Raw genomic sequence first — 45,052 nt, 5'->3', positions numbered from 1 at the left:
CTCAAGCAAGCCGTCAAAATGGTGAGACAGTCCGTGCACATCTACAATCACGAACGACCTCATGCGGCCCTGAAATACAAAACGCCCGATGCGGTGCATCGGGCGTTTTGAATGACTTTTTCTGTCAACCTATTTCAGGACTTGACACGACGATGCGACGAGGTCGACGATGGACGCGCGTGTGGGCATTCGATTCGCCTTCGCCGTGCGCGAATTGCAGCAGAAGCAACGCCGAAGTGACGAGCGCGGCTACCGGAACGCCCTGAGCTCAGCCGCCGAACCGTTCCCGCCACGCCTGTATCGCGGCTGCGTAGAAATCGTCGTGATGCGTGATGGCGTTCAGCGCCGCAGGCAAGCCGAGATGGGCGGCTGCCGCTTTCAACGCCGCGAGAATTGCCGCAGGCGTATCGAGCGTCAGCGGGGCAGCGCCGTTTTGCTTGCTCAGCTTCTCGCCGTCGTCGGCCATCACCAGCGGCACGTGCAGATAGCGTGGCGTGGGAGCGCCCAGGCAGGCTTGCAGATAGATCTGACGGGCCGTCGAGTCGAGCAGGTCGGCGCCGCGCACGATATCGGTGATGTCCTGCAACTGATCGTCGACGACGACGGCGAGTTGATAGGCCCACTGCCCATCGGCCCGTTTGAGGACGAAATCCCCGACTTCGGCGGCCAGGTCCTGCGTCTGCGGTCCCATCCAGCGATCGTTGAAGTGCATGCGTGCGGCGTCGGCATCGGGCACGCGCAGCCGCCACGCACGCGCCGTCTTGCCGTGCAGGCCGTCGCGGCAGGTGCCCGGATAGGCCAGTGTGCTGTGACGCGCATGCACGCGCGTGAGCGAGTCCGCAATTTCGCGACGGGTGCACCCGCACGGATAGACGAGTCCCCGCGCGGCCAAGTCGGCCAGCGCATGCTCATACAGCGCATGACGACGGCTTTGCCAGACGATGGGTTCGTCCGAATGCAGTCCGAGACGCGAGAGGGTATCGAGAATGTCGTCCGCCGCACCGGGCACGCATCGCGGCTCGTCGAGGTCTTCCATGCGCACGATCCAGATACCGTCGTGCGCGCGCGCATCGAGCCAACTGGCCAGTGCGGTGACGAGTGAGCCGCGATGCAGCGGCCCGGTAGGGGAAGGCGCGAAACGCCCGCGGTAGCGAGGGGCTACCGGAGGCGTGCTGTCGTGAGTCGTGAGGGGATGGGCGGCAGCACCTGCGGGCACAGTCGCACCCTGCACCGAGGCGAGCGCCACCCGCGTGCTCAGGCCGACGGTGCGGCGAGCGACGTGGCAGCGGCTGCCCCGGTCGCCGGTTCGCCGGCCGGCGTCGCGCATGCCGGGCACTGCTGGCCTTCGACGTAATCGGGGCTGCGCTGATCCTCGGCCGTCACGACGGCGCGGCAGGCAAAGCACTGTTTGGTCGTCGACGGCGCCAGCTCCGGCGTGAGCGCCGTGCGGTAATCGAACACGAAGCAGTCGCCCTGATAGTGCGCACCGCCGACGTCTTCGAAATACTTGAGAATGCCGCCGTCGAGCTGATACGTATGTTCGAGGCCGATGTCGCGCATGTAGATCGCGGCCTTCTCGCAACGGATACCGCCCGTGCAGAACGATACGATGGTCTTGCCCTCGAAGTCTGCGCGATGTGCGGCGATGACGTCAGGGAATTCCGAGAATTTGGTGAGACGGTAATCGACCGCGTTATCGAACGTGCCCACGTCGACTTCGAAGTCGTTACGCGTGTCGAGCATCACGACCGGACGGCCCTCGTCGTCCTGACCCGCATCGAGCCAGCGCTTGAGCGTGGCGGGATCGACCCCCGGTGCCCGTCCGTCTGCCGGCTTGATGACCGGCATCTTCATGGTGATGATTTCTTTCTTCTGGCGCACGAGCATCCGGCGGAACGGCTGGTCGTCCGAGAGGCTTTCCTTGACTTCGAGGTCGGTGAAGCGGGCGTCGGCGCGCAGTCCCGTGAGGAAGGCGCCGATCGACTCACTCGCGCCCGCCAGGAACAGGTTGATGCCCTCCGGCGCGAGCAGGATGGTGCCTTTCAGGTCGAGCGCCTGGCAGCGTTCGAGCAGGGCCGGGCGCAGGGTCGCGATGTCGTCGAGCGTGACGAACTTGTACGCAGCGATGTTGACGATAGACATGGCAACGAAATTCCGCAAAAGCGTGAAGCAATAAACCGCCATTATCGCCGATTCGATGCCGGTTCGTGCTTGATTCAGGACAAAGCGCCCCGATGACGCGGGGCGGACGCTGCGCACGGCAGATAGCCCGAGGCGCCAGTGTCCCCCCGCGATCAGGCGTTGACAGCCAGACGTGGGCTCAGTTTCGCGGCATATCCGAGCGTTTGCAGCCGGTCTATCACGCCGTTCAGATCGTCCAGGGTCGAGGCCGTCATGGGATGGGGCGTGTCGGGCACGAAGAACAGCGGGGCGTCATCGCTTGCGAAACCGGGCGAGAACGGATTCCCGTTCTCGGCGTTGTGCCAGAAAAGCTTGCCGCCCCGGTAACCGTCGTCGGTCACGGCGACGTTCAGGGCGTCGACGATGGTGCGGTGAAAGAACGGAATATTGCCCATGTTCGGGTCTTCCGGCCGGGTTTGTCCTGTGGCGACGGCGTCCAGATATTGCGAGGCGCGATTGCGGGACCGATCCCGGGGACCGGCCACGACATGCGGCTGCACCGGCATGGGAAAGCGATCGACGTCGCGTTCCCGGCGCGAGAACAGACAGAACAGGTCGTAATCGGCCGTCATCGGCAGCGGGCTGGCCGTCAGCGCCTTGTCTTTGGCGAAACCGCCGGGCAATTCAGGTGGATTGGTCAGAACGGTGACGGGACGGCCGGCGGTATCGAACACCGCGAGGGTGTCGGGGCTGTCGGGGCTGGTGGGGCGCAGTGAGAAAGTCATGGCCCCGCCGGGGTAGGTGGCCCGATAGGTTGCGCCGCCAGCGTGCGTCATCGCGCCCAGCGTCACCAACTCCTTCACGCGAGCCGGGCTCAGCCGCAGATTCACGGCTTTTGCGCCGGATTTCAAGGCGCTGGCAATGGCGTTTGCCTGCTTAGCCCATTGCTCGACGCCGATCTTGGCGTACTTCGGCTCGATGGGCACGAAACCGGCGGTCGGCCCTGCCGCGCTCGACTTCGCCTTTACGTGAAAATTCTTCGTGGGGAAGCCTTCGCGCAGCAGCGATTGCCCCATCGCGTTCGGACGTCGCAGACCGATAACGACGCGATATTGATTCGAGACACGCTGAATCGATTCGGCGAACGCCGGCATCGACGATTCGCGCCGCTTGCGTGCCAGCGCCTCGGTGGCCTGCGTCGTGGCGATCTTGTCGGTGTCCGCGCTGGGAGGGGCGTCGATGGCCATGTTGCGATGGGCGTTGCGCGCACCGATCAGCGAGCGTCGCAGTTGATCGAGCGCGGGGCTGCCGATGCGCCAGGTATCGCTTGGGATGTCGCTATCCGGGGCGTCATGGTCGTCGTCTGAAAGGCCTTCGTTGCCCCCATCGTCATGCTTGCGCTTCGTCGGTGCGGTGCGTGTACGTAAGCGGGCATGTGCCGCATCGGTAGACGACAGGACGTCGCCGGCGTCGCAAGCGTCGTGCGGCGTGCTTGCCATACCGGTGTCGTCTGGCAGATCGGCGGTCTCGGCCGGTGAGCGATCGTCACGGTTTGGCCGGGCAGAGGGCGTGGGTGTCGCGGTTTGCGACATCGGGGGCACGTGTGGCCCGTAACGCAGGATTTGCATGGACGGTCGGTGTTTTGAGTGGGGGAGGCGCGGCGAAGACGTGGTTCGCCGGATTTTTGTGACCGCGTAGTCCGGATAGTCTGGGCATCGGCGTGCTGTGGCGGATATTCGAATTCGCTCATGAATGACGCCGGATCCCGGGCGCGGTCAGCGCGATGCCCGCCGCCGCGCTTTCCTTGCGCTTTCATCCGGATGCTTTCATCCGGATTCGAAGCCGGTCAATCCGGGGAGGCCGCGTTACAATACGGCCCATGTCAGAACCTCGTTTCGTCCACCTCCGTCTCCACTCCGAATATTCGATCGCCGATGGCATCGTGCGGCTCGACGACGTCGTCAAGGCCGCCGCCAAGGATGGTCAGGGCGCGCTCGCGCTCACCGACCTCGCGAACATGTTCGGGGCCATCCGTTTCTACAAGGAAGCCCGTGGCAAGGGCGTCAAGCCGATCGTCGGCTGCGACGCCTGGATCACGAATCCGGCCGATCGCGACAAGCCCTCACGCCTGCTGCTCCTCGCTCGTGACCGGGAAGGCTATCTGAACCTGTGCCAGTTGCTGTCGAAGGCATGGCTCGGCAATCAGTACCGTGGACGCGCAGAAATCGAGTCGTCGTGGCTTCAGCCCGATGGCCTTGCACGCGGCCTGCTCGCGCTGTCGGGCGCGCAGATGGGCGACGTCGGCGCGGCGCTGGCCGCCGGCAATCCCGATCTGGCGTTGCAGTGTGCGAAGCACTGGGCGAGCGTGTTCCCCGGGGCGTTCTACATCGAACTGCAACGCACCGGTCAGCAGGGCATGGAGACGTACGTGCAACACGCGGTGCAACTGGCGGCGAAGGCCGGGCTGCCGGTCGTCGCCACGCACCCGATCCAGTTCATGACGGGCGACGATTTCACCGCGCACGAAGCGCGCGTGTGTATCTCGGAAGGTGAAATGCTCGGCAATGCGCGCCGGGTGCGGCGTTTCACGCAGGACCAGAGCTTCCGCACGCAGGACGACATGATCGCCGCGTTCGAAGACGTGCCGTCCGCGATTGCCAACACCGTCGAGATCGCCAAGCGCTGCAACCTCACGCTCGAACTCGGCAAGCCGAAGCTGCCGCTCTTCCCGACGCCGGACGGCATGTCGCTCGACGACTATCTCGTCCAGCTCTCCAAGGAAGGCCTCGAGACGCGTCTCGCGCTGCTCTTCCCGGAAGAGGCGGAGCGCGACAGGCAGCGCCCCGAGTATTACAAGCGTCTCGACTTCGAGACCGGCACGATCATCAAGATGGGCTTCCCCGGCTACTTCCTGATCGTGGCGGACTTCATCCAGTGGGCGAAGAACAACGGCGTGCCGGTCGGCCCGGGCCGGGGTTCCGGCGCCGGTTCGCTCGTCGCCTACGCGCTGGGCATTACCGACCTCGACCCGCTCAAGTACAACCTGCTGTTCGAGCGCTTCCTGAATCCGGAACGCGTCTCGATGCCCGACTTCGACATCGACTTCTGTCAGGACGGCCGCGATCGCGTCATTCAGTACGTGAAGGAAAAGTACGGCGCGGACGCCGTCTCGCAGATCGCCACCTTCGGCTCGATGGCCGCCAAGGCCGCGGTGCGTGACGTGGGCCGCGTGCTCGATCTCGGATACAACTTCGTCGACGGCATTTCCAAGCTGATCCCGTTCAAGCCGGGCAAGCACGTCACCATCGACGACGCCCTCAAGGAAGAGCCGCAACTGGCCGAGCGCTTCCAGACGGAAGACGAAGTCAAGCAGTTGATCGAGCTGGCGCAGCGTGTGGAAGGGCTCACGCGTAACGTCGGCATGCACGCGGGCGGGGTGCTGATCGCACCGGGCAAGCTGACCGACTTCTGCCCGCTCTACACGCAGGGCAGCGGCGAAGACGCCAGCGGCGTGGTGAGTCAGTACGACAAGGACGACGTGGAAGCCGTCGGTCTGGTGAAGTTCGACTTTCTGGGCCTGACCACGCTCACGATCCTGAACTGGGCCGAGCGCTATATCAAGCGTCTGCATCCGGAGATGGCGGACTGGTCGCTCGATCAGGTCTCGCTCACCGATCCGGCGGCGTTCAGCATCCTCAAGAAGGCCAACACGGTCGCGGTGTTCCAGCTGGAAAGCCGGGGCATGCAGGGCATGTTGAAGGATGCCCAGCCTGACCGCTTCGAGGACATCATCGCGCTGGTGGCGTTGTATCGTCCGGGCCCGATGGACCTGATTCCAAGCTTCTGCGCGCGTAAGCACGGCCGCGAGAAGACGGAATATCCGGATCCGCGCGTCGAGCCGGTGCTCCAGGAGACCTACGGCATCATGGTCTACCAGGAGCAGGTGATGCAGATGGCGCAGATCATCGGCGGTTACTCGCTCGGTGGCGCCGACCTGTTGCGTCGCGCGATGGGTAAGAAGAAGGCCGAGGAAATGGCCGAGCACCGCGAGATTTTCGCCAAGGGTGCCGCCGAGAACGGTCTGACGCGCGAGAAGTCGGACGAAATCTTCGACTTGATGGAAAAGTTCGCAGGCTACGGCTTCAACAAGTCGCACGCCGCCGCGTACGCGCTGCTCGCCTACTACACCGCCTGGCTCAAAGCCCACCATCCCGCCGAATTCATGGCCGCCAACATGAGCTTGGCCATGGACGACACCGACAAGGTCAAGATTCTCTACGAAGACTGCCTTGCCCCGGCGAACGGATTGGGCGTGCTGCCCCCGGACGTCAACGTCTCGGCCTATCGCTTCGAGCCGGCCGATTCGAAGACCGTGCGTTACGGTCTCGGCGCCATCAAGGGGAGCGGTCAGTCGGCCATCGAAGAAATTCTGCGTGCCCGCGAAGAGCGTCCGTTCACCGATCTGTTCGACTTCTGCGCGCGCATCGACCGCCGCGTGGTGAACCGTCGCACGATCGAAGCGCTGATTCGCGCCGGTGCGTTCGATTCGATTCACGACAACCGGGCGCAGTTGATGGCGTCCGTGCCGATGGCGATGGAAGCCGCCGAGCAGGCCAGTGCCGCCGCCAATCAGGTCAGCCTGTTCGATCTGGGCGACGAAAGCCTGCAAGCGCCGCTGGAACTGGCGGACGAGCCGGCATGGACCGACAAGCGCAAGTTGCAGGAAGAGAAGCAGGCGCTCGGCTTCTACCTGTCGGGGCACATGTTCGATTCGTACGCGGACGAAGTGCGTCGCTTTGTGCGTACCCGCATCAAGGATCTGTCGGAAGGGCGCGACCGGCTTGTTGCCGGGGTGATCTCCGCCATGCGCACCATGATGACGCAGCGCGGCAAGATGCTGATCGTGCAACTGGACGACGGCACCGCCACCCTCGAAGTCACGATCTTCAACGAGCAGTTCGAGGCGAACAAGCATCTCTTCAAGGAAGACGAGCTGCTGATCGTGCACGGCAACGCGCGTCCCGACAGCTTCACCGGCGGCCTGCGCTTTACCGTCGAAAGCCTGATGGACCTCGGCCGGGCGCGCGCACGCTTTGCGCGGGCGCTGAAGCTGTCATTCAACGGTAATGCCGACTGGACGCGTCTGCGCGCCACGCTGCAACCGCATTGCACGATGTACCGTGTGGCCGCAACGGCCGGTGCGGGCGGCGGCGGTGGGTTCAACGGCGGGCACGGGGGGGGGGGCGGTAACGGCGGTGGTGGTGGCGGCTTCGGCCGTCGCAACGGCAACGGCGATGGCGACAAGCAAAACGGCCTGCCGGTGCACATCGTCTATCGTCGTCCCGATGCCGAGTGCGAGTCCCGTCTCGGCGACGACTGGAAGGTGCAGCCGGGTGACGAACTGCTCGGTGAGCTTCGTCAGTGGCTGACGACCGACTCGGTACAAGTGATCTATTGATGTACGGCAGCGGATTGCGTCGCAAAACCGACGTCATCCGCCAGCCCGGCGGTCGATAAAACAAGGAAATCCGGATGTTCTCCATCATCGTTCCGACCTGGAACAACCTCGCCTTGCTGCAACTCTGTGTGCGCAGCATTCGCCAGAATTCGCGCTATCCGCATCAGATCATCGTGCACGTCAATGATGGCTCGGACGGATCGCTCGACTGGGTCAGGGCTGAGGGCATCGAGCACACGGCGTCTGCCGAGAATGTCGGTATTTGCTACGCCGTGAATCAGGCGGCGGCACTCGCGCGCGAGAAGTACATCGTTTTCCTCAACGATGACATGTACTGTTGCCCCGGCTGGGACAGTGCGCTGATCGAGCGTGCCGAAGCCATGCCCGACAAGGCGTTCATGCTCTCGGGCACGATGATCGAGCCGGTCGACACCGGCAATCCGTGCGTGCTGGTGCAGGACTTCGGCCGTGACGTCGACCAATTCGACGAAGCGGGGCTGCTGGCTGCCGTGCCGACGTACCGCAAGCCTGACTGGTTCGGTGCGACGTGGCCGCCGACGCTCGTGCACCGCGACTGGTGGTTCCTCGTGGGCGGCTACAGCACGGAGTTGAGCCCGGGCATGAGCAGCGACAACGATTTTTCGATGAAGATGTGGGGAGCGGGCGCACGCCGTTTCGTTGGTGTGGGCGCGAGTCTCGTGTATCACTTCCAGTGCAAGAGCACGGGCAAGGTCGTGAAGAACGACGGCCGCACCCAGTTCCTGCGCAAGTGGGGCATGACGCAGTCGATTTTCGATCGGTACTATCTGCGTCGCGGCACGCCGGTGCCGGCCGGTAGCGACGGCCGTCTGGCCGAGCCGGTCGACGACAGCAAGCTGCGCTGGCAGTTGTTCCGCTCACGCATCAAACGCGCGCTGGCGAAATAACGACGTCAGCATGTCATGTGAAAACGGACGCCTCGGGCGTCCGTTCTTGTTTCTGCGTGATTTCTCGGTATCAAGGCCGAACGTACACGAGGCCTCGGCATACCTTTCTCAAACCTCGCCGCTTCTGAGCAAGGCGTACTTGAGAAAGGCGCTGCGAGCGTTCATGCGCGCAATGGCTGCGCCGGTCGCGCCATCGAGAAAGCCGCGACGCAACACGTAGGTGCGCACGAAAGCCCATCCGCCATTGATCCACGGCTTGAGGGGCGAGACACGCTTGCCGCGCATTGCCATCTCCTTCGCTCCCGCCCGTGCATAGCGCTGTACCTTGTCATCGACCTGACGGACTTCGGTGTAGCTGTAATGCAGAAGGTGGTGGGCGAGCGTGCCGATCTCGCCGTCGACGATCACACGCTCATGCACGAGATTGTCGGAGAAGCGTCCGGCGTCGCGACGGAACAGCCGCAGTACGTAATCCGGATACCAGCCGCAGTGCTTCACCCAGTGACCGAGAAATTGCGACAGGCGAGGCATGCGGTAACCCGCATGGGTGCCCTGTGCGATGGCGGCGGCGATATCGGCAGCCAACTCGGGCGTGACACGCTCGTCGGCATCCAGCGACAGCACCCACGGCTGTGTGGCATACGACAGCGCGCGATTCTTCTGCGGGCCGAAGCCGGGCCAGTCGGGCGTGACATGGACCTCCGCGCCCGCGTCGCGCGCAATCTCTGCCGTGCCGTCCGTGCTGGCGTTGTCGACCACGACGATCTGCGTGGCGAACGACGCCACCGACGCAATGCAGTCGGCAATGTTGTGACGCTCGTTACGCGTGAGAATCGTCACCGAGATCGGCAGGCGTTGCATGTCAGACATGGTCGGGGCGGGCCGTTGGGTGAGCTAAACAGTGGGTCATCAAAGGGGTGGCGGGTATTCGCGGTGCGTAGTGAGCCGTGAGCAACGCAGCGGTATCGATGCGCCGCGCCGCTCAAGCATTCAGCAGCTCGACCAGCGCTTCACCGTAGCGCTCGATCTTCGCCTCGCCCAGACCGGTGATATCCACCAGTCCGTCGCGATGACGGGGGCGGCGCTGGGCTAGTTCCCGCAACGTGCGGTCATGCAGGATAACGTACGCGGGCACCGCCTGCGTCTTCGCCATGTCCTGCCGCCAGGCACGAAGTTTCTCGAACACCTGTTGGTCCGCCACATCCAGTTCGATGGCCTGCGACGACGCATAGCCGGCAAAGCGGCTTTTCTTGCCGGCGGTCGGCCGCTGCTGGCGTCGCAGCGACACGGTCGTTTCGCCCTTGAGCACCGGACGCGCTGCCGCGTTGAGCGTGAGTGCGCCGTACTGGCTGCTGTCCGGTTCGATGATGCCGTGGGCGATCAACTGACGAAACACTGCGCGCCAGCCCTGATCGTCCATTTCGCCGCCCACGCCGAAGGTCGGCAGGCTTTCGTGCCCGAACTGACGGATCTTGTCGGTGCTGCGCCCGCGCAGCAGATCGACGAGATGGCCTGCGCCGAAGCGCTGGCCGGTGCGCAGAATGGCGGAGAGCGCCTTCTGGGCCGCGACGGTGCCGTCGAAAACCTCGGGCGGGTTGAGGCAGACGTCGCAATTGCCGCACGGCTCGCTCTGTTCGCCGAAATACGACAGCAGCACGGTGCGACGGCAGCGGGGCGCCTCGCAATAACCGAGCAGGGCGTCGAGCTTTTGACGCTCGATGCGCTTTTGCAGCTCGGAGGCGTTCGATTCGTCGATCCGGCTACGGTGCACGACGACGTCGTTCAGGCCATAAGTCATCCAGGCTTCGGCGGGCTCCCCGTCACGGCCGGCGCGGCCCGTCTCCTGGTAATAGGCTTCGAGGCTCTTGGGCAAGTCCAGATGCGCGACGAAGCGGACGTCCGGCTTGTCGATGCCCATGCCGAAGGCGACAGTCGCCGCCATGACCAGCCCTTCTTCGCGCAGGAACCGTTGCTGATGGGTGCGTCGCACCTCGGCATCGAGCCCGGCGTGATAGGGCAGCGCCGCGATACCCTGCGTCTCCAGCCAGGCTGCCGTTTCTTCCACTTTCTTGCGTGACAGGCAATACACGATGCCTGCCTCGCCGCGATGCCGGCTCAGGAATGCCAGCAATTGCTTGCGTGGATTGTCGCGGTCGACGATCTCGTAGCGAATGTTCGGCCGGTCGAAGCTGGAGACGAACAGACGCGCGTCGGTCAGCCCGAGCCGGGTCTGAATTTCTTCGCGCGTCGCGGCGTCTGCGGTCGCCGTCAGCGCAATGCGCGGCACACGCGGGTAGCGTTCGTGCAGCGCCGAGAGCTGAATATATTCGGGACGGAAGTCATGGCCCCATTGCGAGACGCAGTGGGCTTCGTCGATGGCGAAGAGCGCCAGTTGGCCGCGCTCGTCGAGCCGGTCGAGCAGATTGAGAAACCGATCGGTCAGCAACCGTTCCGGCGCGACGTAAAGCAGGTCGAGTTCGCCGCGCGCGGCGCGCCGTTCGATATCGACCGCTTCGTCGAAGGCGAGGCTGGAATTCAGATAGGCGGCGCGCACCCCCGCTTGCAGCAGGGCGTCGACCTGATCCTGCATGAGGGCGATGAGCGGGGAGACGACGATCCCGATGCCCGGGCGCAGCAGCGCGGGGATCTGGTAGCAGAGTGACTTGCCGCCGCCCGTGGGCATGAGCACGAGTGCATCGCCCCCGTCGGCCACATGGTCGACGATGGCGGCCTGATCGCCACGGAATGCGTTATAGCCGAATACGGTACGGAGGACTTCGAGTGCGCTTGCCATGCGCCGGAGTATACCGGTTCCACCCGGGGTTCGGCGCGCCGAAGGCCACGGATATCGGGCATTGTGGAGATTTTTACGGCGGCGTCCTAGTCCGGTTCGGACACGTCCCGGCGGGACCGGCCGGTACGTTAGAATAGCGGTTTTCCTGCCGTCCCCGACTTACATGAGCGCACCGCACAAGCCCACCGGACCGATCTTGCGACGTCTGCTGGGCTATCTCCAGCCTTATTGGCACATGGGCCTGTTGGCCGTTCTCGCCATGGCGCTGGTCGCAGCGACCGAAGCGGCGATTCCGGCAGTGCTCAAACCGGTGCTCGACAAGGGCTTTTCAGGCGGCGATCCGTGGAAGCTCTGGTATGTCCCGGCCGCCGTGATCGGTCTGGCGGTCATTCGCGGGCTGGCGCAGTATTCGGCCAACTACATGCTGTCGTGGGTCTCCAACCGTGTGCTGCTCGATCTGCGCGTGCGCATGTTCGAGCGTTTGCTGCATGCGCCGGCGTCCTACTACCAGCGCGAGACGACCAGCACGCTGATCAACGCCATCGTCTATGAAGTCAATCAGGTGCTTGGCGTGCTCACCACGGTGCTGATCACGCTCGTGCGCGATTCGCTCACCGTTGTTGGCCTGCTGGGTTACCTGTTCTACCTGAACTGGCGCCTGACGTTGGTGGTGGCCGTCATTCTGCCGCTGATCGGCTGGCTGGTCGGTAAGATCAACCGTCGCCTGCGCCGCCTGAACCGCGAGCAGCAAACGCTGACCAACGCGCTGTCGTACGTGGTCGAGGAGGCGGTCGGCGGCTACAAGGTCGTGAAGATCCACAACGGCGAAGAGTACGAAAAGGGCCGTTTCGACAAGATGACCAGCACGCTGCGCGGCTATGCCATGCGCGTGACGGTCTCGGGCGGTCTGGCACAGCCGGTGACGCAGGCGCTCGCCTCGCTGGCGCTGGCGATCGTGATCACCGTGGCGATGATCGAATCGTCCTCCGGCGAGATGACGGTGGGCGGCTTCACCGCGTTCGTCACGGCGCTGTTGCTCGTCGTCTCCCCGCTCAAGCATCTGATGGACGTGAACCAGCCGTTGCAACGTGGCGTGACGGCCGCGGAACTGATCTTCGAGGTCATGGACGTCGAAGTCGAACCCGTAGGCGGCGAGCGTACGCTCGAGCGCGCGAAGGGCCGTGTGACGTTCGATGACGTGAGTTTCAACTACGGCGCGAGCGAGCGTCCGACGCTCGACCGCATTTCACTGGATGTCGCGCCAGGGGAAATGGTCGCGCTGGTCGGCCCGTCCGGCAGTGGCAAGACAACGATGGTCAATCTGGTGCCGCGCTTCTTCGATCCGACCGGCGGACGTATCCTGCTCGACGGCATTGCGCTCACCGATCTGCGTCTGGCCGACCTGCGTCGTCAGATCGCGTTCGTGAGTCAGGACGTCGTGCTGTTCAACGACACCATCGCCGCCAACGTGGCCTACGGTCAGGAGGTCGATGCCGAGCGCGTGCAGGCCGCCCTGCGTGCGGCCAATCTGGCCGATGCGGTGGCGGCGATGCCCGACGGCGTCGCCACGCTCGTGGGCGACAATGGCATGCGCCTGTCGGGTGGTCAGCGTCAGCGTCTGGCGATTGCCCGTGCGATTTACAAGGACGCGCCGATCCTGATTCTCGATGAAGCCACTTCTGCACTGGATTCCGAATCCGAGCGCCACGTGCAGGCGGCGCTGGAAGTGCTGATGGAAGGCCGTACGACGCTCGTGATCGCGCACCGTCTGTCGACCATCGAACGTGCGGACCGGATCGTCGTACTGGAACATGGCCGGATTGCGGAGCAAGGCTCTCACCAGGCACTGGTGGCGCATAATGGCCTCTACGCGCACTTGCACCGCATTCAGTACGCGCAGCAGCAAGAGGCGTAATTTCAAGCGCCGTTTCAGCAGGAGGTAGGCAAGCGTTTGCGAGGTGTCGTAATACGACCTGTCGCGACGCAGGCCACCGTCCGACAACACTGCCCGCCTTTGAGGAGACCATGATGAGCCCGCCGCCGATCAGTCGTTTTCCCGTGCCGGATCTCGCCGCATTGCCGGACGATATCCGTGCGCGCATCGACGAGGTGCAGGAGAAGGCTGGCTTCATCCCGAACGTTTTCCTGACGCTGGCGCATCGTCCTGACGAATTCCGCGCTTTTTTCGCGTATCACGATGCGCTCATGCTCAAAGACGGCAATCTGAGCCAGGGCGAGCGCGAAATGATCGTGGTGGCAACCAGCGCCGTGAATCAGTGTCTGTACTGTGTGGTCGCGCATGGCGCGCTCGTGCGCATCTATGAAAAGCAGCCGTTGCTGGCCGACCAGATCGCCGTCAATTATCTGAAGGCGGACCTGACTGAGCGTCAGAAGGCGATTCTGGCCTATGCGCTGAAGGTTTGCGAACGCTCGCAGGACGTGGGCGATGACGATTATGCGAACCTGCGCCGACACGGCCTGCACGACGAAGATATCTGGGACATCGCCGCGATCACGGCATTCTTCGGCATGTCGAACCGCATCGCCAATGCGATTTCGATGCGTCCCAACGACGAATTTTTCCTGATGGGGCGCGTGCCTCGCACCCGTTAAACCGACTTCTCACAAAACTTCGATACCTATGATCTTCGTGACTGGCGGCGCCGGATTCATCGGCGCAAACTTCGTTCTCGACTGGCTTGCGCAACACGACGAACCGGTCGTGACCATCGACAAGCTCACTTACGCCGGTAACCTGGCGAATCTGGCGAGTCTCGAACGCGACCCCCGTCACCATTTCGCGCAAGTCGATATTTGTGACCGTGCCGCGCTGGACAAGCTCTATGCGGCGCATCGTCCGCGTGCGGTGCTGCATTTCGCAGCAGAGAGCCACGTCGATCGTTCGATTCACGGCCCGGGCGAGTTCGTGCAGACGAACATTGTGGGCACCTTCACGATGCTCGAAGCGGCACGTGCCTATTGGGGCGCGCTCGAAGGCGACGCCCGCGACAACTTCCGTTTCCTGCACGTGTCGACCGACGAGGTCTATGGTTCGCTGAGCCCGACGGACCCGGCCTTCACTGAAACGACGCCGTACGCGCCGAACAGCCCGTATTCGGCGTCGAAAGCGGGCTCCGACCATCTCGTGCGTGCCTATCATCACACCTACGGCATGCCGGTGCTCACGACCAACTGCTCGAACAACTACGGTCCGTACCAGTTCCCGGAGAAGCTGATTCCGCTGGTCATCGCCAACGCGCTGGCCGGCAAGCCGTTGCCGATCTACGGCGATGGCAGCAACGTGCGCGACTGGTTGTACGTCGGCGATCACTGCTCGGCGATTCGCGAAGTGCTGGCGAAGGGCGTGACGGGCGAGGTTTACAATGTCGGCGGCTGGAACGAGCAGAACAACCTGTCGGTCGTGAAGCATCTTTGCACGCTGCTCGACGAACTTTCGCCACGCGCCGACGGTAAGTCGTATGTCGATCAGATCACGTTTGTGACCGACCGTCCTGGACATGATCGACGTTACGCCATCGATGCGCGCAAGCTCGAACGCGAGTTGGGCTGGCGCCCGGCGGAAACCTTCGAGACAGGCATGCGCAAGACCGTTCAGTGGTATCTCGCGAATGGCGAGTGGGTACGTCAGGTCCAGTCGGGCGAGTACAAGCGCTGGATCGAAACGCATTATCAGAAGAACGATTGAGGCACCTATGAGTATCAAACGCAAAGGCATCATTCTGGCCGGTGGTTCCGGCACGCGCCTGTATCCGGCAACGCTGGCCGTTTCCAAGCAACTGCTGCCGGTCTACGACAAGCCGATGATCTACTACCCGCTGACCACGCTCATGCTGGCGGGGATTCGCGACGTGCTGATCATCTCTACGCCGCAGGACACGCCGCGCTTCGAGCAACTGCTCGGCGACGGCAGCCAGTGGGGCCTTAACCTGCAGTATGCCGTGCAGCCGTCCCCGGACGGTCTCGCACAGGCTTTCCTGATCGGCGCCGACTTCATCGGCAACGATCCGTGTGCGCTTGTGCTCGGCGATAACCTGTTCTACGGCAACGATTTCGCCGGCCTCCTGGCCAAGGCGAATGCCCAGACGGAAGGCGCCTCGGTCTTTGCCTACCCTGTGCACGATCCGGAGCGTTACGGGGTGGTGACGTTCGATGAGCACGGCAAGGCCGTCGAACTCGTTGAAAAGCCCAAAGATCCCAAGTCGCGCTATGCAGTCACGGGACTGTATTTCTGTGACAACGACGTGATCGAAATTGCCCGCTCGATTAAACCTTCCGCACGCGGCGAGTTGGAAATTACCGACGTCAACAACGAGTATCTGAAGCGCGGCAAGCTCAATGTGCAGATGATGGGACGCGGATATGCGTGGCTCGATACCGGCACGCACGAGTCGATGCTCGAAGCCAGTACGTTCATCCAGACCATCGAGAGTCGTCAGGGATTGAAGGTGGCTTGCCCGGAAGAGATCGCCTACCGCCGCGGCTGGATCGACGCCGCAGCCATCGAGAAGCTGGCGCAACCGCTCGCCAAGACCGGGTACGGTCAATATCTTCTGACGATGCTGCGCGAACGTCTTTTTTGATGGATAACGAGTCATGCAACTGATCGCCACTGCTCTGCCTGACGTCAAGCTTGTCGAGCCCAAGGTGTTTGGTGACTCCCGAGGCTATTTCTTCGAGAGTTTTAACCAGCGTAATTTCAACGAGGCGCTCGGCCAGACGCATAAATTCGTTCAGGACAATCAGTCCAGCTCGGTACGGGGGGTGCTGCGAGGCCTGCACTATCAGGTCAGGCAACCGCAGGGCAAGCTGGTGCGAGTGTTGAGCGGTGAGATTTATGACGTCGCGGTGGATCTTCGTCAGGGCTCGCCGACGTTCGGCAAATGGGGCGGAGAAGTGCTGAGCGCCGAGAACAAGAAGCAACTGTGGATTCCCGCAGGCTTCGCGCACGGTTTCGTGGTGACGTCGGAGACGGCCGAAGTGCTGTACAAGACCACGGACTACTGGGCGCCGCAGTTCGAGCGCTGCATTCGCTGGGACGATCCGACGCTGGCGATTCCCTGGCCGCTCGACGGCATCACGCCGATCGTCTCGGACAAGGACAGGCAGGGCATGCTGTTCACGGATTATCGGCACGAGGACTGACGGCAGTGGACGTCGTCGCCATCGTCTCCCCCATCACGCGAAGCACGCGCACATAGCGCAAGCCCAGCGGGGCGAAACGCGCGGCGAGGGCGTCTGCTACGGTTTGCGACGCGGCGTCGATGCCGCCATCCACGAAACCCGCACGGCTGACTCCTTCGGCACGCGCGGGTTCGCTCAATCCCTCGACGATCACGTCGGCTTCCAGTCCGTTGTTGAGGTAATGCAGCTTGACGTCATGCAGCGCGAGCGCGTTCGCCCGGCACAGCAGCTCGGCCGCGCCGACGACGACCGCGCGGGCGGGCCATTGTTGCAGGGCGGTGCCCTTGGTATCGCTCTCCGGATCGACGTGCACCAGCACGTCCAGAATCTGCGATTCACTCATGACGGCGGCACGCGCCTGTTCGGCGATGTAATGCCCTTCGGAGACGGACAGACGGGCGTCGACAAGGATATGGACGTCGACCACGATCTCGTCGCCCATGCGTCGCGTGCGCAGCATGTCGATGGCGCGCACGCCGGGCGTGTCGAGCAGCCGCTGGCGGATCGCTACGGTGGTGGCGTCGTCCACACCGCGATCGATGAGGTCCTGCAAGGCGTTCCAGCCGAACTTCCAGCCGGTGCGCCCGATCATCAGGCCCACGAGTGCGGCGGCGAGCGGGTCGAGAATGCGATACCCCGCCAGGTTGCCCAGAATGCCGCATGCCACCACGAGCGACGACAGGGCGTCTGAGCGCGCGTGCCACGCGTTTGCGACGAGCATGGCCGAACGTACGCGCTGTGCGGCGCGCAGCATGTAGCGAAACAGTCCCTCCTTGCTCACCAGCACCACGACGGCGACGACGAGGGCGATCGTGTGGACTTCCGGAATGTCCTCCGGGTGCAGCAAACGCTCGATACCGCGCCACAACATGCCGGCGCCGACGACCAGCAGAATCACGCCGAGAAACAGCGACGCCGCGTTTTCGTAACGGCTATGGCCGTAAGGATGATCGGCGTCGGGCGCGCGGGCGCTGCCACGGGCCGCGGCGAGCACCACGAAATCGGAGACGATGTCCGAGAGCGAGTGGATACCGTCGGCAATCAGTGCCTGTGACCGTGCGAAGACACCGATGACGATCTGTGCCGTCGTGAGCACGACGTTGACCCAGATACTGACCCAGGTCGAATGGCGCGCGACGGCGTGTTTATCGAGCGCCTCGCTCGATGCCGCCAGGTTGTCGTAGTTCGAGTAGGGCATGAAGTCGGGGCGCGCGTGGCAGGCGCCGCTGCGTCGGAATGATCTCGCATTCTAATTTAGCGGATCACCGGTTGTCTCGGGGCGAACGCCGGGATTCGCCGCCGCAGACGTCTACGGCCCCCTGATGCGGCTCTCCGAGTCCCCGTCCCGGGCTTGCTGTGACGAGACGGGGATACCTCAGCCGCTCAGAACGCTACGCGACGCAACGTTTGAGGCATCGGCACGGCCTCTGGGGTCTTCCCCGGTCCCTTTGCCGACTTTGCCGCGTCATCGGCCACCGCACGCTGACACACGACGCCATACCAGCCGAGTCCCTTGTAGGTCTCGTAGCCGGGCGTCGCGGCGAACGAGACGGTCGTCTGGCTGGCGTCGGTATAGAACCCCGTGGACGCACCGTCAGTGCGCAGCGCGAAGGTTTCGCCAAGTACGCCCTGACCATCGGAGCTGGCAATCACGCGAAACGACGAGTCGACGATCATGCAGCGCGTGCGCGACCATTCGTCCTCGCTCAGACGTACGCCCTTGACGACGGCTTCGGCCTGCGGCGCCCAGTCGAAGAAGATCACCAGCGCGCCGAGCACGCGGCCGTTGGGCGCACCGTCTTCGCGAATGGCTGTCGAGTACGTCGCGACTTGTGCGTGTTTGAGGTGCGCGAGCGTTTGCACGTCGCTCGCGACATAATCCGCGCCGCTGCGTGTCTTGAGTGCGGCCTTGAACCAATGGGCGTCGCCGACCTGGCTGCCGATCACGGGGTAGGTCGAGCGGCGGCCGTTCGCCACGACCACGCCCTGTGCGTCCACGACCCAGAGGTCCTTGTAGACCGTGTAGCTGTCGAGAATGACGCCGAGCCGGTCCGACGCATGGGACGCCGTTTGCGGATGCGGGTTCGTCAGGCAGTCGACGACGGCGGAGTCGGTCGCCCACCAGCGCACGTCGCACGAGCGCTCATAGAGGTTGCGGTCGATGACGTCGATCATGTTGAGCGCCAGATCGGCGCAGCGCTGACCGTCGAGCCCGCGCATTCTTTCGATCATCAGATCGCCAAGTTCCGTGAGTTCCTTGAGTGAGCCGGTGAGTTCCTTGTTGAGGGTGTCGGTGACTTCGCCGATGCGCTTGGAGACGTGTTTGACCTGATTGGCGACGACAGCGAAACCCTTTCCCGCATTCCCCGCTCGCGCGGCTTCGATCAGTGCGTTCAATGCGAGGAAGGTCGTCTCCCGATTGATCTCGTTGATGTCGCCGATCTTGCTGACGGCGAGCTTGCGCACGGAATGTGTGAGTTCGACGATTGCTTTTGGATTCGCCATGCTTTTGCCCCTTTTGATTTTATTTAAGTGTTTAAGCATCAGGAGCAAGAATCAGGCCTGTCGTCTCGCACGCTGTGATTCGCCGGAAAAACCGATCAAAGGCATGAAGGGGGACGATTCGTAAGGAGTGCTGCCCAATAAAGGTGCGGTCGTGCACCGCAAAAGGGATGGGCGGTCGGGGCGTCGGGGATCGCCGGTGCCCTTGGACCCTTACGCCGACGTGACCTTGGCGCGGACTTCCTGATCGGCGTCGAACGAGGCTCGCAACCAGTCCGAAAAGGCGAGGATGTTGTCATCGTCGCGTCGCTCTTCCGGATAGACGAGCCAGTACGACTTTTCCAGCGGCGCGCCTGCCGGGAACGGTGCACTCAGCAGGCCCCGATCCAGGGCCAGCGCGACAAGGGACCAGCGCGCGAGTGCCATGCCCTGTCCGGCGACGGCGGCGTCGATGGCGGCGCTTTCGTGGTTGAAGACGATCCCCGGCGCATCGCGCCATTCGGGCGGCGTGAGACCTCGCGCGGCGAACCACTGCGCCCAGGCATTGCGATCGTGAACGTGCAGCAGCGGCATGCCGTCGAGCGTTGGCTCGCTACCGTCACCCGCCAGAGCCGGCGCACACACGGGCAACAGGAATTCGTCGGTCAGATGCATGCAGGTCAGTCCCGGCCACGGACCGGCACCGTAGCGGATGGCCGCGTCGATGTTGTCGCCGACGAAATTGACGTGCCGCTCGCTCTGCTCCAGTTGCAGTTCGAGTTGTGGGTGACGCAGCGTGAAGTCGCCGAGTCGCGGCACCAGCCATTTGGCCGAGAAGTTAGGGGAGCAGGAAATCGCGAGACGTTGTCGGGTGGCATGCGTATCGAAGGCGGCCGTCGCGCGCTCGATACGGTCGAAGGCTTCGCCTATCGCTTCGAGATACGTCTGCCCCTGTCGCGTCAGTCTGAGCTGGTTGGCGAGGCGGTCGAACAGCGGGCGGCCGAGCGCTTCTTCCAACGCCTTGATCTGATGGCTGACTGCGCCCTGCGTGACATGCAGTTCCTGCGCTGCCAACGTAAAGCTGCAATGCCGCGCGGCGGCCTCGAAGGCACGCAGGGCATTGAGAGAGGGGAGCTTACGGGCAACCATGATGAGATGAGCTGAATTGGGGCTAGCCTGAGAAAAGATGCTTTGCCGGGGGCCGCAGGCGAAAAATATTATAGGGCAACGTTTCCCCGATCTTCTTCAATCATGACAAGGAATCATCATGGATCTTGAACAGCGTCTGCAAGCCCTGTCCATCACGTTGCCTGCATCGTCCGCCCCCGGCGCCAGGTACGCAACAGGTACCGTGCACCAAGGCGTGGCATGGATTAGCGGACAGCTGCCGCGAGAGGGCGACCGGGTACTCGTCGCGGGTAAGCTGGGGCGCGATGTCTCGATCGAGGCAGGACAGGAAGGCGCGCGTGCCGCGATGATCCGCGCGCTGGCGGCCCTGCGCGACACCGTGGGCAGTCTGACGCACATCGACCGGATCCTGCGACTGAATGTCTACGTGAACAGCACCGACGAATTCAGTCAGCAAAGCGCCGTGGCCGATGGCGCGTCGTCGTTGATCTATGAGATTTTCGGCCCGGAGCACGGCGCCCATGCGCGTACCAGTGTCGGCGTGGCACAGTTGCCGCGTAATGCCTGTTGCGAACTCGATATCGTGGTGGCGCTCTCGGACTGAGCCGCTTATCAAGAGCGAGGACCGCGTGGGAGGAGAGTTACCGAGGAAAACTATCGAGGAAAACTAACGAGGAGAACTACTGAAGAAAACTGCCCGCCAGCGTCGTGCGGCGGGCAGCTTCGGTGGGGCAGATCACATCAGAATGATGTCGTACTGCTCCTGATGGAACGACGATTCGACCTGAAGCGAGATCGGCTTGCCGATGAAGTCGATCAGCATGGCGAGATGCTGCGATTCTTCTTCGAGGAACAGATCCACGACTTCCTGCGAGGCAATCAGACGGAACTCGCGCGGATTGAACTGACGCGATTCGCGCAGGATTTCCCGCAGAATGTCGTAGCAAAGCGTGCGCGGCGTCTTGACCTGTCCCTTGCCCTGACACACGGCGCACGGCTCGCACAGCACATGCGCCAGCGATTCGCGCGTACGCTTGCGGGTCATCTCCACGAGCCCAAGCTGCGAGAAGCCGTTCACGGTGATGCGGGTGCGATCGCGCGCGAGCGCTTTCTTCAACTCGGCCAGCACGGAATCGCGATGCTCCGCGCTTTCCATGTCGATGAAGTCGATGATGATGATCCCGCCCAGATTGCGCAGACGCAACTGACGCGCAATCATCAGCGCCGCTTCGAGATTCGTCTTGAAGATCGTGTCGTCGAAGTTACGTGCCCCGACGTAGCCGCCGGTGTTCACGTCGATGGTCGTCATCGCTTCGGTCTGGTCGATCATCAGGTAGCCGCCGGACTTCAGATCGACGCGACGCGACAGCGCCCGCTCGATTTCCGTCTCCACGTTGTACAGATCGAACAGCGGACGCTCGCCCGTGTAATGCGTGAGCTTGCCGAGTACGGCCGGCGTGTACGTGGACGCGAATTCGGCCAGCTTCTGGTATGTCTCGCGTGAATCGACGAGAATCTTGCCCGTCTCCTCGTGCACGAAGTCGCGCAGCACGCGCTGCGCGAGGTTCAGATCCTGATACAGCAGGGCGGGCGCCGGCACGCGCGTGCTTTGCTCGCCAATGGTCTGCCACGACTTGCGCAGATAGGCGATGTCGTTGGCCAATTCGGCGTCGGCAGCGTCTTCGGCAATCGTACGCACGATGAAGCCGCCCTTTTCGTCGGCAGGCACGAGCGCCTGAATCTTGCTGCGCAGCGCTTCGCGCTCGGCTTCGCTCTCGATGCGCTGCGAGATGCCGATATGCGGCTCCTGCGGCAGATAGACGAGCGTGCGTCCGGCAATGCTGACCTGCGTCGACAGGCGCGCACCCTTCGTGCCGATGGGGTCCTTGATGACTTGCACCATCAGCGTCTGCCCTTCGAATACCGTTTTCTCGATGGGCGGCTGCGGATGCGGCACGGACGTGTCGTTGCTGGTGCGCGGATGCCAGATATCGGCCACGTGCAGGAACGCAGCACGCTCAAGCCCGATATCGATGAAGGCCGACTGCATGCCCGGGAGCACGCGCACGACCTTGCCCAGATAGATGTTGCCGACCAGACCGCGCGACAGCGTGCGCTCGATGTGCAATTCCTGCACCGCACCGAGCTGCATGAGCGCCACACGGGTTTCCTGTGGCGTGATGTTGACCAGAATGTCTTCGTTCATAAAGTGTCGACCAGACTCGAATGCTTGGCAAATTCGGTAGGCGTCAGAAGTCGACGCCCGCCTGACGCAATAGCGCGGCGGTCTCGCACAGCGGCAGCCCCATGATGCCGGAATAACTGCCGTCGATGCGCATCACGAATTCGGCGGCCTTGCCCTGAATGCCATAGGCGCCGGCTTTCCCTTTGGGCTCGCCCGACGCGACGTAACGCTCGATCTCCTCGCGGCGCAGCGGCCGGAACCAGACGTGCGAGATGTTCACCGCCTGATGGATCTGCCCGTCTGCGCACACGGCCACGGCCGTGAGCACGCGATGACGGGTGCCCGACAGGCGCGCCAGCACGGCACGGGCGTCGGCGTCGTCGAACGGTTTGCCGAGGATGGTGCCGTCGAGACAAACGGTCGTATCGGCTGTGAGAATCGGTGCGGCGGGCAACCCGGCGCGCGCCAGGCGCGCCACGGCCGCCTCGGCCTTCGCGCGCGTGACGCGCTGCACGTAATCGTCGGGCGGCTCCCCCGGCAGCACGGCTTCGAGCGCTTCGGCGTCCTCGTCGGCATGAGGCAACAGCAGCTCGAAACGAACGCCGAGCTGCTGTAACAGTTCCTGACGGCGGGGGCTTTGCGAAGCGAGATAGATGTACGGCATGGCGGCTTGACTTGAATTCGTCCAGCCCGGCACACGGCTTTGCAGAAATCTGCGGCGCGCGCACCGGGCCGCTGGATGGGCTGGGCGAGGGGAACGCCCTATTATGCCGCCTTGCGCGCGCCCCCGCCAGCATGCGGCAAGGGCGCGGAGTGCCGTTTATTGCGACTCAGAGGTCCGCGAGGAAGTCTGCGCCGATCAGATCGATGCGGTCGGTGCAGATGGCGTCCACGCCCCACGCCGCCAGCTCACGTGCCCGCGCCGGTTCGTTGACCGTGTAGACGAGCATGTGCAGGCCCGCGGCCTTGATCTCGGCGACCTGCGGGCCGTCGAGATGCTTGTGGCTGGCATGCAGCGTGACCGTGCCGAGCTTGCGGGCGTCTTCCCGCCAGTGGGCGGGCACTGCCTCGTACAGCATGCCGCGCGGCAGTTCCGGCGCGGCAGCAGCGGCCGCTTCGAGCGCCTCGTAGGAGAACGACGAGAGCAGCGGGGGCTGCGCCTGACCGGCCCACAGCGTTCTGACCGCCTCGGCCACGCGCTTGCCCGTTTCGGCTTCGCGCCCCGGGCACGGCTTGATTTCGACGTTTGCCGCCAGCCCCAGCGCGAGGCAGCGTTCGGCCACCTGCGCCAGCGTCGGCATTACCTGGCCCGCAAAACGGCCGTCAGCGCCGAACCAGCTACCGGCATCGAGCGTCTCGATCTCGGCGTAGGTCATTTGCGCCGCGGCGCCATGACCATTGCTGGTGCGGTCGACGGTATCGTCATGCAACAGAAAGACGACGTTGTCTGCGGAGAGTTTGGCGTCGAATTCAACCATGCGCAGGCCGAGCGACGCGCCCATCTCGAACGCCGCCAGCGTGTTCTCCGGTGCGAGCTTGCCGCCGCCGCGATGCGAGACGATGCGCGGATATGGCCAGTCGCGCCACAAATGAGAGGGTACGGGGGCGTCGCTCATGCTTCGACTCGCTTGCCGGTCGACGGATCGAACAGGTGCAGCGCCTTGGCCGAGATGGCCAGCGGCACGACCGTGCCCGCTGCCGGTCGCATCTCATGCGGCAGACGCACCGTCACCTGCTGCTCGCCCCAGCGGCCATGCAGCAGGTTGTCGGCGCCGAGCAGTTCGAGTTGATCGACGTGGATGCTGGTCTGTGCCGCGAACGCCCCGAGGCCGTTCTGCTGCTCGGCCGGCACCAGATGTTCCGGACGCACGCCGAGCACGAGTTCGCGATTGGCGTGCGCCATGCTCGTGGGCGGCAGACGCAGTGCCGGGCCACCTTCGATCTCGAACGTACGGCCTTCCGAGTCGACACGGCCCTTGAGCAGGTTCATCGCGGGCGAGCCCATGAAGCTTGCCACGAACAGCGATGCCGGGCGCTCGTACACGTCCGTCGGCGTGCCGATCTGCTCGGCGTAGCCCTTGTTCATGACGATCACGCGATCGGCCAGCGTCATGGCTTCGACCTGATCGTGCGTGACGTACAGGCTGGTGGTCTTCAGGCGCTTGTGCAGACGCTGGATTTCCAGACGCATCTGCACGCGCAGCTTGGCGTCGAGGTTCGAGAGCGGTTCGTCGAACAGGAACACGGCCGGTTCGCGCACGATGGCGCGGCCCATCGCCACACGCTGACGCTGACCGCCCGAGAGTTCGCGCGGCTTGCGTGCGAGCAGGGGTTCGAGTTCCAGAATGCGCGCGGCGGCGAGCACGCGCTCGTCGATGAGCTTCTTGTCGATGCCGCGAATCTTCAGGCCGTACGACATGTTCTGACGCACGTCCATGTGCGGATACAGCGCGTAGTTCTGGAACACCATCGCAATGTTGCGATCCTTCGGCTCCAGCTGATTCACGACCTGCGAGCCGATGAGGATGCTGCCTTCGCTGACTGATTCGAGGCCGGCGACCATGCGCAGCAGCGTCGACTTGCCACAACCCGACGGACCGACGATGACCACGAACTCGCCGTCTTCGATGTCGATGTCGACACCGTGCAGCACGTAGTTGTTCTGGTCGTAGGTTTTCTTGACGCTATGGAGTTTGAGATTTGCCATGATTACTTTTCCGAATCGACCAGACCGCGCACGAACCAACGTTGCATCAGCAGCACCACCGCGAGCGGCGGCAGCATGGCGAGCAGCGTAGCGCTCATGACGAGTTGCCATTGGGTGGCGGTGTCACCGCTGCCGATCATGCTCTTGATACCCACGACCGCCGTTGTCATTTCCGGCGCGTTGGTCACGAGAATCGGCCACAGGTACTGATTCCAGCCATAGATGAACGTGATGACGAACAGCGCCGCGATGTTCGTCTTCGACAGCGGCAGGACCACGTCGAAGAAGAAACGCATCGGGCCGGCGCCGTCGATGCGCGCGGCTTCGACGAGTTCGTCGGGCAGCGTCATGAAGAACTGCCGGAACAGGAACGTGGCCGTGGCCGACGCGATCAGCGGCACCGTCAGACCCGCATAGCTGTTGATCAGCCCCAGGGTCGAAATCACCTGCACCGTGGGGAAGATACGCACTTCGACCGGCAGCATCAGCGTGACGAAGATGAGCCAGAAGAACAGATTGCGCAGCGGGAAGCGGAAGTACACGATGGCGAAGGCCGACAGGATCGACACCGAGATCTTGCCGATCGTGACGACCAGTGCCATGAACAGGCTGTTGCCGAGCATCAGGCCGAACGGCATGGCGGCGTTACCCGTACCGGTACCCCACACCGTGGCGAGGTTTTCGAACAGGTGGGTGCTCGGAATGAGCGACAGAGGAACGTTGAAGACTTCGCTCTCGTTCATGGTGGCGGCGACGAACGCCACATAGAGCGGAAAGACCACCAGCAGCACGCCGATAATCAGCATGACGTGGCAGAAGATATCCAGGCCGCGACGGTTCTCGATCATGCGTATTGCACCTTGCGTTCGATGAAGCGGAACTGCACGACCGTGAGCACGATGACGATCACCATCAGCACCACCGACTGGGCAGCCGAGCTGCCGAGGTCGAGCCCCTTGAAGCCTTCCGAATAGATCTTGTAGATCAGCGTCATGGTCGACTGGCCCGGGCCGCCGCCGGTCGCCGCATCGATCACCGGGAAGGTGTCGAAGAACGAGTAGACGAGGTTGACCACGAGCAGGAAGAACGTCGTCGGCGAAATCAGCGGCAACACCAGCCCGAAGAAGCGCCGGATCGGACCTGCGCCGTCGATGGCGGCGGCTTCCACGAGCGAGCGCGGAATGGCCTGCAAGCCGGCGTAGAAGAACAGGAAGTTATAGCTGATCTGCTTCCAGATCGACGCGAGCACGACGAGGAACATGGCCTGTCCGCCGTTGAGGGCGTGATTCCATTCGATGCCGAGCTTGGCGAGGCCGAAGGTGACCAGACCGATACTCGGGTTGAAGAGGAAAGCCCACAGCACGGCGGCGATGGCGGGCGCGACGGCGTACGGCCAGATCAGCAGCGTCTGATAGACGCGCTTGCCGCGCGTGACGCGATCGGCCATGGCCGCGAGCAACAGGGAGATGACGAGACCGCAGACCGTGACCAGTCCGCTGAAGATCATCGTCGTGCGAAACGATGCGAGGTAGAGCGAGTCGCCCCACAGCGCGGTGAAGTTGGCGAGTCCGACGAATTCGCTCGACAGGCCGAAGGCGTCTTGTGTCGATGTCGATTGCCAAAGGGCTTCGCCCGCCGGCCACAGGAAGAATACGACGGTGATGAAGAGCTGCGGAGCTACAAGAGCGTAGGGCAGCCAGCCGGTGCCGAAGCGAGGGCGTTCTCTGGAGTTGTGCGCCATAACGTAGTGACCAAAAAAAACCAACCCGGCCCGCGTTTCAGGCGAGCCGGGGTGGTGTCATTGTAACGTCACGATTCATGCTGCGAACGCAGGAAAAGCCCCTGCATTGACCGCGTAATCGCGCGTTCGAGGCGGTTTAGCTGCCTTGCTTCGCGAAACGAGCCAGCAGGTCGTCGCCACGTTGCACAGCCTTGTCGAGCGCGGCTTTAGGCGTTTGCTTGCCGCTCCACACGCCTTCGAGTTCTTCGTCGACCACGGTACGGATCTGCGGCATGTTGCCCAGACGCAGGCCACGCGTGTACGGCAGCGGATCCTTGTTGAGCATCTGCTTGATGGCCGTGTCGGCGCCCGGGTTCTTCGCGTAGAAGCCTTGCTTCTCGGTCAGCTCGTAAGCGGCCTTGGTAACCGGCAGGTAGCCGGTGTCCTGGTGCCACTTGGCGGCCACGGCCGGCGAGGCGAGGTAGTTCAGGAACTTGGCCACGCCCTTGTACTCGGCGGGCGACTTGCCGGCGAGCACCCACAGGCTGGCGCCACCGATGATGGCGTTCTGCGGTGCGCCCTTCACGTCGGCGTCGTACGGCATCATGCCCACGCCGTAGCTGAACTTGGCGTACTTGCCGATGTTGGCCAGCGCGCCCGACGTCGTCATGGCGATACCGCAATCGCCGCTGTAGAACTTCGAGGTCACCTCATCCTTGCGGCCCACGTACGTGAACGAGCCTTCCTTGGCCATGTCGGCCAGGAACTGGATGTGCTTGACCTGTTGCGGGCCGTTGAAGCTCAGCTTGGCGTCGAGGCCGCCGAAGCCGTTATCCTTCGTGGCGAACGGCAGGGCGTGCCAGGCGCTGTAGTTTTCGAGCTGCGTCCAGCCTTGCCAGCCCATCGTGAAGCCGCACGACATGCCCGAAGCCTTGAGCTTCTCGGCGTCGGTCTTCACGTCGGCCCACGTCTTGGGCGGGGTGTTCGGATCGAGGCCAGCCTTCTTGAAGGCGTCCTTGTTGTAATAGAGCACCGGCGTCGAGCTGTTGAACGGCATCGAGATCAGGTGATTGGTCTTGCCGTCGGCGTAGTAACCGGCGATGGCGGGCACGAAGGCCTTTTCATCGAACGGCTCGCCGGCGTCCTTCATGACTTGCCACACGGGCTTCACGGCCTTCTTGGCCTGAATCATCGTGGCGGTGCCCACTTCGTACACCTGGAGAATGGCCGGGGCGTTACCGGCGCGGAAGGCGGCGATACCCGCTGCCAGACCCTGCTCGTAGTTGCCCTTGTAGATCGGGACAATCTTGTAGTCGCTTTGCGAGGCGTTGAAGTCGGCAGCGATCTGGTTCACGCGATCGCCGAGGGCCGATTCCATCGAATGCCAGAACTGGATCTCCGTGGCGGCCAGGGCCGAGGTGCTCATGCCGAGTGCCAGTGCAGCGCCAACGCCAGCCAGGGCAAAGGTGCGCAGGGAAGGTTGCTTCATACCAATCTCCGGGGGTTCACGAGAAGTCCAGGGCCTGTTGAGTGAGCGGCCCCTGCTTGTTCGCGGTGCGAACTGTGTAGCGCCGCGTAGACTAACACGTCGTTATGATTTTTCCACTCGCACTGCACAACGGGTGTTGCACGCGAGTGCAACGGGGGGATTGACAACGCCCGGAACGGGCCGGTGGGCAAGGCGCGACGCGGCATCGGCAGCCTGATACAACGATGCATTGCGCCGCACCAAAGCCTTGTGACTTATGGCTGACTTATTGATTTGTCATACAGAGGGGGGAACGCACGCTGCGGAGGCGCTGCGGTGATGCTGCGAGAGCGCCCCTCACGCCAGACCCTACACCCGATGGTACGGATGATTGGCGTTGATGCTCCACGCGCGGTAGAGCTGTTCGGCGAGCAGCACCCGCACCATGCCGTGCGGCAGGGTGAGGCTGGACAGACGGATGAGGGTGTCGGCACGTGCCTTGAGGCCCGGATCGAGTCCGTCGGCACCGCCGATCACGAAGGCCACATCGCGCCCGTCCTGCTGCCAGACGGTGAGCGACTGCGCCAGACGCATCGTGGTGAGATCCTGCCCGCGTTCGTCAAGACATACGAGACGGCAGCCGCGCGGCAGCGCCGCGTCGATGCGCTGCGCTTCGGCGGCCATGACCGTCTCGGCGGTGCGGGAGTTGGAGCGTTGCTCCGGCTTGATTTCCTTGAGTTCGATGCGCAGCTCGGGCGGCATGCGCTTGGCGTACTCGGCGAAGGCGGTCTCGATCCAGCCGGGCATCTTGTGCCCGACTGCGAGAATGAACAGACGCATGGCGGCGGCGTGTCGGCGAAGTCGCGCGCGGCGTCTTACTTGCTGCTCTTGCGGCGAGCCGGTGCCGGGGCGGGCGCCTCGTCATCTTCGGCGTCTTCAGCGTCGTCTTCTGCGCTGGCCTTGGCGCCTGCCTTGGTGCCGGCGGCCTTCAGGCGAACGGGCTTCTCGCCCCAGATTTCTTCGAGGTTGTAGTACTGGCGCAGGGCCGGCTGCATGATGTGCACGATGGCGTCGCCCGTGTCGACCAGCACCCATTCGCCGACGTCTTCGCCTTCGATGCTGACGATATCGCCACCGGCGGCCTTGACCTTGTCGCGCACGCTGGCGGCGAGCGCCTTGGTCTGGCGGTTGGACGTACCGCTCGCGATGACCACGCGCTCGAACAGTGCGGTGAGGTGTTCGGTGTTGAACACCTTGATGTCCTGGGCCTTGACGTCTTCGAGAGCGTCGACGATCAGGCGTTGAAGTTTACGAATATCCATAGTGCGTCTTTTGGGTGAAACAGGGGTGCGGCACAGCGGCCCGCCAACGTCATACGGGGGCCGTCAGGCGCGATACAGGTGTTGCGCGCGGATGTACTGCCACACAGGTTCGGGCAGGTTTTCCGGGGGCGTGGCCGCGTCTTGCGCGTGCGCCAGCGTGGCGCGCAACTCGGTGGCGGATATGTCGACGGCCAGTGAGTCGTCGATCAGGATGCCGCCGCATGGCGTGGATTGTACCCCGAGCGCGGTCTCTTCCCGTTGCGCGAAGACATCGCGCAGTTGCGCCGACGCCGTATCGCGGCTGAAACCGGGCCTTGCCGCGGCGCAGACGTGCGCGTAATCGAACAGTTCGCGCCACGCGTGCCAGGTGTCGAGCCGGACCAGCTGGTCTGAGCCGATGAGCAGCGAGAGCGAGACGTCGGGACCGATATCGCGGCGCATGTCCCGCAACGTATCGACGGTGTAGCTCGGCCCGGCGCGCTCGATCTCGCGCGTGCTCACGATGACCTGCGTCGACGGATGCGTGACGGCCAGCTCGGCGGCGAGACCTTCGGCGGCCAGGCGCGTCATGGCCAGCCGATGCCCGGCGTCCGTGCTGCCTTGCTTCTGCGGCTGCTGACCGGCGGGCATGAGGATCAGCTCGTCGAGCGCGAGCGTGCCGGCGAACAGCGCGCCGAGCGCGAGATGACCGGTGTGAATCGGGTCGAACGTGCCGCCCAGCACGCCAATGCGCCGCACGGCCGGAATGGCGCGGTCGGCGCTGTCGGCGCGGTTGGTGGGATTCGGGCGATTCGCTTGCGTGGCGCTCTTGCCGGACGGTGCCGACGTCGCAGTTGAGGTGACGGTCATGCTGGCTCGGCCTTCACACCCACTCGCGGCGCACGAGGAAATCGGTATAGAGCTTCGCTTCCGGCGTGCCCGGTTCCGGCTTCCAGTCGTAGTGCCATTTCACGACCGGCGGCATCGACATCAGAATCGATTCGGTGCGTCCGCCCGATTGCAGGCCGAAGTGCGTGCCCCGGTCCCAGACCAGATTGAATTCGACGTAACGGCCACGGCGGTGCGCCTGAAAATCGCGCTCGCGCTCGCCGTACGGCATGCCGCGACGGCGTTCCACGATGGGCACATAGGCGCCGAGAAAGGCGTCGCCCACGCTTTGCATGACGGCAAACCCGGTGTCGAAGCCGCCGCCCGAGAAGTCGTCGAAGAAGATGCCGCCGATGCCGCGCGGCTCTTGACGGTGCTTCAGGAAGAAGTAGTCGTCGCACCACGTCTTGAAGCGTGGGTACCACGTGGCATCGAACGGATCGAGCGCGTCCTTGCAGGTCTGATGGAAGTGCTTGCAGTCGTCTTCGAACGGGTAATACGGCGTGAGGTCCATGCCGCCGCCGAACCAGAAGGCCGGTAGTTCGCCCGGGGCCGTGGCGATCAGGATTCGCACGTTGAAGTGCACGGTCGGGCAATACGGATTGCGCGGATGCAGCACCAGCGAGACGCCGAGAGCTTCGAAGCCGCGTCCGGCCAGCTCGGGCCGCGAGGCGCTGGCCGAGGCGGGCAGCTTGTCGCCGATCACATGGGAGAAGTTCACGCCGCCACGCTCGAAGAAGTCGCCGTCGTCGAGCACTCGGGTGCGGCCGTCACCGCGCAACGGGCTGTCGGCGGGGCGTTGCCAGTCGTCGACGAAGAAGCGTTTGCCATCGAGGCGCTCCATCGTGGCGACGATGTTGTCCTGAAGCCCGAGCAGATACGTGCGTACCGCCGCCGTGTCCGGCGCTTGTGCGGTGTCTTGCGCTGTCATTCTGTGACGTCCCTTGCGTGGTCGATGTGTCCGTCGGCAATTTCTTTGCGAATACCGTCGGCAATATCGTCGGTAATACCGTCGTCGATATCGTCAACGAGGCCGGTAAAGGGGCCACAGATTGGCGGGTCGACGCGTTCGATTTACCCGAGATTGTACCGGGACGCAGCAAGACGCGGGCGGCCGGCCATCTTCGCCGGTGTCGCCCGGATGACCTGAGTCAAGTCCTGAGCCAACGTGTGACGCTCAGGGCGCCGGCGAGTTGGGCAGGGTGCCAGCGGGGGCTGCGCCGCCGGCACCGGGCACGATAGACGGGGTGGCGGCGGGAACCCCGGCGGCCGCTCCCGGCGGCGGCATCAGGATCTGACGCGTTGCGGGCACCGGCCAGTGCGCCGTGCCGCCGACTTCGGCAATCGCACGGTTGGTGTCGAAGTACACCTGCCAGTAATCGCGGTTGTGGCAGTACGGCCGCACCGCCAGCACCGGCCCGGACGGATTGAATTCCAGAATCTCCACATCGACGCCGGGCTTCTCGACCACGTTGGGAATCTGGGCGACGCGGGCTTTCAGTCTCGCGACGGCATCCTGCAAATCGACCGTATGGGCAAGCTGTGCGGTGAGATCCACGCGCCGGAAGGCGTTGGCGTCGTACACGGTGATGTTGTCGCCGAAGACCTTGGTGTTGCCGACGTACACGCGCAGATTGTCCGCCGTGGTGAGGGTGGTGACGAACAGACCGATCTCGTCGACCACACCCGTCACGCCGCCCGCACTGATCATGTCGCCGGACTTGAAGGGTCGCAGCACGATCAGGAAGATGCCCGACGCGAAATTGGACAGCAGTCCCGACCATGCCGCGCCGATCGCGATACCGGCGGCGGCGAGCAGGGCGGCGAACGACGTCGTCTCGATGCCGCAGACACTGAGAATGGAGAGAATGAGCGCGATGCGCAACGCGATGCGCAGCGACGACTCGGTGTAGCGTACGAGCGTGGGATCGATGTTGCGGCGGGTCATCGCGCCGCGTACGAGCCGCGCGACCAGATTGATGACGATGCCGCCGATGATCCAGATGACGATGGCCATCAGGATCTTCAGGCCGAACGGCACCAGATAATCGTTGACCAGCTTGTCGAGGTCGAACATGTGAGTCTCCGTCGAGCGAGGGGTCTGTCGGGAAAACTGCATGAATTCCGCCGGGGCTGGCCGGATGCGCATTCTGGCGAGTGAACTTCCAGTGTCACGCGTCGCCAGCGTGCCAAGTTGGCCTGCGCTTGTCAATCGTGCCGCACACAGGATGTGAGGCAGCCCAAACGATCGGATGCAAAGGCCCGGAAACGACAACGGCCCGGGAGACTTGGGGGCTCCCGGGCCGCGCTTCCAACCGTTCCAACCGTTCCAACCATTCCAGCCGTGGTTGCCATCAGGCGTTCGACGGCACTGGCTCGACCTCGGCTTGATGTCCGCCTGCCGTCCGCCTTACTCCGGCTTGCGCGCCAGCGCGCGATTGCCGATGTCGTGGCGATACTGCATGCCGTCGAAGTTGATCTGGTTGACGGTCTGGTACGCCACGCTCTGCGCGCCACGTACCGTATCGGACAAGCCGACCACGCACAGCACGCGGCCGCCGGTGACCTTGAGCACGTCGTTCTCGAGCTGGGTGCCCGCATGGAACGTTACGCACTCCTCAGTCTCCGCCGGGACTTCCGAGATACGGTCGCCCTTACGCGGCGTATCCGGATAGCCGTGAGCGGCGAGCACCACGCCCAGCGCGTAGCGACGATCCCAGTCCAGTTCGACCTTGTCGAGCGTACCGGCAATGGCGTGTTCCACCACCACCGAGAAGTCGCCCTTCAGACGCGCCATGATCGGCTGCGTTTCCGGGTCGCCCATACGGCAGTTGAATTCGAGCGTCTTGACGTTGCCGTCGGCGTCGATCATCAGACCGGCGTACAGGAAGCCGGTGAAGCGGATGCCGTCGGTTTCCATGCCGCGCACGGTCGGCATGATGATTTCGCGCATCACGCGGGCGTGGATCTGCGGCGTGACGATCGGCGCGGGCGAGTAAGCGCCCATGCCGCCCGTGTTCGGGCCCTGATCGTTGTCGAGCAGACGCTTGTGATCCTGCGAGGTGGCCAGCGGCAGCACGTTCTTGCCGTCGACCATCACGATGAAGCTGGCTTCCTCGCCCTGCAGGAACTCCTCGATCACCACACGGGCGCCGGCGTCGCCGAGCTTGTTGTCGGCGAGCATCATGTCGACGGCGTTGTGCGCTTCGTCGAGCGACATCGCCACGACCACGCCCTTGCCGGCGGCCAGACCGTCGGCCTTGATGACGATCGGGGCGCCCTTGGCGTCGATGTACGCGTGCGCCGCAGCGGCGTCGGAGAACGTCTCGTAATCGGCGGTCGGAATGCCGTGGCGCTTCATGAACGCCTTGGCGAAGTCCTTCGACGATTCGAGCTGTGCGGCTTCCTTCGTCGGGCCGAAGATCTTCAGGCCGCGGGCGCGGAAGATGTTGACGATACCGGCGGCGAGCGGCGTTTCCGGACCGACCACGGTCAGGGCGATGCCTTCGCGCGCGGCGAATTCGGCGAGCACGTTCGGGTCGCTGATCGGCACGTTGCGCAGGCGCTCGTCGAGCGCCGTGCCACCGTTACCCGGGGCGACATAAACCAGTTGAATGCGCGGCGATTGGGCAAGCTTCCACGCGAGCGCGTGTTCGCGGCCGCCCGAGCCGACAACCAGAATTTTCATCTTATTCCTCGATGACGGCGTTGGTGAATACGTCCTGCACGTCGTCGAGGTTTTCGAGCGCGTCGAGCAGCTTTTGCATCTTCACGGCGTCATCGCCGGTGAAGACCACTTCGGTTTGCGGCTTCATCGTGACTTCCGCGACTTCGGCCTTCAGGCCAGCCGCTTCGAGCTTGTCCTTCACGGCCTGGAAGTCGTTGGGCGGGCAGACGACTTCGAAGCTGCCGTCTTCATTGGTGATCACGTCGTCGGCGCCGGCGTCGAGCGCCACTTCCATCAGCTTGTCTTCCGGGGTTTCCGGCGAGAACAGGAACTGACCACAATGCGTGAAGAGGAACGACACCGAGCCGTCGGTACCCATATTGCCGCCGAACTTGGAGAAGGCGTGACGCACTTCGGCCACCGTGCGCACACGGTTGTCCGTCATGGTGTCGACGATCACGGCGGCGCCGTTGATGCCGTAGCCTTCGTAGCGGATTTCTTCGTAGTTGGCGCCGTCCAGACCGCCCACGCCGCGATCGATCGCGCGCTTGACGTTGTCCTTGGGCATGTTGGCGTCTGCCGCCTTTTCCACGGCCAGACGCAGACGCGGGTTGCTGTCGGCGTCACCGCCGCCCAGACGGGCAGCCACGGTGATTTCCTTGATCAGACGTGTCCAGACTTTACCGCGCTTGGCATCTGCCGCAGCCTTCTTGTGCTTGATGTTGGCCCATTTGCTATGACCCGCCATGAATTTCTCCGTCGTGCCGCGCTGTGCGGCGAAGTATGCTCTGCCGGCCCGCGCAGTGCGGCGCGGCCAACCGTTGAAACGGGAGCGCCCGCCACCACCGGGGTCGCGGGCGCCGATTGTCCAGCCGCCCCGTCGCGTCACACGGGGCCGGTCGATCACGGATCCGTGTGGGGTATTTCGGGGCGGTGCAGTCCGAGCGGCAACGCGTGCCGCTATAATCGGAAGCAATTTTATCATGCCGCCGCACCGTGCCACGGGTGTTTGCAGCGCCGTGTCACGAGTCGCCCCGCGTTCACCGCCGAGGTCTCTCATGCCCAAGAAGCCCGTGCCGTCGCAAGTGCCTTCCGCCCCCGCCCCCGCCGCCACCGATGTCGATTCGCCGGCCGCCGCCTCGGCAAGTTCGGCTCACGATGCCGGTGAACGGCTCACGATCGCGCGCAACGCCCAGCATGTTCTCGGACTGCTGCCGGCAATGGGCAACCGCCACGGCCTCATCACCGGGGCGACCGGTACCGGCAAGACCGTCACCCTGCAAGTCATCGCCCAGGCCTTTTCGGATATTGGCGTGCCGGTTTTTCTGGCAGACGTCAAAGGCGATCTGACCGGCATCACGCAGCCCGGTGTCGAGACCCCCAAGCTCAAGGAGCGCATCGCCAATCTGGGATTCGACACGCCCGACTGGCACGGCAGCCCTGCCACCCTTTGGGACGTCTTCGGCGAGCAGGGCCACCCGGTGCGCGCCACCATCTCCGATCTCGGCCCGCTGCTGCTCGCGCGCCTGCTGGGGCTCAACGAGACGCAGACCGGCGTGCTCAACCTCGTCTTCAAGATCGCCGACGACAACGGCCTGTTGCTGCTCGACAGCAAGGACCTGCGCGCCATGCTTCAACATGTGGGCGACAACGCGTCGAACTTCACCACGCAGTACGGCAACATTTCGGCGGCGTCGGTCGGCGCGATCCAGCGCGGGCTGCTCACGCTGGAGCAGCAGGGCGCGGACAAGTTCTTCGGCGAGCCGATGCTCAATATCGAAGACTTCATGCAGACGGACGCGCAAGGGCGCGGCGTCGTCAACATCCTCGCTGCCGACAAGCTGCTCGCGGCCCCCCGTATCTACGCCACCTTCCTGCTGTGGCTGCTCGCCGAATTGTTCGAGCGTCTGCCGGAAGTCGGCGATCCCGATAAACCCAAGCTCGTCTTCTTCTTCGACGAAGCGCACCTGTTGTTCAACGAAGCGCCCAAGCCGCTGCTGGAACGAATCGAGCAGATGGTGCGCCTGATTCGCTCGAAGGGCGTGGGCGTGTACTTCGTGACGCAGAACCCGGTCGACGTCCCGGACACGGTGCTCGGCCAATTGGGCAACCGCGTGCAGCACGCCTTACGGGCGTATTCGCCGCGCGATCAGAAGGCGGTGAAGGTGGCAGCGCAGACGATGCGGGCGAATCCGTCGCTCGACATCGAGACGGTGATCGGCGAGTTGGGGGTGGGCGAAGCGCTGGTGTCGCTGCTCGACGAGAAGGGGCGTCCCGAGATCACCGAGCGCGCGTACATTGCACCGCCGGCGTCGCGTATCGGGCCGATCACGCCGCAGGAGCGCACCGCGTTGATGGCGGCATCGCTCGTCGCGGGCGTGTACGAGAAGGTCGTGGATCGGGAGTCGGCGTATGAAAAGCTCGTCGGCCGGACGCAGGCACGCCAGCCGGACGGCACGCCTGTGCCCGCAGGCAATGGCGGCAGCGGCAGCGCACCGTCGGCCGGTGGCGGCGGTCTGCTCGATTCACTGGGCGGTCTGCTGGGCGGCTCGGGCGGGTCGCGCAGCAAGGATTCGCCGGTCGAAGCGATGGTCAAGAGCACGATGCGCACCGTCGGCAGCCAGTTGGGGCGCGAGATCGTGCGCGGCGTGCTGGGTAGCATTTTCGGGGGCAGCAAGCGCCGCTGAGCGCGCCGTCCGGTCGGGCGGGCCGACCTCGAATGCCCCTGTCGAATCGCCCCGCCTATCGATCATCGGACCCGCTCGCCGTCCTGATCAGGTGCGTCGCCGGGCAATGCCCGCCAGATAATAAAAAGGGAAAAGGACCTTCCACTCACCGATGTCTCTGAAATCTTCGCTGGATCCGGTACGTACCGGCGTGGCCCACGATCCGCTGTGGCTGCGTGCCGCGCCGCTCATCTTTCTGTTCCTGTGGTCGGTCGGGTTCACCGTCGCCAAGATCGGTCTGGCCTACGCTGACCCGTTGACCTTCCTCGCATTGCGCTACGGTCTGGTGCTCGTGCTGCTCGCACCGCTCGCGCTGGTCATGCGTCCCCCATTGCCGAAGACGGCCGCGGCCTGGGGGCATCTCGTCGTCATCGGTCTGCTGATTCAGGCGCTGTACTTCAGCATGACGTATCTGGCGCTGCGTCTCGGGGTGTCGGCGGGCAGCGTGGCGCTGATCACGTCGCTGCAACCGATTCTCGTGGCGCTGGCCGTGCCGCACCTGGTCGGCGAGCGCGTGAGCGGCATGAACTGGATCGGGCTCGGTCTGGGGCTGGCGGGGGCGGCGCTCGTCATCGTGGCGCGCTCGGCGGTGGAGGCGACCTCGGCGCTCGGCCTGTTGCTGACGTTCGTGGCGCTCGGCGCGATTACTTGCGGCACGCTTTACGAAAAGCGCTTCGGTCTTGGGCAGCATCCGGTCACGTCGAATCTCGTGCAGTACGCCGTCGGCTTCGCCGCGACGCTGCCGCTCGCCTGGTGGCTCGAACCGATGCGTGTCGACTGGACGTGGCAACTCGGACTGACGCTCGTCTATCTGGTGATCGGTAATTCGATCGTTGCGATCTCGTTGCTGCTGGCGATGATCCGACGCGGCGAGGCGTCGCGCGTGTCAGCGCTGTTCTTCCTCGTGCCGCCGGCCGCAGCGCTCGCAGCATGGTTGATGGTCGGGGAGCACATGCCGCCGCTGGCCTGGGGCGGGATGGTGCTTGCGGCCGTCGGGGTGGCCATGGCCACGCGCCGCAAGGGGACATAGGCCGACGCCATCTTCGGTAAGTGACCTAAGTGACCCAAGCGGCCGTACAAAGCAAAAGCCCCGGGAATTCCCGGGGCTTTTTGTCTTGCGTAATTTGCGTGACGACGTCAATCCGTCAGTTCTTGGTGCCGAACAGGCGGTCGCCCGCGTCGCCGAGACCCGGAATGATGTACGCGTGATCGTCCAGACGCTCGTCCAGCGACGCCACATACAGCTTCACGCCCGGATGCGCGTCGTGCAGCACCTTCACGCCTTCCGGAGCCGCCACGAGGGCGAGGAACGCGATGTTTTCCGGCTCCACGCCGCGCTTGATCAGCACGTCCACGGCGTGAACGGCCGAGTAGCCGGTCGCGACCATCGGATCGCACAGAATGAAGCGGCGGTCGGCCACGTCCGGCAGACGCACGAGGTATTCGACCGGGCGATGCTGATCGTCGCGATACACCCCGATGTGGCCGACGCGTGCAGACGGCACCAGATCGAGCAGGCCGTCGCTCATGCCGACACCGGCACGCAGCACGGGCACCACGGCGAGCTTCTTGCCGGCGATGACGGGAGCGTCCATCGGGACCATCGGCGTGTCGATGCGCTCGGTCGTGAGCGGCAGATCGCGGGTGATCTCGTAACCCATGAGCAGCGTAATCTCACGCAGCAGGCCGCGGAACGTGCGCGTCGACGTTTCCTTGTCGCGCATGTGCGAGAGCTTGTGCTGGATCAGCGGATGATCGCAGATGAAAAGGTTCGGGAATCGGGAGTCTTGTTTCATGGCAGGCAATTCGAGGCTGGGCTATCGGACCGGTATGTCGCGATAAAAGCCCGCATGGCCGCGATTTTAGCCGAAGCGGACGAGGCCGGTCCGGGTTTCGACGTCACGCCCTCGCAGCGGCGCGCGGTCGATTCCCTTAGAATCGCTGCAAGACGGCTGCCGGGCGCTGACTTTCGCCTCCTCGCGCAGCCACCGCCAATGCATCACTTGTCTTCTTGAAGGCTGAACATGGATCTGGGAATCAAGGGCCGCACCGCGCTGGTGTGCGGCGCGAGCAAGGGGCTGGGGCGCGCCTGTGCGCAGGCGCTGGCCGACGCCGGTGTCAACGTGGTGATCGTGGCCCGCACGGCCGACGCCCTGAATGCCGCCGCCAGCGAGATTCGCGCCGCGACAGGCGTGACGGTGACTGCCGTGGCCTGCGACATCACCACGCCGGAAGGCCGCGCACAGGCGCTTGCGGCGTGTCCGCAACCGGACATTCTCGTGACGAATGCCGGCGGGCCGCCCCCGGGCGACTTCCGCAACTGGCAGCGCGACGACTGGATCCGCGCGATCGACGCCAACATGCTCACGCCCATCGAGCTGATCAAGGCGACGGTGGACGGCATGATCGCCCGCGGCTTCGGGCGTATCGTCAACATCACCTCATCTGCCGTGAAGGCCCCCATCGACATCCTCGGGCTGTCCAACGGCGCCCGCTCGGGGCTGACGGGATTCGTGGCCGGCGTTGCGCGCACGACCGTGGCGCACAACGTCACCATCAACAACCTGCTGCCGGGGGCGTTCGACACCGACCGGCTGGCGGCAACGCTGGAGGCGTCTGCGGCGAAGAGCGGCCAGCCGGTCGACGACATGCGCGCCAAACGTGCAGCCGCCATCCCGGCCCGTCGCTTCGGCCGTCCGGATGAGTTCGGCGCCACGTGCGCGTTCCTGTGCAGCGCACAGGCGGGCTACATCACCGGGCAGAACGTGTTGATCGATGGCGGCGCCTATCCCGGGACTTTCTGAGCGAGCACGTTCCGACGTCGCGCGGGCGACGTTCGGGCGAGGTGTCTCGTGCATCTCCCATCACCCATTTCACGTTCAGGGATCGCATCAATGACGGTTTCGACAGTACCGAAGGTCCGCATCGCACTCATCGCACACGACAAGAAGAAGGACGAGATCCTGGCGGTCGCGCGCGATTACGTCGACGTGCTGCGCCAATGTCAGCTCGTGGCCACGGGCACGACGGGCGGGCGCATCGCCACCGAGCTGGGCCTCGACGTCGAGCGCATGCTCTCCGGGCCGCACGGCGGCGATTTGCAGATCGGTGCGCAACTGGCCGAGGGACGCGTCGACATGGTGCTGTTCCTGCGCGACCCGATGACACCGCAACCGCATGAACCCGACATCAACGCGCTGGTGCGCGCGTGCGACGTGCACAACGTGCCGTGCGCGACCAACAGCGCCACGGCGCGCTTGCTGCTGGAACAACTGATTGTCAGGCTGGCGGCGCAGCCGTCGGCCTGAAAAGTACGACCAACACGCACGATCAACATGACCGATCGACTACCCATCGAGGGGAAGGAGCGAGGATGACAAAAGCAATCCGCATCGAACAGAACGGCGGCCCGGAAGTGATGCAATGGGTCGACGTCGAAGTCGGCGAACCGGGACCGGGCGAGGCGCGCGTGCGTCACAACGCCGTGGGCCTGAACTACATCGACGTGTATTTCCGCACGGGCCTGTATCCGCAGCCGCTGCCTGCCGGTCTGGGCATGGAGGCCGCCGGCGTGGTCGAGGCCGTGGGCGAGGGCGTCACGCATGTGAAGCCGGGCGACCGCGTTGCCTACGCGAGCCGGCCGTGCGGCGCGTATTCGCAGGCGCGCGTGATGCCGGCCGCGCCGCTGGTGCGTGTGCCCGACAACATCAGCGACGATCAGGCCGCCGCCATGATGCTGCAAGGCATGACGGCGCAGTACCTGCTGCGTCGCACGTACTCGGTCAAGGCGGGCGACACGATCCTGATTCACGCGGCTGCCGGCGGTGTCGGGCTGATCGTGTGCCAGTGGGCCAAGGCGCTGGGCGCGACGGTGATCGGCACGGTCGGCTCGGACGAGAAGGCGGCGCTCGTGCGTCAGTACGGTTGCGATCATCCGATCGTCTACACGCGCGAGAACTTCGTCGAGCGCGTCAAGGACATCACCGGTGGCGAAGGCGTGCCCGTGGTCTACGATTCCATCGGCAAGGACACGTTTATCGGCTCGCTCGACTGCCTGCGTCCGCTGGGCACGATGGTGAATTTCGGCAGCGCTTCCGGTCCCGTCGCGCAGATCAACACCGCCGATCTCGTGTCGCGCGGCTCGTTGTTCTTCACGCGTCCGACGCTTTTCAACTACACCGCCAAGCGCGCCGATCTCGAAGCCACGGCGAACGAGTTGTTCGAGGTCGTCGGTAACGGCACGGTGAAGATCGAGGTCAACCAGCGTTACGCGCTGGCGGATGTCGCGCAGGCGCACCGTGATCTGGAGTCGCGCAAGACCACCGGGTCGACGTTGCTCATGCCCTGAGCGGCCCCAAGCGTTTCACGGGCTGAAAAGGAAAGGGACGCCGAGGCGTCCCTTTTTCGTTCCCGTTTGTTTCTGTCCACTGCCCGGGATGTGCGCGTCAGGCGTTCAGGCGCGCTGCGTGAAGACATGAGCGCGCGCGTCTTCACGCACATCGACCGGCAAACGCTTGATGAGCCAGTGGATGACCATGCCGATGACGACCACGTCGTCCAGCAGCCCGAACACCGGTACGAAATCGGGGATCAGGTCGATGGGACTCAGCAGATAAACCGCGAGGAGCACCACGGCGGGCAGCAGCCAGCGCGGACGTCGCGGATCGCGGGCCGCATGCCAGAGCACGCGGAAATCATGACGGGCGATTTGCCACAGACGAAGAAAACGCTTCACTTGCAAACTCCTGGTACCAATGAGCTTGCCATGAACGGCAAGCAATTTCTCGCAATCGGGGATAACATCGCTCAATATTAGTTGAATATCGTGCAACTTGTTTCGATTATACGCAACGATTGCATGCGGCGCTGAAGGTGACTCACGGCCGGAAACCGGCGCCCGATGCGTAACAAGTAGCTTCGACATTGTTGGGGCGAGACGGTTTCATCGCGTGATCGGCGGGGCGGAATGCGTATCTGGCAGGTTGGGAACGCCTTCGTCATGACGTCCGGTCGAGTGCTGGCGTTCCGGGCACTCCGGTTGCGGTCGGATAATGGCAGCGGGATAATTCCCGGGCCGACGTGGTCAATCCATCTTTCCCCCTTCGTCCTCCCGTTCTTTTTAGGACGCATTTCAAAGCCATCATGACCGACGCTCAAGATCCGAAATCGCCGCAGCCGCCGTCCCAGCCCGAATCCGACAAGAGCAAGCTCACTTCCCCGTCCCCGACGACTGCGACAACGCAGTCCTCCACACCTGAATCCGCGAAAGCTGCCGGGGCTTCGACCGATGCTTCCACGGGCTCGCCCGCGGATTCGCCGGCGACCCGCGCATCGGACTACGTGGAACCCGCCACCCCGGCGACTCCCCGTCCGACCGCTAAGCCCGTTGCCGGGACCGCTGAAGGGTCTTCGGGCATGCCGCCGAATCCCGACACGCTGACGCGCCCCGCGCCGCCGTCCGATGCCGCCGCTTCGGCGGACGCGCAGGCGGAAACGCCTGCTGCGAAGCCCACAACGCACGCGTCGGCCGCAGCCGTGGCGTCCGACAGCAACCCGATTGGCGCATCTGCGCCGAAATCGGGTGACGATGTGAAGGCCGCTGGTGTGGGCAGCGCTGGCGGCAACATCGGTGAGGCGGGTACGACCGCCGGTGCCGGTGGTGGTGCGGGAGGCGGTGGTGGAGGCGGTGGTGGAGGCGATGGCGGTGGTGAACCGCCGCATCAACCGGCCTTCGGTTCGAGTGCGCCGCGCCCGGGCAGCCCTGCCTCGATGGGCGGTCAGCCGTCCTATTTGCAGGCAGGCGACTCGCCGTGGTCGGTGCTGCGTCGCATCATGTCGGCGCGTTTTCGTGCGTGGTACGACCGCGCGGGACAACGCATCACCCAGCGCACGCTGAAAATCGGTATCTCGGCGCGTATCTTCCACCCGGAACCCGGCTCGAAAGGTCTGCGCAGCAAAACGTTGCAATACCTGGAAGAGTCGATTGCCCACTGGGTGATGTCCCGCGACGTGCTCGTCTTCATGATTCCGACGGTCGACACGCAGGGGTTGCTGCACCCGAGCCACATTCGTCTGCACGATTACGCGAAGCATCTGGACGGTCTGGTCCTGCAGGGCGGCGCCGACGTTTCGCCGCTGACCTATTCGGAAGTGGCGACGCGTCACGAATGGCAGGGCGACCGCATGCGCGACATGTACGAACTTGAGCTGCTGCATGAGTTCGTGGAGCAGGGCAAGCCGATTCTCGGCGTGTGTCGTGGTTGCCAACTGATCAACGTGGCCTTCGGCGGCACGCTGCATCAGGACATTGCGACGGACTTGCCGCAAGCGATCCCGCACGTGACTGAAACGTACGAACACAACCGTCACACGCTGACCTTCCCGGAAGGTTCTTCGCTCGCGCAGATGCTGGCGCCGGTCGACGTGCCGATCGTCAACTCGATTCACCATCAGTCGGTGAAGACGCTGGGCCGCGATCTGAGCGTGGAAGCGGTGTGTGCGGAAGACGGTGTGGTCGAAGCGATTCGCTACCGCAAGGCGCCGTTCGTGATGGGCCTGCAATGGCACCCGGAATTCCATCGCGCGGGTGGCCCGGAGTTTCTCGACTGCACGCCGGTGCTGGATAACTTCCTGCGCGCGGCGCGCGAGACGCGCTTCTGATCGATTCACCGCACCATAAAAAAATGGCAGCCCGAGGGCTGCCATTTTCGTGTCAGGAACACCGGATCACTGCCCCGGTGTTCACGCCGCCTTGATTAGAAGCGGTGACGGATACCCGTGCCGACGACGGTTTGCGAGCTGGTCGACGACATACCGCCGGCAGCGCCGACACCGGCTGCGAGGCCAGTACCTTCGTTGTCGGAGATGTGCTGGTACGAACCCGTCAGGTACACATCGGTGCGCTTCGACAGACGGTAGTCAGCTTGCAGCGTCACGGTGTGGAACTTCGGCTTCTTGTCCGTCGAATCTTGCTTGGCCATCGTGTACGTGTACGCGGCCGACAGCGAGACTGCCGGGGTCAGCATGTAGCGACCGTTGACTTCGAAGTTGTCGAACTTCAGGCCGTCGTTGGCGAACGACACAGCGGTGTTGTTGTAGTTCAGGCCCGTCAGACCTTGCAGTTGGGTGTGGGTGTACACCAGGCCGACCGTTGCCGGGCCGAAGGCGTAGTTACCACCGATACCCCAAACGCGTTGCTTCGACGATTGGAAGATCGAATCGCCGCCGGTCGACGTGTCGACAGCGCCGCTACCGTTATTGTTACCCGGATTGCCTTGACGCTCCAAGTAAGCAGCAGCCACCGTCAGCGGGCCGTTTGCGTAGTTCACGCCGGCGCTGAATGCACGGTTGTTGGCGAAGTCGCCAGCCTTGTTCGAGAAGCCATACAGGCCGCCGAACGTCAGGCCGTTGTAGTTGGCGCTCGAGTACTTGACCGAGTTGTTAACACGGAACGAGTTGTTCGTGTTGTCGTTGTCATACGGGTGCGAGGCGATCGTGCCGCCGAACGACGAACCGTTCAGGGTCAGCGGTGCCAAGTAGTCAACCACGGAGTCGTACTGACGACCGATGGTCACAGCGCCGAAACGATCGTTCTGCAGGCCGACGAAGGCTTGACGACCGAACATGCGGTTGTTTTGGCCCAGGCTACCGTTGTTGATCGAGAAACCGTTTTCCAGCACGAAGATGGCCTTGTTACCGCCACCCAGGTCTTCCGAGCCCTTCAGGCCCCAACGGCTGCCGTTGACCAGACCGCTCGTTGCACGGAAGTTCTTCGAACCCGATGCACCGACCGTGTTCGTCGAATTGCTCGTGTAAGCGACGCCGGCGTCGATCAAGCCGTACAGGGTGACGCTGCTTTGAGCGTGCGCGGTCATCGAGAACGCGCCGACAACGGCCGCGGCAAGAAGAGTTTTTTTCATGGTTTAAGCTCCAGTAACGTGACACGAATCGCAGAATTCGCGTGTAAACAGAACGCGGCGAAACAGAACATGTCGAGGTGACGATGCGTCACTCGCGGACCCGAACAGCTATCGGCACTGCTCTGTTGACAGGGGGCAGTGTATGAGTCACCGCAACTCCCGCCTATTTCAGAATCCGCAAGAATCTATTTCAGATATGAAAAGAATCTGCGAGACACGTCCTAAAGCATTGCCTGACAAGGGATTGGCTTGATTAAGCGTAGGTGAGAAATCGCCATGCAAGCGATGTGTGTTGCGCTTGGGACACAGTGTGATGTGCAGAAGAAAGCGCGCGAGAAGCGTTGCCAGCATTGAATTTGCG

Annotated in this window: 40 protein-coding genes; 15 read left to right on the top strand and 25 right to left on the bottom strand. The window is 63.8% G+C overall.

What is annotated here, in order from left to right; all coding sequences use genetic code 11:
• Positions 1 to 111 (top strand): integrase core domain-containing protein (locus C5N93_RS10155; RefSeq protein ID WP_242558265.1); only part of this gene is annotated, 111 nt, incomplete at its 5' end.
• 157 nt (positions 112 to 268) lie between these two features.
• Here the strand turns inward: C5N93_RS10155 and gluQRS are convergent.
• The 3 genes from gluQRS to C5N93_RS10140 form a co-directional block, all read right to left on the bottom strand.
• The gene (gene gluQRS, locus C5N93_RS10150) at positions 269 to 1,327 is read right to left on the bottom strand and encodes a tRNA glutamyl-Q(34) synthetase GluQRS (RefSeq protein WP_242559161.1); all 1,059 of its coding nucleotides are present in this window, start codon (positions 1,325 to 1,327) and stop codon (positions 269 to 271) included.
• Positions 1,255 to 2,142, bottom strand: a complete 888-nt coding sequence (locus C5N93_RS10145; protein WP_242559160.1) for a sulfurtransferase — start codon at positions 2,140 to 2,142, stop codon at positions 1,255 to 1,257. Before C5N93_RS10145 ends, gluQRS begins: the two co-directional genes overlap by 73 nt.
• 152 nt (positions 2,143 to 2,294) lie before the next feature.
• Positions 2,295 to 3,620, bottom strand: coding sequence for a CyaA/EF/ExoY family adenylyl cyclase toxin (locus C5N93_RS10140; RefSeq protein ID WP_242559159.1), 1,326 nt, complete (start codon positions 3,618 to 3,620; stop codon positions 2,295 to 2,297).
• A gap of 371 nt (positions 3,621 to 3,991) precedes the next feature.
• Here C5N93_RS10140 and dnaE point away from each other — a divergent pair, with 371 nt between their 5' ends.
• Positions 3,992 to 7,579: a DNA polymerase III subunit alpha gene (gene dnaE / locus C5N93_RS10135; RefSeq protein ID WP_242559173.1), complete on the top strand. Its 3,588-nt coding sequence runs from the start codon at positions 3,992 to 3,994 to the stop codon at positions 7,577 to 7,579.
• 74 nt (positions 7,580 to 7,653) lie between these two features.
• On the top strand, positions 7,654 to 8,505 hold the full coding sequence (locus tag C5N93_RS10130; protein WP_242559158.1) for a glycosyltransferase: 852 nt from the start codon (positions 7,654 to 7,656) through the stop codon (positions 8,503 to 8,505).
• A 108-nt stretch (positions 8,506 to 8,613) separates the two neighbouring features.
• Here C5N93_RS10130 and C5N93_RS10125 read toward each other — a convergent pair whose 3' ends face one another.
• Both C5N93_RS10125 and recQ read right to left on the bottom strand, forming a co-directional pair.
• The gene (locus C5N93_RS10125; protein WP_242559157.1) at positions 8,614 to 9,375 is read right to left on the bottom strand and encodes a glycosyltransferase family 2 protein; all 762 of its coding nucleotides are present in this window, start codon (positions 9,373 to 9,375) and stop codon (positions 8,614 to 8,616) included.
• Between the two features lie 112 nt (positions 9,376 to 9,487).
• Positions 9,488 to 11,299 (bottom strand): DNA helicase RecQ, encoded by a 1,812-nt coding sequence (recQ, locus tag C5N93_RS10120; RefSeq protein ID WP_242559156.1) that lies wholly within the window; start codon positions 11,297 to 11,299, stop codon positions 9,488 to 9,490.
• A gap of 163 nt (positions 11,300 to 11,462) precedes the next feature.
• Here recQ and msbA point away from each other — a divergent pair, with 163 nt between their 5' ends.
• The 5 genes from msbA to rfbC all read left to right on the top strand — a co-directional run bounded on the left by msbA (position 11,463) and on the right by rfbC (position 16,462).
• Positions 11,463 to 13,214 carry a lipid A export permease/ATP-binding protein MsbA gene (gene msbA / locus C5N93_RS10115; protein WP_242559155.1) on the top strand — a complete coding sequence of 584 codons (1,752 nt, stop codon included), beginning with the start codon at positions 11,463 to 11,465 and terminating at the stop codon, positions 13,212 to 13,214.
• A 113-nt stretch (positions 13,215 to 13,327) separates the two neighbouring features.
• Positions 13,328 to 13,912 carry a peroxidase-related enzyme gene (locus tag C5N93_RS10110; RefSeq protein ID WP_242559154.1) on the top strand — a complete coding sequence of 195 codons (585 nt, stop codon included), beginning with the start codon at positions 13,328 to 13,330 and terminating at the stop codon, positions 13,910 to 13,912.
• A gap of 28 nt (positions 13,913 to 13,940) precedes the next feature.
• Positions 13,941 to 15,005, top strand: a complete 1,065-nt coding sequence (gene rfbB / locus C5N93_RS10105) for a dTDP-glucose 4,6-dehydratase (protein ID WP_242559153.1) — start codon at positions 13,941 to 13,943, stop codon at positions 15,003 to 15,005.
• Positions 15,006 to 15,012: 7 nt separating this feature from the next.
• Positions 15,013 to 15,900, top strand: coding sequence for a glucose-1-phosphate thymidylyltransferase RfbA (gene rfbA / locus C5N93_RS10100; RefSeq protein ID WP_150719539.1), 888 nt, complete (start codon positions 15,013 to 15,015; stop codon positions 15,898 to 15,900).
• Positions 15,901 to 15,913: 13 nt separating this feature from the next.
• Positions 15,914 to 16,462: a dTDP-4-dehydrorhamnose 3,5-epimerase gene (rfbC, locus tag C5N93_RS10095; RefSeq protein ID WP_242559152.1), complete on the top strand. Its 549-nt coding sequence runs from the start codon at positions 15,914 to 15,916 to the stop codon at positions 16,460 to 16,462.
• Here the strand turns inward: rfbC and C5N93_RS10090 are convergent.
• The 3 genes from C5N93_RS10090 to gcvA all read right to left on the bottom strand — a co-directional run bounded on the left by C5N93_RS10090 (position 16,437) and on the right by gcvA (position 20,131).
• A complete protein-coding gene (locus C5N93_RS10090) occupies positions 16,437 to 17,699 on the bottom strand; it encodes a cation diffusion facilitator family transporter (RefSeq protein WP_242559151.1) in 1,263 nt (420 codons plus the stop codon). The two genes, rfbC and C5N93_RS10090, sit on opposite strands and share 26 nt — an antisense overlap.
• Before the next feature lie 185 nt (positions 17,700 to 17,884).
• Positions 17,885 to 19,006 (bottom strand): methyl-accepting chemotaxis protein, encoded by a 1,122-nt coding sequence (locus C5N93_RS10085; RefSeq protein WP_242559150.1) that lies wholly within the window; start codon positions 19,004 to 19,006, stop codon positions 17,885 to 17,887.
• A 210-nt stretch (positions 19,007 to 19,216) separates the two neighbouring features.
• Positions 19,217 to 20,131, bottom strand: a complete 915-nt coding sequence (gene gcvA, locus C5N93_RS10080) for a transcriptional regulator GcvA (protein ID WP_242559149.1) — start codon at positions 20,129 to 20,131, stop codon at positions 19,217 to 19,219.
• Between the two features lie 118 nt (positions 20,132 to 20,249).
• Here gcvA and C5N93_RS10075 point away from each other — a divergent pair, with 118 nt between their 5' ends.
• The gene (locus C5N93_RS10075) at positions 20,250 to 20,714 is read left to right on the top strand and encodes a RidA family protein (protein WP_242559148.1); all 465 of its coding nucleotides are present in this window, start codon (positions 20,250 to 20,252) and stop codon (positions 20,712 to 20,714) included.
• Between the two features lie 132 nt (positions 20,715 to 20,846).
• On the opposite strand, the gene rng is transcribed toward C5N93_RS10075, so the two are convergent.
• The 14 genes from rng to C5N93_RS10005 all read right to left on the bottom strand — a co-directional run bounded on the left by rng (position 20,847) and on the right by C5N93_RS10005 (position 34,794).
• Positions 20,847 to 22,316 (bottom strand): ribonuclease G, encoded by a 1,470-nt coding sequence (rng, locus tag C5N93_RS10070; RefSeq protein WP_069341619.1) that lies wholly within the window; start codon positions 22,314 to 22,316, stop codon positions 20,847 to 20,849.
• Positions 22,317 to 22,359: 43 nt separating this feature from the next.
• Entirely contained in the window at positions 22,360 to 22,959 is a 600-nt protein-coding gene (locus tag C5N93_RS10065) for a Maf family protein (protein WP_150719533.1), read from the bottom strand.
• 166 nt (positions 22,960 to 23,125) lie between these two features.
• Positions 23,126 to 23,911, bottom strand: coding sequence for a glycerophosphodiester phosphodiesterase (gene ugpQ / locus C5N93_RS10060; RefSeq protein ID WP_242559147.1), 786 nt, complete (start codon positions 23,909 to 23,911; stop codon positions 23,126 to 23,128).
• Positions 23,908 to 25,002, bottom strand: coding sequence for a sn-glycerol-3-phosphate import ATP-binding protein UgpC (locus C5N93_RS10055; protein WP_242559146.1), 1,095 nt, complete (start codon positions 25,000 to 25,002; stop codon positions 23,908 to 23,910). Before C5N93_RS10055 ends, ugpQ begins: the two co-directional genes overlap by 4 nt.
• Before the next feature lie 2 nt (positions 25,003 to 25,004).
• A complete protein-coding gene (gene ugpE, locus C5N93_RS10050; protein ID WP_069341623.1) occupies positions 25,005 to 25,850 on the bottom strand; it encodes a sn-glycerol-3-phosphate ABC transporter permease UgpE in 846 nt (281 codons plus the stop codon).
• The gene (gene ugpA / locus C5N93_RS10045) at positions 25,847 to 26,743 is read right to left on the bottom strand and encodes a sn-glycerol-3-phosphate ABC transporter permease UgpA (RefSeq protein WP_069341624.1); all 897 of its coding nucleotides are present in this window, start codon (positions 26,741 to 26,743) and stop codon (positions 25,847 to 25,849) included. Before ugpA ends, ugpE begins: the two co-directional genes overlap by 4 nt.
• Before the next feature lie 136 nt (positions 26,744 to 26,879).
• On the bottom strand, positions 26,880 to 28,211 hold the full coding sequence (gene ugpB, locus C5N93_RS10040) for a sn-glycerol-3-phosphate ABC transporter substrate-binding protein UgpB (RefSeq protein ID WP_069341625.1): 1,332 nt from the start codon (positions 28,209 to 28,211) through the stop codon (positions 26,880 to 26,882).
• 348 nt (positions 28,212 to 28,559) lie between these two features.
• On the bottom strand, positions 28,560 to 29,030 hold the full coding sequence (gene rlmH, locus C5N93_RS10035) for a 23S rRNA (pseudouridine(1915)-N(3))-methyltransferase RlmH (RefSeq protein WP_069341626.1): 471 nt from the start codon (positions 29,028 to 29,030) through the stop codon (positions 28,560 to 28,562).
• A 35-nt stretch (positions 29,031 to 29,065) separates the two neighbouring features.
• Positions 29,066 to 29,512 (bottom strand): ribosome silencing factor, encoded by a 447-nt coding sequence (gene rsfS, locus C5N93_RS10030; RefSeq protein ID WP_150719529.1) that lies wholly within the window; start codon positions 29,510 to 29,512, stop codon positions 29,066 to 29,068.
• A gap of 63 nt (positions 29,513 to 29,575) precedes the next feature.
• Positions 29,576 to 30,361 carry a nicotinate-nucleotide adenylyltransferase gene (locus C5N93_RS10025; protein ID WP_242559145.1) on the bottom strand — a complete coding sequence of 262 codons (786 nt, stop codon included), beginning with the start codon at positions 30,359 to 30,361 and terminating at the stop codon, positions 29,576 to 29,578.
• 13 nt (positions 30,362 to 30,374) lie between these two features.
• The gene (gene hemF / locus C5N93_RS10020; protein WP_242559144.1) at positions 30,375 to 31,310 is read right to left on the bottom strand and encodes an oxygen-dependent coproporphyrinogen oxidase; all 936 of its coding nucleotides are present in this window, start codon (positions 31,308 to 31,310) and stop codon (positions 30,375 to 30,377) included.
• A gap of 246 nt (positions 31,311 to 31,556) precedes the next feature.
• Positions 31,557 to 32,456: a mechanosensitive ion channel family protein gene (locus tag C5N93_RS10015; RefSeq protein ID WP_242559143.1), complete on the bottom strand. Its 900-nt coding sequence runs from the start codon at positions 32,454 to 32,456 to the stop codon at positions 31,557 to 31,559.
• A 333-nt stretch (positions 32,457 to 32,789) separates the two neighbouring features.
• Complete coding sequence (gene purD, locus C5N93_RS10010; RefSeq protein WP_150719525.1) at positions 32,790 to 34,067, bottom strand: phosphoribosylamine--glycine ligase; 1,278 nt, start codon at positions 34,065 to 34,067, stop codon at positions 32,790 to 32,792.
• A gap of 1 nt (position 34,068) precedes the next feature.
• The gene (locus C5N93_RS10005) at positions 34,069 to 34,794 is read right to left on the bottom strand and encodes a YebC/PmpR family DNA-binding transcriptional regulator (RefSeq protein WP_069341631.1); all 726 of its coding nucleotides are present in this window, start codon (positions 34,792 to 34,794) and stop codon (positions 34,069 to 34,071) included.
• 310 nt (positions 34,795 to 35,104) lie between these two features.
• Between C5N93_RS10005 and C5N93_RS10000 the strand changes: the two genes are divergently transcribed.
• Both C5N93_RS10000 and C5N93_RS09995 read left to right on the top strand, forming a co-directional pair.
• Positions 35,105 to 36,733 carry a helicase HerA-like C-terminal domain-containing protein gene (locus C5N93_RS10000; RefSeq protein WP_277990274.1) on the top strand — a complete coding sequence of 543 codons (1,629 nt, stop codon included), beginning with the start codon at positions 35,105 to 35,107 and terminating at the stop codon, positions 36,731 to 36,733.
• 151 nt (positions 36,734 to 36,884) lie between these two features.
• Complete coding sequence (locus C5N93_RS09995) at positions 36,885 to 37,802, top strand: DMT family transporter (RefSeq protein ID WP_242559142.1); 918 nt, start codon at positions 36,885 to 36,887, stop codon at positions 37,800 to 37,802.
• A gap of 115 nt (positions 37,803 to 37,917) precedes the next feature.
• Here the strand turns inward: C5N93_RS09995 and upp are convergent, their stop codons facing one another.
• Positions 37,918 to 38,568, bottom strand: a complete 651-nt coding sequence (gene upp, locus C5N93_RS09990) for a uracil phosphoribosyltransferase (RefSeq protein ID WP_069341546.1) — start codon at positions 38,566 to 38,568, stop codon at positions 37,918 to 37,920.
• A 228-nt stretch (positions 38,569 to 38,796) separates the two neighbouring features.
• Here upp and C5N93_RS09985 point away from each other — a divergent pair, with 228 nt between their 5' ends.
• The 3 genes from C5N93_RS09985 (at position 38,797) to C5N93_RS09975 (ending at position 41,120) form a co-directional block, all read left to right on the top strand.
• A complete protein-coding gene (locus tag C5N93_RS09985; protein WP_150719522.1) occupies positions 38,797 to 39,576 on the top strand; it encodes an SDR family oxidoreductase in 780 nt (259 codons plus the stop codon).
• A gap of 90 nt (positions 39,577 to 39,666) precedes the next feature.
• Complete coding sequence (locus C5N93_RS09980; RefSeq protein WP_242559141.1) at positions 39,667 to 40,080, top strand: methylglyoxal synthase; 414 nt, start codon at positions 39,667 to 39,669, stop codon at positions 40,078 to 40,080.
• 65 nt (positions 40,081 to 40,145) lie between these two features.
• The gene (locus C5N93_RS09975) at positions 40,146 to 41,120 is read left to right on the top strand and encodes a quinone oxidoreductase (protein ID WP_069341543.1); all 975 of its coding nucleotides are present in this window, start codon (positions 40,146 to 40,148) and stop codon (positions 41,118 to 41,120) included.
• Positions 41,121 to 41,225: 105 nt separating this feature from the next.
• Here the strand turns inward: C5N93_RS09975 and C5N93_RS09970 are convergent, their stop codons facing one another.
• The gene (locus tag C5N93_RS09970) at positions 41,226 to 41,507 is read right to left on the bottom strand and encodes a YkvA family protein (protein ID WP_069341542.1); all 282 of its coding nucleotides are present in this window, start codon (positions 41,505 to 41,507) and stop codon (positions 41,226 to 41,228) included.
• A 680-nt stretch (positions 41,508 to 42,187) separates the two neighbouring features.
• Between C5N93_RS09970 and C5N93_RS09965 the strand changes: the two genes are divergently transcribed.
• Complete coding sequence (locus C5N93_RS09965) at positions 42,188 to 43,432, top strand: type 1 glutamine amidotransferase (RefSeq protein ID WP_242559140.1); 1,245 nt, start codon at positions 42,188 to 42,190, stop codon at positions 43,430 to 43,432.
• A gap of 95 nt (positions 43,433 to 43,527) precedes the next feature.
• On the opposite strand, the gene C5N93_RS09960 is transcribed toward C5N93_RS09965, so the two are convergent.
• A complete protein-coding gene (locus C5N93_RS09960) occupies positions 43,528 to 44,691 on the bottom strand; it encodes a porin (protein ID WP_242559139.1) in 1,164 nt (387 codons plus the stop codon).
• Positions 44,692 to 45,052: the final 361 nt, after the last annotated feature.

Source organism: Pandoraea sp. LA3 (genome assembly GCF_022696215.1).
Taxonomy (GTDB): Bacteria; Pseudomonadota; Gammaproteobacteria; order Burkholderiales; family Burkholderiaceae; genus Pandoraea; species Pandoraea capi.
This window is presented reverse-complemented; position numbering and strand designations above follow the sequence as displayed.

Coding starts and splice junctions, on each gene's coding strand:
- gcvA (WP_242559149.1), bottom strand. CDS start 20,131: ATGGTTGCCCGTAAGCTCCCCTCTCTCAATGCCCTGCGTGCCTTCGAG.
- C5N93_RS10065 (WP_150719533.1), bottom strand. CDS start 22,959: ATGCCGTACATCTATCTCGCTTCGCAAAGCCCCCGCCGTCAGGAACTG.
- C5N93_RS10125 (WP_242559157.1), bottom strand. CDS start 9,375: ATGTCTGACATGCAACGCCTGCCGATCTCGGTGACGATTCTCACGCGT.
- recQ (WP_242559156.1), bottom strand. CDS start 11,299: ATGGCAAGCGCACTCGAAGTCCTCCGTACCGTATTCGGCTATAACGCA.
- C5N93_RS10090 (WP_242559151.1), bottom strand. CDS start 17,699: ATGCCCTACTCGAACTACGACAACCTGGCGGCATCGAGCGAGGCGCTC.
- rlmH (WP_069341626.1), bottom strand. CDS start 29,030: ATGCGTCTGTTCATTCTCGCAGTCGGGCACAAGATGCCCGGCTGGATC.
- rfbB (WP_242559153.1), top strand. CDS start 13,941: ATGATCTTCGTGACTGGCGGCGCCGGATTCATCGGCGCAAACTTCGTT.
- C5N93_RS10055 (WP_242559146.1), bottom strand. CDS start 25,002: ATGGCAAATCTCAAACTCCATAGCGTCAAGAAAACCTACGACCAGAAC.
- C5N93_RS09980 (WP_242559141.1), top strand. CDS start 39,667: ATGACGGTTTCGACAGTACCGAAGGTCCGCATCGCACTCATCGCACAC.
- C5N93_RS09985 (WP_150719522.1), top strand. CDS start 38,797: ATGGATCTGGGAATCAAGGGCCGCACCGCGCTGGTGTGCGGCGCGAGC.
- ugpE (WP_069341623.1), bottom strand. CDS start 25,850: ATGATCGAGAACCGTCGCGGCCTGGATATCTTCTGCCACGTCATGCTG.
- C5N93_RS10005 (WP_069341631.1), bottom strand. CDS start 34,794: ATGGCGGGTCATAGCAAATGGGCCAACATCAAGCACAAGAAGGCTGCG.
- C5N93_RS10000 (WP_277990274.1), top strand. CDS start 35,105: ATGCCCAAGAAGCCCGTGCCGTCGCAAGTGCCTTCCGCCCCCGCCCCC.
- C5N93_RS10140 (WP_242559159.1), bottom strand. CDS start 3,620: ATGGCAAGCACGCCGCACGACGCTTGCGACGCCGGCGACGTCCTGTCG.
- C5N93_RS10085 (WP_242559150.1), bottom strand. CDS start 19,006: ATGGCGAATCCAAAAGCAATCGTCGAACTCACACATTCCGTGCGCAAG.
- upp (WP_069341546.1), bottom strand. CDS start 38,568: ATGAAACAAGACTCCCGATTCCCGAACCTTTTCATCTGCGATCATCCG.
- msbA (WP_242559155.1), top strand. CDS start 11,463: ATGAGCGCACCGCACAAGCCCACCGGACCGATCTTGCGACGTCTGCTG.
- C5N93_RS09960 (WP_242559139.1), bottom strand. CDS start 44,691: ATGAAAAAAACTCTTCTTGCCGCGGCCGTTGTCGGCGCGTTCTCGATG.
- C5N93_RS10075 (WP_242559148.1), top strand. CDS start 20,250: ATGGATCTTGAACAGCGTCTGCAAGCCCTGTCCATCACGTTGCCTGCA.
- C5N93_RS09995 (WP_242559142.1), top strand. CDS start 36,885: ATGTCTCTGAAATCTTCGCTGGATCCGGTACGTACCGGCGTGGCCCAC.
- gluQRS (WP_242559161.1), bottom strand. CDS start 1,327: ATGCGCGACGCCGGCCGGCGAACCGGCGACCGGGGCAGCCGCTGCCAC.
- rsfS (WP_150719529.1), bottom strand. CDS start 29,512: ATGGATATTCGTAAACTTCAACGCCTGATCGTCGACGCTCTCGAAGAC.
- ugpQ (WP_242559147.1), bottom strand. CDS start 23,911: ATGAGCGACGCCCCCGTACCCTCTCATTTGTGGCGCGACTGGCCATAT.
- ugpA (WP_069341624.1), bottom strand. CDS start 26,743: ATGGCGCACAACTCCAGAGAACGCCCTCGCTTCGGCACCGGCTGGCTG.
- C5N93_RS09975 (WP_069341543.1), top strand. CDS start 40,146: ATGACAAAAGCAATCCGCATCGAACAGAACGGCGGCCCGGAAGTGATG.
- C5N93_RS10130 (WP_242559158.1), top strand. CDS start 7,654: ATGTTCTCCATCATCGTTCCGACCTGGAACAACCTCGCCTTGCTGCAA.
- C5N93_RS10025 (WP_242559145.1), bottom strand. CDS start 30,361: ATGACCGTCACCTCAACTGCGACGTCGGCACCGTCCGGCAAGAGCGCC.
- purD (WP_150719525.1), bottom strand. CDS start 34,067: ATGAAAATTCTGGTTGTCGGCTCGGGCGGCCGCGAACACGCGCTCGCG.
- rfbA (WP_150719539.1), top strand. CDS start 15,013: ATGAGTATCAAACGCAAAGGCATCATTCTGGCCGGTGGTTCCGGCACG.
- rfbC (WP_242559152.1), top strand. CDS start 15,914: ATGCAACTGATCGCCACTGCTCTGCCTGACGTCAAGCTTGTCGAGCCC.
- rng (WP_069341619.1), bottom strand. CDS start 22,316: ATGAACGAAGACATTCTGGTCAACATCACGCCACAGGAAACCCGTGTG.
- hemF (WP_242559144.1), bottom strand. CDS start 31,310: ATGACAGCGCAAGACACCGCACAAGCGCCGGACACGGCGGCGGTACGC.
- C5N93_RS10110 (WP_242559154.1), top strand. CDS start 13,328: ATGAGCCCGCCGCCGATCAGTCGTTTTCCCGTGCCGGATCTCGCCGCA.
- ugpB (WP_069341625.1), bottom strand. CDS start 28,211: ATGAAGCAACCTTCCCTGCGCACCTTTGCCCTGGCTGGCGTTGGCGCT.
- C5N93_RS10015 (WP_242559143.1), bottom strand. CDS start 32,456: ATGTTCGACCTCGACAAGCTGGTCAACGATTATCTGGTGCCGTTCGGC.
- C5N93_RS09965 (WP_242559140.1), top strand. CDS start 42,188: ATGCCGCCGAATCCCGACACGCTGACGCGCCCCGCGCCGCCGTCCGAT.
- C5N93_RS10145 (WP_242559160.1), bottom strand. CDS start 2,142: ATGTCTATCGTCAACATCGCTGCGTACAAGTTCGTCACGCTCGACGAC.